The following is a 57186-nucleotide window of genomic DNA, read 5'->3' on the forward strand; positions in this document are numbered from 1 at the left end:
TGGCTTTTTCATGGCGGTATCGGCTGGGAGAATCAGCCGAACACGACCCTTGATACGTCACGGTAGGTCTTGGCGAAGTGAACCGTCATGCCGTCTTTAAGGAAATCGGGCAGTTCGTCGTAGTCGCGCTGATTGGCTTCCGGCAGCACCAGCTCGAAAATCGAGCTGCGCCGGGCCGCAATGACCTTTTCTCGAATACCGCCCACCGGCAGTACCTGCCCTGTCAGGGTGATCTCGCCGGTCATCGCCAGCGGCCGGTCGATTTCCTTGCCACGTGCCAGTGACAAAAGCGCCGTCGTCATGGTCACGCCCGCGGACGGGCCATCCTTCGGCGTTGCCCCTTCCGGCACGTGCATATGCACGAAGGCCTCATCGAAAAAGCCTTTCGGTGCGCCGTACTCTTCCAGATGCGCCACCGCGAAACTGTAGGAGATGTTGGCCGATTCCTGCATGACATCGCCAAGCTTGCCGGTCAGCTTCAGCCCGCGTGACAGCGAATGAACGCAGCTTGCCTCGATCGGAAGCGTCGCCCCGCCCATCGAGGTCCAGGCAAGGCCCGTGACCACGCCGACCCCACGCAATACCTTCTCCTTGCGAAACGTCGGTGCGCCGAGAAAGTCCTGAAGGTTGTTGATCGAGACCTTGACCGTTTCCTCGTCACCTTCAAGCAGCCTCACTGCGGCCTTTCGCACGATGCGATGAAGCTGCTTTTCGAGCTGGCGCACACCGGATTCTCGCGCGTAGCCTTCGATAACCTGCTTGAGTGCAGCATCGGTCAGATTGATGCGCTTTTTCGGAATGTTGTCGCGCTTTAAAAGCCGCGGCCACAGATAGTTGCGCGCAATAGAGAACTTTTCCTCACCGATGTAGCCCGACAGCCGAATCTGCTCCATGCGATCGATCAAGGGCCCAGGGATGCTGTCGAGCTGATTGGCGGTGCAGATGAACAGCACCTTGGACAGATCGAGGCGCACATCGAGGTAGTGGTCCAGAAACTCGGAATTTTGCTCCGGGTCCAGCACTTCCAGAAGCGCCGAGGCGGGGTCGCCCTGAAACGACTGACCGAGCTTGTCGATCTCATCGAGCATGATGACCGGGTTTTGAACCTCGATCTCCTTCAGAGACTGCACCAGCTTGCCCGGCATTGCGCCGATGTAGGTGCGCCGATGCCCCTTGATCTCGGCCTCATCGCGCATACCGCCGACCGAGAACCGATAGAACTTGCGGTTGAGCGCCTCGGCGACCGAGCGGCCGATGGAGGTCTTGCCCACACCCGGTGGGCCGACCAGCAACAGGATCGAGCCGCCGACGTCACCCTTGAACGTGCCCTCGGCCAGAAACTCGATGATGCGCTCTTTCACATCGTGAAGGCCGTCGTGGTCCCGGTTGAGCACCTCGCGGGCATGGGCCAGATCGAGCTGGTCCTCTGAAAACACGCCCCAGGGGATCGAGGTCAGCCAGTCGAGGTAGTTGCGGGTGGTGCCGTACTCCGGTGAGCCGGTCTCGAGCGTCGAGAGCTTATCAAGCTCTTCCTCGATGCGGGTGAGTACCTTGGGCGGCACCACCAAATCCTCAAGGCGGTAGCGGAAGGTATCGACGTCGTTATCCCGGTCATCCTTCGAGATGCCGAGTTCCTTCTGGATGACCTTCAGCTGCTCACGCAGAAAGAACTTGCGCTGATGCTCCTGCATCTGGGAGTTGACCTGCTCGGAGATCTCGCTTTGAAGCTGCGCGACGTCGATTTCCTTTCGAAGCAGCGGAAGCACCGCCTGCATCCGCTCAAGCACCGGCAACGTCTCGAGCACGTCCTGCAATTCCGGCCCCTTGGCAGAGGTGATGGCAGCGGCAAAATCGGTCAACGGCCCCGGCTCGTTCGGGCTAAAATGATTCAGATAGTGCTTGAGCTCTTCGCCATAAAGCGGGTTAAGTGGCAACAGCTCCTTGATGCCATTGATCACCGACATCGCATACGCCCGGGTCTCGTCGCTGTCCTTGTCGAGCGCTTCTTTCGGGTAGCTGACCTCAACCAGATACGGCGGCGTCTTGGAGAGCCAGCGCGCGATCTTGAACCGGCGAAGGCCCTGGGCAATAAACTGGATCTGCTCGTTGGCCTGCTTGGCCTGATGCACCTTCACTGCGGTACCAAACGCCGGAAAGTCCTCAAACGAGAGCTCATCGCTTTCAGCGTCGCCGACAAAGGCCACCCCCACCATGTGGTGCGAGGTCTTGGCCACTTCCTGAATGGTCTCGCTCCAGCGATTTTGATTGATCAAAAGCGGCTGGACCTGCGCCGGAAAGAACGGGCGATTGTGAATCGGCAGCAGGTACAGGCGATCGGGCAGGGAGTCACTCGAGGCCACCAGCCCTCGGCCGGTGGAGCTTGGCGCGTTGCCGTTTTCGTCGGTATCGTCGATCAGTACTTCCGGGTCTTCGTTGTGATCACTCATGCCTTCCCCTTTAAAACGGTCGAACCGGTCGGCTCTTTTCCTAGTACACCCAATATGGGCGCACCGGCGCTTTATCAAGCAGCCTAAACGATCAGGGCGCGCATCGAAGCCGATGCGCGCCCTGTCGTGAGCCCAACGAAGGAGTCTAGTCGCCGAGGCGAGTAAATTCCCGATCGTTGACGTAAAGCGTCCGATCAGAAAGCGTAAAGACGAGCTTGGACTGGTCCGGCGCCCCGACGATCAACGATACGATCGGCGGCGCATTCTCAAGGGTAAGCTTACCCTTGAGCCGCTTAAGCAATGCACGTTGACCGACGTCGGTCGCCAATGCATCGGCCGGCAGGCTCTGAACGTCGCTGCCGTCAAAATCGACCGTGCCTTCAGCGGTGATCGGCTTATTGAACAGCGGCCCCTCGAAGCGAAGCGTCGAGAGCGTCCAGGTCGGCGAGCTCGACAACGCCTTGAGCACCGACGGCGTCAGATCACGCAGCGCGCGAGCATCGACATCACCCTGCGCCCACTCGGGATGCTGGTCCAAAAGCGCCTTGGCGCCGTACCAGCCATCCGCGTTCACGTCACTTAAAGAGCTGTTCATAGTGAGATTGCCAAGACTCTGCCCGGCGGTCGACATGTCAGTAAGCTCGGCCTGTACGGTCTGGTCGAGCATCTTGTCATGATGCGTGAGCCGACTGGATAGCTGCGTGGTCTTGACGGTCACCGGCATCAGCTGTTCGGCGCTCAACCGGGCGTCGTTGATGGTCATGTTAACCCGACGCTCCATGACTGCCGGACGACCTTCCTGCGTCGCATCGAAATGGGTGTTGCCAAGCGTCAACTCACCCGAGAAATCCCGATAGCCAAGGGCACCAAACGAGCCATCGACGTGCCACTGTTTCTGCTCGAGATTGGCCTCGATCGACAGGCCATCGAGACTCATGTGCTGCGCGCCGGTGTCGGCCTTGAGATCGGGCACATCGAGCGTCAGCGTCGCGCCCTGATCCAGATGCGAGAAGGTGGAATGGAACCGGGCCTTGTCGCCGCCGGCCAGAAGCGTCGAGAACACGTAGGGCGTATCACTCTCGGTCTTTGCATCGAGTGTTCCCTCGACTTCGGTCGAGAGCAGACCATGATGCGCGGTGTAGGGTGCAGTCACGGTCAAGGGCGGCTGATCGGATTCGCCTGTGGTGCGCGCGCTCAACGTGCCCGTCGAGGAGAAGAAGCCACGCTCGACGTCGGTTGCCTCGAGATCAAGTTGCGGCATCTCGGCGTTGATCCGCTGGATCTGGGCATTCAACTGCTCATCGAACATGTAGCTGCTGTAGGCGGTACCGCCAAGCCAGACACCGAGCCCAACCACGACAAGGCCACCAAGACTTGCGCCAAGTTTCTTGTTCATACCTGCTCCAGATCAAATAGGGCGGGACATGGCCGCGTCACATCATTGCAGCCAGAACCAGAGGTGCATGGTGCTCCAGGCGTATACGCCTGCCAGCACGTCATCGAACATGATGCCGAAGCCGCCGGCAACGCGGCGGTCCACGGTACGAATCGGCCAGGGTTTGATGATGTCGAATACTCGAAACACCACAAAGCCCCAGAGCGCCGATTGCCAGGAAAACGGAACCGCGGCCATGGTCAGCCAGTAACCGACGAACTCATCCCAGACAATGCCCGAGTGGTCGTGCACGCCCAGGTCGCGCGAGGTCTTGCCGCACAGATAGATCCCCACCAGCATCGTGACCACCAAAATGCCGAGATAGTACGGCAGCGTCAGTGAACTCATCAGCCAGTAGAACGGGATGGCGGCCAGGGTACCGAACGTGCCTGGGGCGAACGGCACCGTGCCGCTGCCAAGGCCGAAGGCCAGAAAATGTACCGGATTGCGCCAGACACTCTTTGGAGCCGGAGTCATGATGTTTCTCCGAAGTGGCGCCACCCACCGGGGTTATCCGGCCCGCCGTCGATCGCGTTTGTATGCGCCGACAGTTTGCCGATGTAAATGAGCTCGTGCCCGAGTGCGGCAGCCGCTTGATGCGCCTCGCCGAGTCGAGCCGGCGCGACCGAGACCAGCAGTTCGTAATCATCGCCCCCATGCCAGAAGGCCTGCGACCGCTCATTCGCATCCAGTGACGCAAGCGATGGCGCATAGGCCGAGTCGGGTACGCTGAGCTCGGCGCCAAGCCCACTTGCGCGGCAAAGATGGGAAAGATCGGCCCAGAGCCCGTCGGAAAGATCGATGGCAGCATTGGCGCAGGTGCGCAGACGCTCGCCGAGCCTTGTCCGTGGCACGGGGTAAAGGTAGGCGGCAAGGGCCGATGTCTTACAGTCGCGCTCACCGCGCTGCCAGGCCTTGAGTCCAGCGTTGGCGCCGCCGAGCGGGCCGGTCAACAGAAGATGATCACCATCCGCGCCCCCGTGGCGCATCAACGCCTGGCCGATGGGCACTTCGCCCATGACGGTGATGGCAATGGACAGCGGCCCGCGGGTGATGTCGCCGCCGACAAGCGCGATGCCATGGCGATGCGCCAGCGCATGCAGCCCCTCGGCGAACGCATCGACCCACGCAGTGTCGGCCTCGGGCAGAGTCAACGCGAGCGTGAACCACCGAGGCGTCGCGCCCATCGCGGCAAGGTCGCTCAGATTGACCGCAAGCGCCCGATGACCAATGGCGTGCGCCGGGGCATCTGCCGGAAAATGCACGTCAACGTTTGAGGTATCGGTACTGACCACCAGCCGGTGGCCCGGCGTAGGCACAAGCAGCGCACCATCGTCGCCCGGCCCCAGCTCGACACCGGCATCCGCGCAAGCGAAACGATCATAGCCATCGCGCTCGCCCGAGAGGCTCTTGAGCACGTGTCGCTGAATCAGTTCGAACTCACCCGGTGACGTCATTATCGACTCGCACTCAGCGCCGTCGCGCCTGGACTTCTGCACTTCGCAGCGTCAGGGCCAGACGATCGAGAATGGAGTTGACGAATTTGTGGCCGTCGGTGGCGCCGAAGGACTTGGCCAGTTCTACCCCTTCGTTGATCACGACGCGATACGGCACCTCGAAGCGCTTGGCAAGCTCATACGTTTCAAGTCGCAGGATCGCAAGCTCGACCTGATCAAGCTCTTCAAGCTTGCGATCAAGGAGCGGCGCCAGAAGCTGGTCGACTTCATCACTGAAGCGCGCGGCCCCATGAAGAAGCTCGTGAAAAAGCGCCAGATCGGCAATCTTCATCACCTCAGCCCAGTTTTCGTGCGGAGCCATGTCTTCATCAGGCTCTTGGCTTCGAAACTCTGTCTCAAGCTGACGGATCGGCTTGTCAGTCAACTGCCACTGATACAGACACTGAACGGTCAGCTCGCGTGCTGCGCGGCGCGCCAGCTGGGATTTCGATGGCGCCTTGCCCGAACGTGCCTGACTCACTGATCACCCCCAACCTGAATACCACCGCTGAGCTGGCGCAGAAGCGACACCATTTCCATCGCGGCCATCGCCGCCTCGGTGCCCTTGTTACCGGCCTTGGTGCCGGCACGCTCGATGGCCTGCTCGATGCTGTTGACCGTCAGAACGCCATTGGCAACGGGTGTATCGAACTCAAGCTGCAAGCGGCCAATGCCACTGTTGCACTCACCGGCCACATATTCGAAATGCGGTGTCCCGCCGCGGATTACCGCGCCGAGCGCGATCACGGCGTCCGGCTCCAGAAAGGTCAGCGCCCGCTTGACCGCGAGCGGAAGCTCCCAGGCACCCGGCACATGAATCAGGTCGATGTTTTCTTCGCTGACGCCGTGGCGTACCAGAGCGTCAACCGCCCCTTCCACCAGGCTATCGACCACGTGATGATTGAAGCGACCCACCACGATGGCATAGCGCCCATCCACGTCGGTAAAGCGGCCTTCTACTTGTGCAATCGGTTGCATTACTCAGTTTCCTTGCCGGCGTCTAAAGGCGCCGGTCGATCTTTGTCGGGATAAAGGGGGGCTATTCTAACGGCTGTTTGGCGTCGAGGGTATCGCCTGCGACCTGTTCGACCACTTCAAGCCCGAAACCGGACAGTGCCGAGAAGCGCCAGGGTGAACTCAAAAGGCGCATTCGGCCCACACCGAGCGTCGTCAGAATCTGTGCGCCGGTGCCCACTGTCAGATACCCGCCGCTGCCATCGGAGACGCTGTCTCGAGGCACTCGCCTGCGCTCGAAGAAGATATCGAGTCGGTCGGCCAGATCCCCACCCACTTCACGTGTATCGAGCAGCACGAGCACGCCGCACTCAGTGTGGGCGATTTCCTGAAGCGCTTCGCTTGCGCTCCAGCCCGTGCGTTTTCCCTCGCGCTTGAGCATCAGAAGATCGCGCATCGCGTCAGCCACGTGGACGCGCACCGTGGTCAGCCGGTCGGGCGTGGGCGTGCCCTTGACCAGCGCCAGATGATGAGTCTTCAGGGTTTCATCAAAGAAGCGGTGCAGCATGAACTCGCCTGCCGTCGTCTCGACCGGCTCTTCGTCGACGGGCTCGACCGTTTTCTCGTTGAGCATGCGGTAGTGGATCAGATCGGCGATGGTGCCGATGCGAATGCCGTGGCGTTCGGCGAACGCCTCGAGCTCCGGCCGGCGCGCCATGCTGCCATCGTCATTCATGATCTCACAGATCACACCCACCGGTGAAAACCCCGCCATGGCCGCGAGGTCGCACGCGGCCTCGGTATGGCCTGCCCGGCGCAGAACGCCTCCGTTTTCGGCCATCAGCGGAAAAATGTGGCCGGGCTGAACGATGTCGTCCTCGGTCGCACCGCGGGCGGCAGCGGCTCGGACCGTTCTTGCTCGATCCGCCGCCGAAATGCCGGTGGTGACGCCGGTGGCGGCCTCGATCGACACCGTGAATTTGGTGCCAAAGCCCGAGCCGTTACGCTTGACCATCAAATCCAGCCCGAGCTGGGTGCAGCGCGCGGGCGTCATCGGCATGCAGATCAAGCCACAGGCATGGCGGGCCATGAAGTTGATGTGGCTGGCCTCGACGCATTCCGCCGCCATGATGAGATCACCTTCGTTCTCTCGATCCTCATCGTCCATGAGAATCACCATCTTGCCTTGCCGAATGTCATCGACAAGTTCTTGAATCGGCGAAAGGGCCATGCGCTCTCCTAAAAAATCAAACTCATCATGACGACGAGCCACAGACTACTCGTAACGAAACGGTTCTGCCAAGGCGCGCTTATTCAAGCCGCGTATTGGCTACCGCTTCCGGCCGCGCAAGAATTCGCCAATCGCTTCCGAAGGCGCGGACGTCTTCGATCAACAGTCGACGCTGATCGCTCATCTTGGCCAGCGGTCCAAGCTCGAACAGCGGCCGGGCCTGCCCGCCCATGAGCGTTGGCGCCATGAACAGGTGAAGTTCGTCCACCAGCCCAAGTGTCAGCGCCTCACCGGCAAGGGTGGCCCCGGTTTCAAGAAGAATGTCATTGCACGCCTCCTGGTCACCCAGATAACGCCACAGCGCCACGAGATCGACTCGGCCCTCGGCATTGGCCGGCAGCACCAGACAACTGGCCCCCGCCTGCTCGAGCGCTGAGCGCTTGTCGGCATCGGTCGACGTGGTCGCAACAAGGGTCGCGCCCGGCTCGCTCAGGCACTGAGCGTCAACCGGCATGCGAAGTGTGCTGTCGACCACGACCCGCAAGGGCTGACGGTAGCTTCGTCCGGGCTCGCATGGCACGGCAGCGACGCCGTCCGGCTCGGCGCGAACGGTCAGACGGCTGTCGTCATCGAGGATGGAACCGATGCCGGTTACCACAGCGCTTGAGCTTGCGCGAAGCCGTTGAACCTCGCATCGCGCCGCGGCGCCAGTGATCCACTGGGATTCGCCGCTTGCCATGGCGGTTCGGCCATCGAGACTCATCGCCATCTTGAGCCGGGTATACGGCAAGCGCCCGGTCATGCGGGCAATGAAACCTCGATTGAGCGCACGCGCCTCCTCCTCGAGCACACCCTCGACCACCTCGATGCCGGCATCACGACACATCTGGAAGCCGCGCCCGGCCACCTGAGGGTTCGGGTCCGTCATCGCAACGACCAGCCGCGCGATGCCGGCGTCGATCAACGCCTTGGAACACGGCGGGGTTCGACCGTAATGAGAGCATGGCTCGAGAGTAACGTAGGCCGTCGCCCCGCGAACCCGATCGCCGGCTGCCATGATGGCGTGAATCTCGGCATGGGGTTCACCCGCCCACATGTGGGCGCCCTCCCCCACGATCTCGCCTTCCCGGACCAGCACACATCCCACCCGAGGATTGGGGTCGGTGGTGTAGCGGCCGCGCTCGGCAAGCCGAATCGCGTGGGCCATGTAGAAAGCATCGGTTCGAGACTGAGCGGACATTACTGCAGTTCCTGAAAAACATGTGACGCGACCGTACGAGCGCGGCTAGCGCCGCGCTGCGACAACGTGTCGCTAGGAAAGATCGCCGGTAAGGCGTTCAATTTCAGCGCGAAATTCGTCGAGGTCCTGAAACCGACGGTAGACCGACGCAAAGCGAATGTAGGCCACCTGATCGAGCTTTCGAAGCTGCTCCATGACGGCCTCGCCCACGATGCGGGCGGCAACTTCCCGCTCGCCGCGTGCACGCAGGGTCTGGCGCACGCGAACGATGGCCGCCTCGATCGCCTCGGCGCTGACGGGCCGCTTTTCGAGCGCACGCATCATGCCGGCGCGCAGCTTGTGCTCATCGAAGCTTTCGCGCGAGCCGTCGCCCTTGATCACGCGGGGCATGATCAGCTCGGCGGTCTCATAGGTCGTGAAGCGCTCGCCGCAGGCAAGGCACTGGCGACGTCGTCGAACCTGATCACCCTCGGCCACCAGCCGCGAGTCGGACACCTTGGTTTCGTGGGTACCGCAAAAAGGGCAGTGCATCGGCAGACTTCCGATGAATAACGATGAACAACGGCGTCAGGCGTTCAAATCGATCGACGTCTGAGCCACGTGATGAATCGCATTGTACCCCGCCTGACGGGATGGGGAAAATTACACGACCGGCGCGGCCTCTCCAAAGTGGGGTCGCTCAACATTCTTGACCACCTAGGAGCGTACCCATGGATATTCTGTCCTGGTTCTTTACCGGCCTTTTAACCGGCTTTCTGTTCAACGTCGTCGTTCCCCGCCGAGGGGCGCTCGGCTTTCTCGGCAGCATGGGCGCCGGCGCCCTCGGTGGCGTCGGTCTCGCCTTCATCGCCTCCATTGCCGGCCTACTCCCTGAGGGCGCGTTCAGTGAGCTCGGCGTGGCGCTTGCGTTCGCGGGCGCGCTCGGTTTCAACATGGTGTGCGCAAGTTACCGCCTCGTCAGCGGACGCTGAGTGAGCGGCCGTTGAACGCCCATGCGTCTGCCGTTGAGCACAATGAATTGCCATTGCCTTAAAGCCCGCCTAGGGTAAGAGCGCATCCACAACTCGGTTCACGCTCACTCAAGGAGGACTCATGGGCATCATTGCATGGATAGTGTTCGGTCTTATCGCAGGCGCCATCGCCAAACTGCTCATGCCGGGCAAGGATCCGGGCGGGTGCATCGTCACCATCGTGATCGGCATCGTCGGGGCGGTGGTCGGTGGCTGGATCGGCTCGGCGCTTGGCTTCGGCGATGTGACCGGATTCAATGTTGGAAGCTTCGCCATTGCCGTGCTCGGCGCCGTGATCCTGCTGGTGCTTTACCGGCTGATCAAGCGCTAACGCACCTGATGCGCTTGCAGTGCACTAAAAAAACGGCCCCGTTCAAGGGGCCGTTTTTGATGGCGGCGGCGCGATTGCGCCGCTCATTCTTGGTTGTGCGTCTTGACCAGACTCGCCATGGTCGTGGTGGCCAGCACACAGACGATAACGGCAAGTGAGGTCCAGGTCGAAATGTGCGGCGCCCAGGCGATCGACTCGCCCCCATTGAGAAACGGCAGCGTGTTCTCGGTCATCGCGTGGAAGATCAGCTTGAGACCAATGAACGCAAGAATAACCGAGAGCCCAACCCCCAGATAAACCAGACGGTTCAACAACCCTCCCAACAGGAAGTAGAGCTGCAAGAGCCCCAACAGCGCAAAGGCGTTGGTGGTGAACACGATGTAAGGCTCATTGGTCAGGCCGTAGATGGCAGGAATGGAGTCGAGCGCGAACAGCACATCGGTCAGGCCAAGCGCCAGCACCACTAGAAACAAGGGGGTGACGACACGCTTGCCATCGATCTTGGCGAAAAGCTTGTTGCCGTGAAACGTCTCGGTTGCCGACAGGTGCTTCTGCGCGAACTTGACCACCGCGTTCGGCTCGTATTCGTCGTCTTCCTTGCCGTGAGACAGCGACTCGAGCGCAAGCTTGACCGCGGTGTACAGAAGAAACAGACCAAAGATATAAAACACCCAGCTGAACTGGTTGATGGCCGCCGCCCCCACGGCAATGAAAATACCGCGGAGAATCAGGGCGATCACGATGCCGATCAAAAGCGCCTTCTGCTGAAACTCCCTGGGTACGCCGAATTTCGCCATGATGATCGCGAACACGAACAGGTTGTCCACCGACAGGCTCTTTTCGGTGATGAACCCGGCCAGAAACTCACCGCCGTGCCCATGCCCCCAGACCGTCCAGACCCCGGCGCAAAAGACCAGCGCCAGCGCGACGTAGAAAATCGACCACAGCGCAGCCTCTTTCATCGAGGGCGCGTGCGCTTTTCGAGTATGTGCAAAAAAATCGAATACAAAGAGTGCGGCGAAGCCCGCGATCGTGACTTCCCAGACCCAGACGGGGACATCCATTTTCAAACCTCCGGTAAAGCAGTAAGTACCATGAACCCCATGGCTGGCTACCGGAGGTCTCTTCCGCAGCGAAATGCTGCCGAAGGCACCGGGGTGATGAACCCGTGATGACGACACCTTCGTAGACGGGAATACTCCCCTCCTGACGCGGCTCAAGTCTCGTCGAGACCGCCCTCACATGCAAGCGTCGCCCCCTTTAAATCCGCTTAACCGCGAACAGGCCCGGCAGTCGCCGTCCCCGTGACCAGACGCTACAGTTACCAATGACTAATGCACGGGCTTACCATAACAATAAGGCACCAGGAGTCAGTCATGACCTTGAAGGACACCTCCGTTACCCCATTGAATGAACACCAGTTCACCGAGCGCGCCAGTGCGCTCTTGCGTTTTGTCTATGGCGAGGCACGCGCCGTCGGCGTACTCAGGCGGCTGATGCAGCTGATCGAGCGCTACGCAGACGCGTTCGACACCACCCCCAGACCGCTCTGGAGCGAACGAAGTCAGGTATTGATCACCTACGGCAACACCGTGAGCGCCGCCGACCCGGATGTGTTTCCGCTTAATGAACTGAACCGCTTTCTCGGTGAACGGCTCAATGACACCTTCAGCGCCGTGCACATCCTGCCCTTTTTCTCCTGGAGTTCCGACGACGGCTTTTCCATCACCCACTACCTCGAGGTCAGCCCGGATCTGGGCGACTGGGCCGACGTTCGACGAATCGCCGAAGGCCACAACCTGATGCTGGATTTGGTGATCAACCACGTCTCGCGTGAATCGCTCTGGTTTGCCGACTACATTGCCGGCACCCAGCCCGGGCGCGACTACTTCATCGAACTGCCGGCCAACACCGACGTTTCCAGAGTCACACGCCCGCGCAATACGCCACTTCTGGTGCCGGTCTCGACCCGGCGTGGCACGCGCCACGTATGGGCGACGTTCTCCGACGATCAGATCGATCTCAACTTCGAAAACCCAGACGTCCTGATCGAAATGCTTGGCGTACTGCTCAACTACCTGAGCCAGGGCGCCCGCATCGTGCGACTCGACGCCATCGCCTTTTTATGGAAAGAGCTCGGTACGGCCTGCATTCACCTGCCCCAGACCCACGCCATCGTCAAACTGATTCGGGCCGTATTCGACTACCTCGTGCCGGGCGTGCTGTTGATCACCGAAACCAACGTGCCGCACCATGAAAACCTGAGTTATTTCGGCGACGGCGATGAAGCCCATCTGGTGTATCAGTTCACCCTGCCGCCGCTTCTGGTGCACACACTCAGTACCGGCGACGCCGCCCCGTTGACCGAGTGGGCGGCAACGCTTCCCCCCCTGCCTGCGGGATGCACCTACTTCAATTTTACTGCAAGCCACGATGGCATCGGCGTGCGCGCGCTTGAAGGTCTGCTGCCCGAGCACGACATCAGCCAATTGCTTGAGCTCATGAAGCGCTTTGGCGGCCACGTCAGCATGAAAACCGGCCCGGACGGTGAGGACTCGCCTTATGAAATCAACATCACCTACTTCGATGCCATGAAAGGCACCCGCAAGGGCGAAGACCCGTGGCAGATCGGTCGGTTTCTGTGCAGCCAGACCATCATGATGGGGCTTCAGGGCATTCCGGGCGTCTATCTTCACAGCCTCACCGCCACCGGCAACGACACCAACGGCGTTCAACGCACCGGGCACCTGCGCGCCATCAACCGCAAACGCTGGCAGCGCGACACGCTCGAGCATCTGCTTGATTCGCCCACCACCCCGACGCGAATCGTGTTCGAGCGCTTGACCGAGCGCTTGAAACTCCGGCGGGCGGAGCCGTGCTTCCACCCGGACGTACCTCAGAAAATTCTGGAACTCTCCCCGCAGGTGTTCGCCTTTCTGCGCGGCCCGCTTGAAAATGGCCGACGCTTGCTGGCCCTTCACAACGTCTCCGACCAGCCCCAGGCCATCACCTTGCCAGACGGCCTAAAAGGGCGCGGCTGGACCGATCTGATCGATAATCTGGCCTCGCCCGATGACGAGAAACTGCTGCTCAAGCCCTATCGCAGCGCCTGGCTTGTCAGCCAGAGCTGACTCTATCGAGTCAGCTCACCATTAAAAAAGGGCCGTTCGGCCCTTTTTTAATGCATGGTTCGTGTCGGCATAGCGCCTTTGACCGCTCACACGTCGCCGCTGTTGTCCTGCTCGACGGCGTCATGCAGACGCTCAAGCAGCGCCGGAAACGCCGACTGCACCCGGCTCCAGCTCGCGATGAACGGCTTGTCACGCGGGTTTTTGAGAAACGCGTCACCGGCGTCCATGATCGCCTGGGCGAACAGCTCGACGGCCTGCTCCTCACTGTGACGGTCGACCTTGAGACCGTTCATCATCGCGTCGTTGTAGTAGCTTTCGATCAGGTCGAGCGCGGTGCGGTAGTAGGTCGCTTTCAGGGTGCGGAAATCCTCTTCGTGAATGATCACGCCAAGCGTTGCCAGCTTGCGATAGAGCGCCTTGGCGATGTCCAGACTCATGCGGTTGAGCCCGGCGCTTGCGTCCTCGGGTGACAGCGGCTGATGCTTGTGATCGTAGGTATCGGCGATATCGACCTGACACAGCCGTTTGGTCGAGTAGTTGCGGTGAACCTCCGACAGCACCCCGATTTCAAGTCCCCAGTCGCTTGGAATTCGAATGTCGTTGAGCACCGAGGCCCGCATCGAAAACTCGCCCGACAGCGGATAGCGGTAGCTGTCGAGGTAGTTCAGGTAATCAAGCGGCCCATACATCTTTTTGAGCGCTCGAAGCATCGGTGTGACCATCAGGCGCCCGACCCGGCCATTGAGCTTGCCGCCAGCAACCCGGGCGTAATAGCCCTTGCAGAACTCGTAGTTGAACCGCGGGTTGGCGATCGGATACATCATCCGTGCCAGAAGCGTGCGGTCGTAGGTGACGATATCGCAGTCGTGCAGCCCGATCGCCTCCGAGCGGCCAGAGGCCAGGGCGTAGCCCGAGCAGAACCAGACGTTACGCCCCTTGCCCGGGGCCTGCGGCGCCAGCTCTTCCTTGGCCAGATCCTGGTCGATTGCGCTCAGGCGCGGCCCATCGTTCCAGAGGATGCGGTGGTGCTGGGGAAGCCGCGAGAAAAAATCCCGCGCATGCAGAAACTGGTCACGGTCGGCGCGGTCGAGGCCGATGATGATCTCATCGATATAATCGATCTCTTTCAACTGATCGACGATGCGCGTAAGCGCCGGGCCTTCAAGCTCCGAGTACAGCGACGGCAGGATCAGCCCCATCGGGCGACGCTTCGAAAACTGCTTGAGCTCGCTTTCAAGCGCCTCGACCGGGCGATTGCCCAGATTGTGGAAATTGGTGATGATGCCGTTTTGGTAGAAGTCGCTCATCGATCCGCCTCCTTGTCATGTCCCAGCCAATGATCAAGCCCTTCGGCCCAGCCGGCAGGCCCCGAATGCTGCGTCATGTAGGCGCCCTCAACCTCAAGCACGCGGCCATGATCGTTTCGAATCGCCACGGCGCGGTCACAGGCCTTAAGCATTGATACATCGTTTTCACCATCGCCAAGGGCGATCGAGCGCACGCTCTGCTCAAAGATCGCTTCGTGACGCTCGCACAACCAACGCACGGCCGCCCCCTTGTTGACCTCCTCGCCCAACACATGATGAAAGCGCCCGCCCCGCGTCAATGAAAGGCCGGTGCCGGCGAGCAGCTGTTGAAAGTGGGTCAGTTGATCGGGCGTATCTTCCCAGACGATCGGCTCGGAGCCCTGGCGGTCGCGCGCACGCTCGGCCGCCTGCTCATCGAGCCCTGTCCGCTCGACTACCTCCTGAAGCGTCATGTCCCCGAAGCCCCGAAAGCTCAAGCGCTCCTGAGACCGTACGGCCTCGAGCACGTCTCGTATCCGGGTGTAGTCCGCGCCCAGATGAACCACGGCCCAGCCGCTGTCATCGACCGCTTCATTCAGGCACCACTCCGGCGGCAGGATGACAGCACTGCCGTTTTCGACGATATACGGTGCGTAGAGGTCAAGCTCCTGGCGAAGCGTTGCGACCTCGGCGCGGGTCTTGCTGGTATTGATGATGACGGGGATGGCCTTGTCGCGCAGGCGATCAAGCCAGGGCGCGGCGGACTGCCAATCGTAGTTGTCGTGATCGAGCAGCGAGCCGTCCAGATCGGTAAAAACAAGTAACGTGTCGTGCGATAAAACCATAAATGCGCGCCCTGGGTTGTGGTGTTGTCGAGGCGTCTGGCGTACTTAAGCATAGACTTCTTAAAGCATGGAGCTTAATCAAGCATAGACTCACGACATCACTTTAGGCACGCACCGGCTAGTCACGGCGCGCGCTGGAGGCAATAAGCGCCTTGATGCCGGCCCGGGTCGCGTCATCGCTTGCCACGCTCTCAAAACGCAGATCGGCACGCGTCAATGCCCGCTCATAAAGCGGCGTGAGCTGGCTTGAGCCGATCAGACACACGGTCGTACCGTGCGGCAGGCGCGCACGCATGGTCGCCACTTCCGAGCCGATCAACACCCCGGACAGAAAGCTTCCGACCTGCTCGGCGGCAAGCCCTGTATAAAGATGACGGCTTCGCGCCTCAAAAAGTGCATGCAGCACGCCCTCTTCGGCGCCGCCACGGGCAAGGCCCTGATCGAAGGCGGATTCATCAAACGTCGCGTCATCGCGGGCAGGCTCACCGGGCAGCGTGTGGTAGCGCACCGCGTGGTACAGCTCGCCGGTCATGAAGGTCGAAAAGCGCACCAGCGTGTCACCCTCAAGCTCGGCCCACTTGCTGTGGGTGCCCGGCACGCAGAACCAGCGCGCCTCGGCGCTTGAAAGCGCGCGAGCCCCGAAAAGCTGCACTTCCTCGCCGCGCATCACATCCACTACGCCGTCACCGTCCGCCTCGAGCCATTTGACGCCGGGCACGATAAAGGCGTTGTCGAGACCGGGCGCCGGCAGGCAGTGGCGGGCCAGTTCATCGAGCGTGACCGGCAGCGACAGCTGCGGCGCCTCGGCCCAGCCACGCTTGGCACCGACCATGCCCGACAGATAGATCGGCGTGGCCTCACTCTCACGCCAACCCGCCACCTGACGCGCCAGATAGTGGGGAAACTCGGACTGGCTCAACGCCTTGATGCCGGCGTCGGCCCGGCGCTCCTCGAGGCACGCCCCGCTTTCGGCATCGACCAGAAACGCCCGAAAGTTGCTGGTGCCCCAGTCCACCACGATGTAGCGCGCCTCGCTCACTGATCGACCTCCCGCTGAAGCCCTTCGAGCTTGCCGGAAAGCTCCTGAAGCCGCTGCCATTCAGCGACGATTTCACGGGCAGTCTCGCCGACTTCACGCGCGGCCTTGCCCGGGGTGTAAAGCATGCTGCCATAGCCGAACCCATTCACGCCGGCGGCATGCCACTCCCCCATGGTGTCAATACCGATGCCACCAACCGCCAGTACGGGCACGCGTGACGGCAGCACCGACTTGATGTCTTTCAGGTAATCGCAGCCAAAGCGCGCCGCGGGGAACAGCTTGAGGCCGGTCGCACCGTGCTTGATGGCCTGAAACGCCTCGGACGGCGTCGCGCAGCCGACCAGGCTGTAAAGCCCGGCATCATCGGCGGCCTCGATCACCTCGGGGTCGGTGTTGGGCGTAACCATCAGCTCCGCGCCCGTCTCTTTCAGCCGCTTGACGTCGCCGGTATGCAACACGGTGCCCGCGCCGACGATAACGTTACTGGGCGCGCGCTTGACCAGTGCCTCGATCGACGTCCAGGGCGAGGGTGAATTGAGCGGTACTTCGATAAAGCGCACCCCGGCCTCGACCAGGGCGTCGCACACCTCATCGACCTCGGCCGGCTTGATGCCGCGCAAAATGGCGACCAGAGGGCGGTCGTTCAGCGCCTCGTGAAATAAAGACATGATTTCTCCTTGGCGATATCAGGCTCTGTTGGCCATCGAGCGTGCACTCAGGCGCGCCCGACAGTGACCTTCACACGGTTCAAACAACGTATCGTGCCCGGATTACCACTCGGCGATGCTGCCATCGTCGTGGGTCCAGACCGGGTTGCGCCAGCGGTGCCCCACTTTGGAGCGCTCCTCGACAAACGCCTCATCGATCTCGACCCCAAGGCCTGGGCCGTCGGGAATGGCCAGATAGCCGTCATCGATGGCGAGCGCCGACTTGTCCACCAGGTAATCGAGCACGTCGTTGCCCTGATTGTAGTGAATCCCCATGCTCTGTTCCTGGATGAACGCATTGTGCGAGACCGCGTCCAGATGCAGCGAGGCCGCAAGGGTCAAGGGCCCGAGCGGACAGTGCGGTGCAAGTGCGACATCATGACACGAGGCCAGCGAGGCAATCTTGAGGCCTTCCGAGATACCACCGCAGTGGGAGAGATCGGGCTGGATGATATCGACCATGCCGTCTGCCAGCAGATCGCGGAACTGATAGCGTGTATGCAGGCGCTCGCCGGTAGCGATGGGGTAGCCGAGGTTGCCGGCGATGTGCTTGAGCGAGGGCAGATGCTCGGGCAGGACCGGCTCCTCGACGAACATCGGCCGGTACGGCTCGAGTTCCTTGAGCAGAATCTTGGCCATCGGGCGATGCACGCGGCCGTGGAAATCGATGCCGATGCCGACATCCATGCCGACCGCTTCGCGGGCCTCGGCGATGCGGGCCACGGCCTCATCGACCTTGGTGTAGCTATCGACCATCGCCATCTCGGCGGTGCCGTTCATCTTGAAGGCGGTGAAGCCCTTGTCCACCAGGGCCTTCGCGCCGGCGCCGACGTCGTTGGGCTTGTCACCGCCGGTCCAGGCGTACATCCGCATCTTGTCGCGCACGCGCCCGCCCAAAAGCTGGTAGACCGGCACGCCCAGATCGCGCCCCTTCAAATCCCAAAGCGCCTGATCGATGCCGGCGATCGCGCTCATCAGAATCGGGCCACCGCGGTAGAATCCCGCGCGGTAGAGCGTGTTCCACAGGTGCTCGATGCGCCGCGGGTCCTGGCCGATCAAATAGTCGGAAAGCTCATGCACCGCCGCTTCCACGGTGGCGGCGCGCCCTTCGATGACCGGCTCACCCCAGCCGTAGGCGCCCTCGTCGGTCTCGATCTTGAGAAAGAGCCAGCGCGGTGGAATCTGCCAGGTTTTCAGGCGGGTAATCTTCATGAATGCCTCGGGAAATAACGTGGAATATAAATAGCGCGTAAGTCGGGCGGATTGCTATTCAAGCGACGCGCCCGGGCCATCGCGCAGGTCTTCGGCGGTATGGGACAGCAACTCGCGAGCGGCCTCGCAGGCCTCGCTCCGCTCCTGACGGCGAATCGCCTCCATCACACGCCGATGGCAGCCGACACTTTCGCGCATCGCCTCAACGCTTCGACGGGTACGGGCGACCTGAGCGTGGATGATGGGTTTGAGCATGTGTGAAAGCTGCGTCCAGATGACGTTGTGGGTCGCGGCGTACACCGCCTCATGAAAGGCCACATCGTACTCATCGTGGCTTGCGCCCTGACAATGATGGTCAGGGGCGTCGATGGTTGCAGCCATGCCGCCAAGCGCTCGCTCGATCGCGACCAGATCCTCGGCGGTGGCGTGCGTGGCAGCCTCCATGGTCACGAACGGCTCGACCGACTCTCGAAACCGCAGCAGATCGTCCATGTAGAACGCGCTGGCCTCGGTGTAATGGGTCAGCCAATGGGTGACGCGCGGGTCAAGCAACTGCCACTCGCTCGGCGCACGCACCCGCGTGCCCTGCCCCGAGATGCGCACCAGAATGCCGGTATCCACCAGCGTCTGTAGCGCGCTTCGGGCCGTACTGCGACTGACCTGATGCGTACTGCAGATGTCGATTTCACGCGGCAGGAAGCTGCCGGGGGGATAGGTGCCGTCGAAAATGGCGCCAGCCAGCTTCTCGAGCAAGTCGTCACGGTTTTGCGCGCCCGCCATGGTGGTATCGTCTCTCCGGGAAAGGCCTACATCAATACCTTATGTCGGACATAGCTGCAAGCCAACGCATGCTAGACCATAGTGGGACACGCCCGTGACGCCCGCGCTCAGAGCGCCCCGCGAATCGCCTTGCACGCCGCCATAAGGTTGGCAACCGCGGGCCGGGCCTCCTCGGCCCGACACACCAGGGCGATGCCCGAGACCAGGGGTCGACCGGTCAGCCGGTGGTAGCTGACCCCAGGCGCATGCACCGAGGCGATCGACTCCGGCACGATGGCCACGCCAAAGCCTGCCGCGACCATGTTGATCGAGGAAGAAATCTGCGGCGATTGCTGGGCCAGACGCGGCGTAACCCCGGCCGCCTGGCATTTAAGCAGGATGCTGTCGTAGAGCTTGGGCCCGAGCGAGCGCGGAAACAGGATCAGCGCATCGTTTGAAAGCTCCGACAGCGCAATGTCGTCTCGGTCTGCCAGCGCGTGCCCTGGCGGCAGCACCAGGCGCATGTCTTCCTCGACCAGCACCTCATACCGATAGCGGCCGTGATCGAGATCGAACGGCAGGCGCACCAGCGCACAATCGAGTTCGGCGTTATTGATCGAGGCCGCAAGCGTTGGCGTATTGCTCTCGACCGGGTCGATCTGCACCCCGGGATAGCGGTGGCGATACGTTCGCATCAGCTGGGCAACGCCTGGGTGAAAGACCGCCGAGCCCGCGAACCCGACCGACAACCGCCCACCCGTGCCGGCCGCCGTTGCCAGTGCCTGCCCCCTGGCCGCTTCAAGGTCGGCAAGCACGCGCTGAACGTCACTGCGAAACTGTTCGCCGGCCTCTGTGAGGGTGACCGAGCGTCGATCGCGGTGAAAAAGCGGCGTACCCAGGCTCGCTTCCAGCTTTCGAATCTGCTGGCTGAGCGGCGGCTGGGCCATTCCCAGCCGTTCGGCGGCGCGGGTAAAGTTCAAGGTCTCGGCAACGGCCAGAAAATAGCGGAGCTGACGCAGTTCCATATCCAAAACGTCTCACAGAAAGCAATTTGATATATTAGACATTCTTTTCGAGAGCCACCATGATGCCTTGATCAAACAATGACTCCATACCGTTCGCCCTCTGACCCAAAACGCTCAAGGATGCGTGCGACGGCCGCCGCCCATAAGCGCAGGCCTTCCCGCCCGGCGTTCGCTGATGCGCAGGAACCCTCATGACCGACGCCTCACGTGCCTCCTCGGCCCTGACACCCGACACCCCCGTCGATGCCTTCATCGACCACCTCAAACGTGTGGTCGGCGATAAACACGTACTGACCAAGGACGCCGCCACCCGGCGCTACCGCACCGGCTTTCGCTTCGGCACCGGCCCGGTCACCGCCGTGGTGCGCCCCGGCTCGCTGGTCGAGCAGTGGCGCATTTTAAAGGCCTGCATCGACACCGATCGCATCGTCATCACCCAGGCCGCCAACACCGGGCTGACGGGGGGCTCCACCCCGGATGGCAACGACTACGACCGCGAGATCGTAATCATCAACACGCTGCGCCTTGCCCATATTCAGCTGATCGACGAGGGGCGACAGGCGCTGTGCCTGCCCGGCGCCACCCTCGATCAGCTCGAGAAGGCGCTCGCCCCGCTTGGACGTGAACCTCATTCGGTTATTGGCTCATCGTGTCTCGGTGCCTCGGTGTTCGGCGGCGTGTGCAACAACTCCGGCGGCTCGCTGGTCAAGCGCGGCCCGGCCTACACCGAGCTTGCGCTCTACGCCCGCGTGCGCGAGGACGGCGCCCTTGAGCTGGTCAATCATCTGGGAATCACGCTGGGCCAGGGCGAGCCGGAAACACTGCTTGAGCGCGTCGAGCGCGGCGAGTTCCGGCCTGATGACATCGAACTTGACCGAGGTGTGGCCTCTGACCCCGATTATCAAAACCACGTTCGAGACATTGACGCAGACACCCCGGCCCGCTTCAACAACGACCCCCGCAGGCTTTATGAGGCCTCCGGCTCTGCCGGCAAGCTGATGGTGTTTGCCCTGCGCCTCGACACCTTTCCGATGGAAAAGAACACGCAGGTGTTCTATCTCGGCACCAACGACCCTGACCAGCTGACCGAGCTTCGGCGCACCGTACTGCGCGAGTTCGACACGCTCCCGGTGGCCGGGGAGTACATGCACCGGGACGCCTACGACATTGCCGAGCGCTACGGCAAGGATACGTTCCTGACCATCGCCCGTTTCGGTACGCACCGATTGCCGACGCTGTTCAAATGGAAAAGCACGCTCGACTCACTCGCCGGGCGCGTTCCGGGTTTGCCGGAAAACCTCTCCGATCACGTACTGCAGCGCCTCGGCCGGTTCTTTCCCGCGCATCTGCCCGCGCGGATGACCGAGTACCGCAACCGGTTCGAACACCACCTGCTGCTGAAAGTCTCCGAAGAAAGCCTCGAGCAAACCCGCAGGACGCTCGCGCACCTGTTCGACGGCACTCAAGGGGCGTATTTCGAATGCACGCCCGAGGAAGGCAAGAAGGCGTTTCTGCATCGCTTCGCCGCCGCCGGCGCTGCGGTGCGCTACCGAATCATCCACAGCGAAGACGTCGAAGACATCGTCGCGCTCGACATCGCGCTCAAGCGCAACGAACGCCAGTGGCTCGAGCAACTGCCGGAGGCGGTCGACCGCCCGTTGATTCACAAGCTCTACTACGGGCACTTTTTCTGTCACGTGATGCATCAGGATTACATTGTTGCCAAGGGCACCGACTGTCTCGCCCTCGAGCACGAGATGTGGAAGCTGCTCGACGCCCGTGGCGCCGAATACCCGGCCGAGCACAACGTCGGCCATCTTTACACCGCGAAGCCGGCGCTCACCTCGTTCTATCGAGATCTTGACCCGTGCAACTGCTTCAACCCCGGTATCGGCCAGACCAGCAAGCACCGGGGCTGGAAAGAAGACGCCAGCGCCCCGCACACCCCATCCACCTGAGCGCTCTCCAGAAAACGTCACGTCTGAAACGAAAAAACCCTGCCATTGGCAGGGTTTTATGAATTGTGCGCCGGTTGCGCTCAGCACATTTGTGCGGTCTTGGGCGGCTCATAGCCGGAGCCGTGATCATCGTGGGTGCGGTCGTTGGCGAAAATAGCTCCGAATACCAGCAGCAGCGCGAAGAAGATTCCCAGTTGCATATCGATCCCATCCTTGTCTTGTGTAAGGGCGCGTTAAAGCGCGTGACAAGGACGTTAATTTGTTTCCGAGCTGCAAAATGTGCCGATCGCGCGAGGTTGACGCAAAACCACGCGCCGGCATGATGCCGATTTACATCTTTAAAAACAGAAAGTTGCATTACCCTGAACCAATGACAGCCTACCGACCTACTCCCAACCGAATCCATGACATCACCTTCGGAATTTATCATTCCATGAAGGCGTTTTTAGTAGGTTAAATACGGCGTACATAGCATGGTGCCGATGTGCGCATCGGCTCATCGGCACTGTTTTAAAGCATGAGGATTCGAGCGTTAAAGGCTTAGCATTTATTTCAATCAGGCATTAAAAAAGCCCACCCGAGTGGGTGAGCCTTTCGCAACCGCCCTGCCGGATCAATCAAGGGCCAGAGGCACGGCCTCGAGCCATCGCGCATCGCGCTGACCGAATACGATAAACCACGGGTTCAAGAGCTCGGCCTTCTGGTTATAGGCAAGTGGGGAACGCGTTTTAGCCTCGAGCACATCACCGCCGGCCGCGCGCACCACCGCGTGGGCGGCGGCAGTGTCCCACTCGCTGGTCGGGGCGAAGCGCGGGTAAAGATCCGCCAGGCCTTCGGCCACCAGACACAGCTTGATCGAACTGCCCATCGACACGCGCTCATGGGCTGGCAAGCGCTGGCACAAAGCCTCGAGCACGTCGCCCCCATGGCGCCGGCTGGCAACGATCTGCCAGGGCGTCCCGCTTTCAGGCGAGGGTAACTCGCGCACACGAATCGGTGTCGTATCGCCCCTCCCAACGCGCTTGAATGCCCCGCCCTCGGTACTGCCCCACCAGCTCGTCTCCAATACCGGCGCATGGACGATGCCGAACACCGGCTCGCCGTCTTCGATCAACGCGACGTTCAACGTGAACTCGCCGTTTTTGCTGATGAACTCCTTGGTGCCATCGAGCGGGTCGATCAGGAAGTAACGCGCCCACGCTCTTCGGGTCTCGAACGCGATGTCGGCGTCCTCTTCGGACAGGATTGGAACACCCGGGCATGTATCGTTCAGAAGCGCCACCAATGCGTGATGGGCGGCCATATCGGCCTCGGTCACCGGGCTGTCATCGGCCTTGATCGAGACATCAAACTCGCGCTCATAAATCGCCATGACCTGCCGGCCGGCCTCGATCACACCCTCGAGCAGGCGCGCGCATTGGGTCTCTGTCAGATTGAATCGAGCGGTCATGGAACTTACCTCTGAGGTGTAGGTCATGGATGGGAAGTCGTCGCTGACGCGCCAGACCACCCCTCGAACGCATTGAGATACCACTGCACGGTCTCAAGAAGGCCCGCCTCCAGCGTCACGGAGGGCTGCCACCCCAACGCGACGGTCTTGCGGTGGTCAAGCGCGTAGCGCACATCATGGCCCGGCCGATCTTCAACCGGCGTAATCAGGCGTTCATGACTTACGCCCGGCGTCGGAACCAGGCGATCAAGCTGGCGGCACAGCGTCTCGACCAGAACCCGGTTACTCGTTTCCTGGCCGCTTCCGATCAGATAACGCTTGCCGATGCGGCCGCGTTCCAGTACGCACATGAGCGCACGAACATGATCGGTCACATGCAACCAGTCCCGTGTTTGAGCGCCGTTGCCGTACAGCGGAATGGGCGTTCCCGCCAGGGCATTGAGGATCGTTTTCGGAATCAACTTTTCCGGAAACTGATACGGCCCGTAATTGTTGGAGGCGTGAGTGATGATGGCTGGAATGCCATAGGTGCGCCCCCACGCCTGAACCAGATGATCGGATGCGGCCTTGCTGGCCGAATACGGTGAACTGGGCCGGTATGGCGAGTGCTCATCGAACGGCCGCGCCGTGAGCGCCAGATCACCGAAGACCTCATCAGTCGAGACATGAATCAGCCGAAACTCCGCCCGCCGGGCTTCGTTATTGGCCAGATAGCGCCGAAGCGCCTCGAGTATTGAAAAAGTACCGGAGACATTGGACTGCATGAATGGCGCCGGCCCATCGATGGAGCGATCAACGTGCGACTCCGCCGCCAGATGGATCACCGCATCAGGAGCAAACACCTCAATGGCCTCATGAAGCGCCGCCTCCTCGGTGATGTCGAGTTTCAGGAAACCGTAACGCGGATGATCGCCTCGAGGAAGCGAGGCCAGATTGCCGGCGTAGGTCAGTTTGTCGACATTGAGCACATGGTGCTCGGTTTCATCGAGGAGGTGGCGCACCAGCGCACTGCCGATAAACCCCGCACCACCTGTAACCAACAATTTTTGTGCCGCGCCTGCTATTGAAGCGCGCATCGAGCGCATCATCAGGCCGAGGTATCCACCGGGTCAAACGACTTGACCAGATCATCAATCGCCTTGAGCTGTGCAAGAAACGGCTCGAGCTTGGCAAGCGGCAACGCACTCGGACCATCGCACTTGGCGTTGGCCGGATCCGGGTGGGCTTCCAGAAACAGCCCCGCCAGACCGGTTGCCATACCGGCACGGGCCAGCTCCAGCACCTGATCGCGCCGGCCACCCGAGGCCGCACCCAGCGGGTCGCGGCACTGAAGCGCGTGGGTCACGTCGAAAATGATCGGGCGGTTGTTGGTGACCTTTTTCATCACACCGAAGCCCAGCATATCGACCACGAGATTGTCGTAGCCGAAATTGGCGCCGCGCTCACACAGGATGATCTGATCGTTGCCGCACTCGGCGAATTTATCCGCCACGTTTTTCATCTGATGCGGGCTCAGAAACTGCGGCTTTTTCACGTTGATCGGCTTGCCGGTTTTGGCCATCGCCTCGACAAGATCAGTCTGGCGTGCCAGAAACGCCGGCAGCTGGAGCACATCCAATACCTCGGCGGCAGGGGCTGCCTGCTCGACTTCATGAATGTCTGAAATGACCGGCACCCCGAATTCCTCCTTCACCTTTTGAAGGATTCGAAGCCCCTCATCAAGCCCCGGCCCGCGAAACGAGTGGATGGAGGACCGGTTGGCCTTATCGAACGAGGCCTTGAAGACGTAGGGAATGCCGAGCCGCTGGGTTACATCGACGTAGTGTTCGCAGGCATTCATGACAAACGATTCACTCTCGATGACGTTGACGCCGCCAAAAAGTGTAAACGGGGAGTCGTTATTCAACGTGAAGGAGGCGGCGGAGCCGGATAGTTCGATGGGCATTCGTGATTTCCTGAATGGATGCTACGGATGATCTGACAACGGAGAACCTAACACTCACGCCGTCGACTGACATAAAAAGCGCAATAACATGGGGCCGCGCGCTCAGCAGGCATTCTTGTCGATGAACATCTTACAGGCCGTCAGAAAAATGATCTTCAAATCCAGCAGCATTGACCAATTTTCGATGTACCAAAGATCGCACTCGATGCGCTTTTTAAGCCCGGTGTCACCGCGCCAACCGTTGACCTGCGCCCACCCGGTAATGCCGGCCTTCATCATGTGCTTTTGCATGTAGCCAGGAATTTCACTTCGGAACTGCTCGACGAATACCGTGCGCTCTGGCCTTGGCCCCACAATCGACATGTCGCCCTTGAGAACGTTAATGAACTGAGGCAACTCATCCAAACTGGTTCGTCTCAAAAAGCGTCCGAACGATGTCACGGGCTTCGCACTCGCCTTGCCCCAAAGTACGCCACCCCCTTCACAGGAAGCAGCCATCGTTCTGAACTTGAGCATTCGAAACGGTTTACCGTTCCAGCTCACTCGCTCCTGTGAATAAAGGACTGGCCCACGCGAACTCAACTTGACGCCAAGTGCGAGCAAGAGCATCAACGGTGAGAGAACCACTAGAAACAGTGCCGACAGCATCAGATCCTCGAGCCGTTTCTTGACCACGCTCGCCCCGGACATCGGAGAGCAGGTGATGTCGAGCATCAGAAGGTCGGAGATCTGTGAAATATTGTGATTGATCAGGCGAAAATCGCGCATATCCGGCATGTAGCGGATATTCGAAGATGTCAGTGACAGGTCCTCGAGGATTGCCTTGACTTCGCTTCCTCGCTCGAGCGGCAAACATAACCAGACCTCCCGCTCGGTGACCTCAAGAGGCTCGCCGCGGTGGTAATACTCGATATCCGACTGGAAATGCGCGAACGGGTACTCATCCTCCCCCTCAAGAAGAATCACCCGCCCCACATCGAACCCGCAGGAGGGGTTATTCATCACACTCATCATCGCGGTATAACAGGACTGTGTATCCCCGATAATCAGTACTTCTCGCCGGTTTCTACCCGAAAGCCTCAACCGATTGATGAGCGGATACGCCATCCCCCTGATCATCACCGATGAGAAAAACGAGATCGCAATGAACAGTGCAATCCAGATGCGTGAATAAAGCTCGGATAAATCGAAAAAATACAAGATGAACGTAAGCGATAGGCCAACGAGTGCGTAGGCCATGCCTATCTGAAGTATCAACCGGTGGCGAAATTTACCCCGCCAGGACTGATAAACCTTCATTACAGGAAAAATGATGGCCACCAGCAGCAGAAACACCAGTACGGCCCAGGAATAGCGCTCTACCTCGATGTGCCAAGCCTTGAACCGAAACAGATAGGCAAGCCAGCCGCCAAACAGCACCGCGCCCCAATCAGCCAGACGCGCAAGCGCCATGGTATAGGTGTCATACCCATTGATGGACTTTACAGTACGCTCACGAGACATTGATCATCGGCTCACAGCACCAAATTTTATCATTTATACACAAGCGTACCGTTACAGCGCTCCAACACGCCGTTTTCGATCATCGAATCGATGTAACGCTGAGCCTGCCCTTTATCACCGTTCAGCAGGAACCGATACGACACCTTAAGCAGATAGCTGATCGATTTTGCGGTATTGGAGTAACTGATGTTGGGTGGATCGATACTGCAATCGAACTTCTTCACGGGCACACGCCACTCACCATAGTTTTCGGTCAAATAGCGATCGGCATTATCCGGGCCGAGCACCGCTTCATCACCGAGAGTATATTCAGACACCCCGAAATCGAGATTGTCCCAGCGGTGAATCGCCGAGCCATGCCACAAGAGCTCTTCCTCCCGAACATGCACGAAGACATCGACGACCAGGCCGGTCTCGTGTTTAAGCTTGACCAGAATCGGCTTGGCCATACGGTGGTAGCGAACCTCGCCCTCATGCGCTGTACGATACAGGCACTGACTGCTCGACTTGATCGACCAGTGGCTCGACTTGGAGACCGCCTCGGTGAGGGCATCAATATCGAATTCTTCATAGAGTACGCCTAGATCAAGATCGTAATCGTGGCCTAGAAAATCCCCTTCGCGTACCGCGCCCAAAAACGTGCCGCTGATTACGAACCACTGCCAGCCAAGCGACTGCATCAAGGTCTTGCTGTCCTTGAGGGCACTATAGGCATGGCGCTTATCGAAAGAATCCTTGAGCTTCTTGAAGCGGATCGGATTATCGACGTCGATGCGCTGGCTCATCAGTTGGTCGAGCTCCTGCGCGGCGTTATTGACCGAATCCTGAAACATGCGGTCGTATTCAAATAGCGCATCACCTGGCTCGAGCGTGAACTCGAGCTCGGACTCAAACGCCTTGTTGATCACGCCACTGGCGAGATCGGCGCACCAAACATTACGTTCGACACCACTGACATGCCGGTTATTCTTGAGCCACTCGACCAACGCCGTTGAGGCATCCCGACCCAGGCACTCGGACACATCGAAGAAATAGTCAGAGCGCAGCTTTAAAGGCAACCAGCTTACGTGCGTCGCCCAAATAAGCCGTCGTACGGCAATCTTGATGCCGTTCTCTTCAAATGCCAGTGCGTGCGTATCCGCCCGGTACGCTTTAGGCAACCTCAGAAAAGTGAGGTACGCGCTCGAGCACCATGCAAAGAAGACCTTAAACCATTTCGGTTTCGGCGCATTAAGAAACCGCAGCAGGCGATAGGATTTTTCGAGTTCAATATTCATATAAAACCTGGTTATTCAAGGTCACGTCGAAGCAAGTCTAACACTTCAAAAGCTTTCACTAAATCTTGCTGAGGTATCGATAAAAAGTTCTTCAATGAGCGTTTAAGCTCGGTTGTCGAAATATCCTGAGTGCGCGGTAGATACTTTACCTCGCAAAATTCTTTTAGAAAATCAAACTTACCGACCCAGTCTTCACCAATAGCAAATATATCTATACCATAATTTAAAACATCATCCTTTTTTTGGCCCCAGCTTTCTTCAGGAATAACTTGATTAACAAACTTTATATTCTTAACAATCTTTGCACGCTGCTCAAAAGGAATTAAAACCTTTTTCCCTTTTTCCGCGTTAAACTCATCTGTCGACACACCTACAATCACCTCGTCTGCCATTCCTGACAGCCGTTCCAAAAGATTGAGGTGGCCAACATGGAACATATCGAATGTTCCATACGTTATTATCTTTGTCATTTAAAAACCTTCAACTTTATTTTTTTGACCACCCTATAAAAAGACCAAGCGTAGTAGCTCCCTGAATAAGCTATTAAACGCTTCCAGATTGAAATACCCTCTAATCCAGCAACATGCCTGAAGCCAATTTTCTTTCTAGAAAAAAAACCCATTTCCCTAACAAATACAGCTCGGCTCTCTTTCGGCACCCTCCTGGAAGACAGCACATTAAAAAAATGACTAACTGATTTAGACTTTACAATATCCAGAAAAACGCCCCCTGTTTCCAACGAGTCACTTATGGCTTGAGAATACGCATTGAAAATATCGTGATGCGCAGTACTGCTCTTTTTCAATGTTGACTCAGGATGTTGTACATACGTATACAATATAGAACTATATACTTTAATCTCAGACGCGCGGGTTATACATTTAAATGACCAATCAAGATCTTCGTAAATACCATACCGAAAGTAAATATTATTCTTTAATATAAAGCTTCGTGAGCAGAGTTTATTCCAAGAGACATTGAAGTTATAAAAAAGCAACCTGCGTTTACTAATGTCATCCTTAGATAATACCTGCCCATCCAATTCTCTGAGCAAATGACTCGATTTATTTTCAACGACACGACCATCAGGATATTCTCGCTGATGATTATATATAACGAGATCACTCTGCTCGGAGCATGACAAGGATAAAAGAGAAGCTAAATCCCAATCATCATCGATATCGAGAAACCCAAGGTAATCCCCCCTTGCAAGAGAGATCCCTTTATTGCGAGCTGGGCCAGGACCCTTGCCCTCACTCTGGGTGATCCGAACCGGTAAAGACGGACTCATCTTTAGCTGCTGAGTCAGCATAGCCAGTGTGCCGTCTGTACTGTGATCATCAATAAAGACAGCCTCCCACTTCCCAATGGGAAGCGAGGTCAATTTTCTGACAGCAGATTCAACGAAGTGTTCAGCGTTGAATACAGGTATGATTATTGTTAGTTTTATTTCCATGAAATTATCCGAGCTTTAAGATTTCTTCATAAACTCGCTCACATGCTTTGCCTTTTTCATAGGGAAACATTTCTTTAGCTCTGCATCTATATTTTTCAGGCATAACAAACCCATTCATTTGCTCTTTTTCTATATGTAACTTGACTTCTTGAGGCTCTGAAAAAACCGGCCCTAAACCATGAACACTATAATCAAAATAGCCTAAAGAGGTTGTATGCCCGCCTGAATATATACTATCTCGACCAGTTTGATAGTAAACTACAGGCTTTTCCAGAAACCCCATTTCAAATGCCACCGACGAATAGTCGGTTATAATCATATCTGATCGAACAAACAAATCTTGAATCGATCCAAAATCTTTCGGACTAACAATATTAACCCCATCTAACCTAAAAAAACTTGAATATGCCTGTAAGTTTGAATGGGGACAAAAATCTATTTGAACCAAGCCAGACTTCACACATTCCATATTTGACAAACACTTAAGCAATGAAACCCAATCTTTATAGAAAAAAGATTCGAAGAAAATAGGATTCACACTTGCATTATTGCTTAAAGGTTTGATAGCCCCAACAAGAGATTTACGCCATGTAGGCATAATAACAACTCTTTTAACTTCACTTCGCTCTTTATGTTCTTGCTTGACAGAAAGAGAATCGTGTCTGGGAAGACCAGTAAGAACCACCTCTTTTTTTGAAAATTTGTATCTATTAAAATCTCCACCAATAGATTCAAATTCATCTACCGAAGCAGTTAAAAATAAATCTATATCTTTATTATTAAGCCAAAAAGAAAGATCATTCTGAATAACACCGTGCTGCAAAAAAATAAATTTATACTTAATTATATCCTTATAAAAAACAGGCCTCATTACATTAAAGATATATTCATCGGCGTGCGAAGAAATTAAGTAAATACATGAAAGCAAAAGCTGCTTATGCTCAAAAGAGTTATACTCTATTAAATTAAAACCCTCTTTTTTTAGCCGCCCCCAATCTTGAGAACCTTTACTTAAAACATAATAAGCATTAACGCCTTGATGTTTTTTTATAACATACCGATAAAGATGCTCAGCATTATCATCAGCACTACTACCTCGATCAATAAACAGCCAAGAATCTTTAAACCTTTTGCTTAAAAAGCCTGTATCATAAAATGATCTATGTACTTTTTTTGAAAGCTCATTAGTTCTTGAAGGGGCTTTATTTTTAGCCAAATGAGATTTATCTATATATTTTGAGACAAATCTATTCAACTTTCTAGAGCCTTTGAACTCTAAAAACTCATCATCCAAGCAAATTTGTAAAAAAGGACTTTCGTTTAAAGGAAGCCAAACTACTACTTCATATGCTAAAACCTCCTCAAGAAAATCTATTACCTTAATTTTTTTAAATTCAGGAAAAATTTGAATGCTTGAAGAATAAAAACTCAACCTGTCCGCTAAGTTTTCAACAGCCCTAATTTTTATACCTAATAGCCTTGCACTTTCATCATAATCAAAAGCTTCTGCAAAGACATTTTCTTTTAGTTCATTATATGCGCCTATAAACGACAAAAAATAATACTTAAAGACCTCACTGAAATGAGGCACATTTGCATTTATTATATGTTCCAAAGGGATTTCTTTAAGCATTGACCTTAAGCTTTCCCTATAGAACACTAATAAGTCATCACTAAACCCGCTTAACTCAAGAAGACCTTTATTAACGAACTTACCAAAATTCCATAAGGCATCATATATCAAAACGTTAGAAACCCACTTCGGAATATACCCTTTTATTTCTAAAGCTTCATTTATGAGCCTCATGTTACCGAATTCGATCTGTTCCTTATATTTTTCTTCCTTAGACCAAACATTGCCCATTAAGGAACTTTGATTTCTGCGTTTACGATAAAAGTAGTGTGCCTCTTTAACCACACCCATGGTTTCGTTTGATTTGAGGATAAACATAGAAGCAAAAAGAGCATCTTCAAAAGACGGCTTCACATCCAAAAATCGCAGATTATTATTGTTAATAACATCCATATTATAGAAAGCATGACTTGCCGATAGCTGAAGACCAAGATCGTGACCTTCATTTATATCAAAAACCTTGCTCCCACCTTTAAATTTAAAGTCAAGCGGATGCGAATAATCGTATTTCCCTGTTTCTTCCCAATACACAAGTAACCTACAAGAAATCAAATCAGGAAAAACATTTAGACTTTCACATCTAGTTAAAAAACAATTAAACTCTAAAAGATAATCCCAACCTAAAATATCATCAGAGTCACAAAACGTGACCCATTTAGAGCTTACTTTTTCTAAACCAGCATTTCTCGCCGAGGCTGGGCCTCCATTTGATTTACTAATAACTTCAAAAATGCGCGGATACTTCTCCCTCCATTCATTGCAAATTTCCAATGAACGATCAGTAGACCCGTCATCGACAAGAATAACACTTAAATTATTATTTATATTAACCTTCTGCCTTATAATAGAAGATAAAAACTCTTCCAAATACTCTTCAACATTATAGACAGCTGAAACAATAGTAATCGAGTCCCTAATACTCAAGTTGAAACTCAGATTTTCCCCTCTATAAAAGAACCCTTCCTGCCTCAATTTATTTTCTATATCATCCTTGCGCTTTACCTCTCTTCTTTTTTTAGAAAAATAATTATAAGTCTTCTTTGAAAGATTTAGCACATCGCACCTCAAATAAACTTGCTAAGATAAATATTTTCTATGGAAAATCGCTGAACGGCTTGAAAAAGCTGTCTAGCAAGCAAAAGAGCCAATATTGCCCCATAAACCCCATCAGATGATAAATACATCTGAGCAACCAATACTATAAACACGATCAGATAGTTGCTGGAGGCCACGTACTCTATGAACTGGCGCTTATGCAGTTTGAGAAACGTAATTCGCTCATCGTCGTGAATATAGAAAGCACGCTCAACAAAAAACGCCAAGTTCAAGGCTGTGACAAGCCAGATTGAAAGTGTTAGAAGTGGATTTATAACAATTAAAATTGTACTGGTCACAAAAAACACCAGAACATCCGAAAAGGCTTTGGAGGTATGATTGTGTAGCCGCTTAAGCTTATTATAATCCACCTCACCATAGCCTTTTATTCCATGCTTATTTTTCTCGAAATACAGAATATCTTTATCAATTAAAGATCGAAAAAGTATACCGAATCCAAGGTGCGCAAAATAAACCAATGGCACCATGATAATAAGAAATATCAAAAACTCATCGTAACTAACAAATGCTTCAACCGGGCCAAGATAACTCGGCATATTTTCGCTCGAAAGCATTATCAAGACCTTGATCGGCAGGAAAAATGCAACCGTTTGCAACAGCCTTGAAATCGCTAGCGAAAGGCAGCCCCAAAAGTAGTTTTTACCTTTAGTTGCCAGAAAAAACCGGATGATTAAAAATATATTAAATATATGCTTGTTCAGGTTTTTCAAAACATGTTCCAAAATCTTGTAAAATACCGTTTAAAAGACTGAGCATCTCGGGTGCTTTTTTTAAAATCAAGACATTAAAATCTTGTCTTTCATCGGTTATGAAAATTTCAACATCACGCCTGGTCTCTTTGTCTTGAGAAGACCGCAGTGTGTCGCCACGATTTGATGTTAGCCTTGCATGCTATAAAGCCGACTTGATAAATGCTATCAGCCGATCCCCATACCGCGTGAGGTTCTGCTCCTGCATAAGCTGCGCTCGAGCGCGCTGACCGATGCGCCGGCGCAGTTCAGCGTCATTGGCCCACTCGATCAGGATTTGCGCGGCCTCTTCCGGATCGATCACCTGAGCGGAGACCAGCTCGTCCCTGCTCGGTGAATACACCTCGCTCGGGCCCTGTACGCAAAGCTCGCTGTACTTTTTGAGCGCATCTCTTGGTCGGGTCGGCTCGATGATGGCGCCGTTGGCGGCGTCCATTAACGCCTCCGGCAGGCCATCGACGTTACTGACAAGCGTCGGCAGGCCATAGGCCATCGCCTCCTGCGCTACCAGCCCGAACGGTTCACGCCAGGAGGGGCAAATGAAGACATCGAGCTCGGTGTAAAACGCCGACATGTCGTTGACCAGCCCGCAGAAGCGCACGTTGTCCTGAAGTTGCCACCGCTCAACCCATTCACGCAGCACCGGCTCGAGCGGCCCCTCCCCGGCGATCCAAAGCTCGGCCTCGGGAAGCTCAGCCTGAACACCACGAAAGGTCTCGAGCGCGACCATCGGCGCTTTTAAGCCTTTAAGGCGGCCCGCAAACCCGAGCCGAAAGCGCCCTTCTGCGTGTTCGGCGATGCGTTCCGGCACCTCGATGGCGTTGTGCAAGGTCAGCGCCGGTACATGCTCGGAAAGCCCGCAGCGAAGTTGAAGCATGCGATAGGCGGCATGGGAAACCGCGACCACGCCGGAAAGACGCTCAAGGTAGTCATCGACCTCGCGCGTTTTCGGCGCGGTCCAGGAAGTGCCGTGCTCATAATGAAAAACCGGATGGCGCTCAAGCATCGGGAGCGGGTTACCCGCCAGCTTGTTCCAGACAAGAATGGCCTGCGGGTCGATACGCTCGATCAGTGTTTTCTGATGCCAGCCGCGAAGGCCCAGAAGCTCAGGCAGCTTGAGTGTCGAGGGCCCCTTGATGTTGTGAATCGGGTAGCCCCGGGCACTCAGCTCATCGCGCAGAAACGGATGCACCTGTTCGGTTTGCAGCAACACATCCAACGCCATCGCGCGCTTGTATTCGGTCACAAACCGAAGAAAATAGCGCTCCACACCTCCCAGATTCTTAAGACTGACAAGGTGCGCCATTCTGGGCGGCGATGGTGCGTCGTTGCTCATGATAGGGTTACCGACTGGGAGTGATTGACCTGTCACACTATATCATGAGGGCTTGATGAGACACCTGCCGAAGACGGTTTTCACCAGCCGATGGTTCGAGCGAAAATGCGTTCGCGCTCGTCGGGCACTTCCCGCCCTGGATAACGCCTACGTACGCTTCAATCTGCCCGGTTTCACGCCGACGGCCGATGAGGCCGCCCCGGCGTCAAAGGCCCTGGCGGCGCTTAAGCAGGCTGACCACGCCGAGTACCGTGAAGGCGCCGCACCGCGCATTTTGTGGATGTACTGGAACACACCGGTCGATGAGGCACCGGAGGTAGTTCGGCTGGCGATTGCCTCCTGGCAGGCGCTCAACCCCGAGTATGAAGTGCGCGTGCTTACCGATGACACGATGGTTGAAATACTCGGTGTTGATCTCTTTTCGGTATTCACGTTAAGCCGCATCAAGCTGACGCTCGCCATGAAGACCGACGTACTCCGGCTGTACCTTCTGAGCGTGTACGGCGGCGTGTGGGTGGATGCCACCGTCTTTTGCCTTCAGCCATTGGAGAAGTGGCTACCCGAGGCGCGCGCGCCGCTCGATCTTTTTACCTTTCGCCACCCCACGGAAAGAAGCCGGCCTGTGGAGGCGTGGTTCATCGCGGCAAGCCCGGGGCATCCAGTGGTCAAAAGCACACTGGCCCTGTTCGTCGATCATTTATTCGCACCGAGAACCGCCGCGCTGTTTGTCTCCAATAACCGAAAGGATCTGAAAAAACTCGGGGTACACTCGAACCACCCTGAACGGCTCTACGCCGATACGGTTACTGCGGCCGAAGGCTACGGGTTCATGCCCTATTTTTCAGTGGGCTACTTCTTCAATGAAAGCATGCGGCGTCATTGGCACGTCCATGAGATCGAGGTATTTCTGGCGCTGCCGAACCGTCATCTTTCTCACACGAAGATCGAGGGGCTGGAGCAGGCGGTCGTCTCCAAGGAGACCTACAAGAAGACGCACCAGCAAAGCGAGGCGTATGCGGCCAAAAAGGCGCACCTTCAATCACTCTTGAACACGCCTGCACGCTAGGAACGGGCGCATTCAAGGCTTGAAACCAAATCACAGGCATTAAAAAAGCCGCACGGTGTGCGGCTTTTTTGAACAACGCGCCCGGTAGCGGGCGCGCGGTTTAATGCATCGCGTCGATCAGGAGTAGACCGGCAGACGCTTGCAGATTTCCTCGACCTTGCCACGCACCTGATTCTCGATCTCGGTGGTGTCTTCGCCCTTGCCGAGCACGTCAAGAATGTCGCAGATCCAGCCGGTAAGTTCGCGGCAGTCGTCGACCTTGAAGCCACGCGTGGTAACAGCCGGCGTACCGATACGAAGACCGGACGTGACGAACGGGCTTTGCGGGTCGTTCGGCACGGCGTTCTTGTTGACGGTGATGTGGGCACGGCCAAGTGCCGCGTCCGCGTCCTTGCCGGTCACGCCCTGCTTGACCAGAGACAGCAGGAAGAGGTGGTCCTTGGTGCCGCCGGAGACGACATCGAAGCCGCGCTCGACAAACACTTCCGCCATGACCTTGGCGTTGTCCAGCACCTGCTGCTGATACTGTTTGAAGTCAGACGAGAGTGCTTCCTTGAAGCACACGGCCTTGCCGGCGATGACGTGCATCAGCGGGCCGCCCTGACCGCCCGGGAATACGGCAGAATCAAGCTTCTTGTAGAGGTCCTTGTCGCCGCAGGCAGACAGGATCAGGCCGCCACGCGGGCCACGAAGGGTCTTGTGCGTGGTGGTGGTAACGACGTGGGCGTGCTTGAGCGGGCTCGGGTAGAGACCCGCCGCGACCAGACCGGCCACGTGCGCCATGTCGACGAACAGATACGCACCGACGTTATCGGCGATCTCGCGGAACTTGCTCCAGTCGATGATCTGGGAATACGCCGAGAAGCCGGCGATGATCATCTTGGGCTTGTGTTCTTCGGCCAGACGCGCAACTTCGTCGTAATCGATCAGACCTTCGTCGTTCAGGCCATACTGGACGGCGTTGTAGTGCTTGCCGGAGAAGTTCGGCTTGGCGCCGTGCGTCAGGTGGCCGCCCGCGTCGAGGCTCATGCCGAGTACGGTGTCGCCCGGCTTGACCAGCGCCTGGAACACGGCGCTGTTGGCCTGGGAGCCGGCGTGCGGCTGAACGTTGGCGTAGTCGCACTCGAACAGTTCACAGGCGCGGTCGATCGCAAGCGTCTCGACCTTGTCGACGAATTCGCAGCCGCCATAGTAGCGCTTGCCGGGATACCCTTCAGCGTACTTGTTGGTCAGAAGCGAACCCTGCGCTTCGACAACGCGCGGGCTGGTGTAGTTTTCAGAGGCGATAAGCTCGATGTGCGCTTCCTGACGCGCCTCTTCTTCATTCATTGCGCTGGCCAGTACGTCGTCGTATCCGGCGATGGTCATATCACGGCTGAACATGCAATTGATCCTTAACAAAGCGGGCGACTGTAAATCGTGGACGGCCATGATAGCGCAGCTCATTTTCCGATTCACTTGAAACCACCTCATCGAGATTGCCGATGTCGCTCATGCATCGGGTGTGCGTCGCTTCCTCTTCATGACTGCTCGAGCTGACCCAGACTGGTCATCGGCGGCTGCCTGCGAAGGTCGCGCCCGAGCACCCAGCCAAGGCCCCCTACCAGCGCCATACCTGCACTGGGAAGCCCCATCCACAAAAGCGGGTGCGTCCGAACCGGCAGGTCGAGCCAGAAGGCGTAGAGCGCGGCGGTGCCGCCCTCCACCAGCACTGCGGCCATCACTCCGCTGAGCCCGCCCAGCCAGAGAAACTCCGCACCGTGCGCCTTCGAGAGATACCCAGACTGCGCCCCGAATACCCTGAGCAGAGCGCCTTCATGAGTGCGCTCGGGGCGCGACGCCGCCAGCGCCGCAAAAAGCACCGCAACGCCTGCCGCCCCCACGAACAGGAGAATGAATAAAATCGCACGGGCGACCTGAGAGAGCATGCGATCGACTTGATTCAGGATCACGCCAATGTCCAGAAACGACACCGACGGGAACTGCTTGACCACCTGCCCCAGCGCATCACGCTTGTCCGACGGCAGGTAAAAGGCAGTGATAAAGCTGTGACTGAAGCCCTCGAGCACGCCCGGCGGAAAGATCACGAAGAAATTGGGCTGGAAGCTTTCCCAGTCGACCTTGCGAATGCTGGTGATGCGCCCGGTCACGTCTGAACCGCCAATATCAAACGTCAGCGTATCGCCGAGGCTCAGATCAAACCGGGTCGCCAGCCGCTCGGCCATCGAGATCGGCACAACACCCTCGCCCGCCACGGCATCAGGGGCGAACCACTGGCCCTGGGTCACCTCATTGGTGTCGGGCAGCGCCTCGCGCCAGGTCAAATTGAGCTCGCGGCGAAGGTTGCCGTCTTCACGGGCCTTCTCCGGCACCACCTCCCGCGGCGACCGGTCGTTGATTGCAACGATTCGCCCGCGCACCAGCGGGTAAACGTCGCTTCGACTGGTCGTCAGTGTATCCAGCGCGTTCGTGAAGTCAGCGCGCTCGCTGGGCTGGATGTTGATCGCGAACTGGTTGGGCGCGTCCGCCGGCAGGCGGTTCTGCCAATCATCGAGCAAGTCGGCACGCACCAGCGTAATGAACCCGACCGCGGCAAGCGTCACCGAAAACGCAACCATCTGCCCCTGGCTTGAGCGGGTGCGCTGGGCAAGCTGTCGCGCGCCCATTCGCCATGGGCCATGAAACCGGTAGGAGAGCCGCCCGAGCCCACGAAGCAACACGGCGCTGACCGCCCACAACCCGAACAGGGCAATGAACCCCAGCACAAGCACCCAGAACGACAGCATCAGATCCTTGCTGAAAAGCCACAAAAGCGCGCCGAACACCAGACTCGCCACCAGCACCACCCAAAGCGCCGAGACCGGCATCGGGTCGAGCTCGTGACGCAGCACCTTCAGCGCGCTGACGTTCTTGAGCCTCAAGAGCGTCGGGCCGGCGAACCCCGCAAGCATCGCCACCGCCGTCAGTACTCCAAGCGCCAGCGGCATGATGCCCGGTGGCGGCAGCGCAAGCGTCAGCATCGCGGCCAGCAGACTCAAAAGTGCCTCCTGACCCAGCCAGCCCAGTGCTGCCCCAAGTATTGATGCCACCAGCGCCAGCCAACCGAGCTGATACAAGAAGAGCGCCGTGAACTGACGCCGTTGACTACCGAAGCAGCGAAGCAGTGCCACTGTCATAAGATGACGCTCGACGTAGCGTCGGGTAGCCATCGCCACCGCAACGCCTGCCAGCAGTACTGCGGCAAGCCCCGCCAGACTCAGGTATTTCTGGGTACGCTCGAGCGTGCGACCAAGCCGTGGGCTGTCGTGCTCGACGTCCATCACGCGAATGCTTTGATCGCGCAGCGAATCAAGCCACGGCTGAATGGCCTCGACCGCCCCACTTTCGCCCCGCCCCATCAAACGATAGGTCACCCGGGCGCCGGGATGGATCAAATCGGCGTGTTCAAGCGTTGCCTGAGACAGCAGGATGTGGGGATTGAGATTGGCAAGCCCGACCCGTTGATCCGGCTCGCGCTCGATGAAGCCAGCCACACGCACGCGGGTCTGGCCGAGCTGGAAATCATCGCCAAGGCCCGCCTCGAGCCGGCGGCCGAGTCGCGCATCGATCCAGACCTCACCCACTGCCGGCGGCCCGGTCTTTTGCACCTCACCGGCGGCGGTTCTGATGGTGAGCGTGCCGTAGAGCGGGTAGTCACTGTCGACGGTCTTGAGGCTCGAGAGCTGAAAGGCGCCCTGGCGGCTTGCCATCGAGACCATCTGAGTCTGCTCACTGGTCTTGAACCCCCCTTCGCGCAAACGGGTGACGTCGACCTGTTCGAACGGCGCCCCCTTGACCAGCACCACGTCACCGCCAAGGAGCTGCCCGGCCTGGCGGGCCATGCCCTGAGTCACGCGGTCGAGGAAGAAACCGATCATGGTGGTGGCGGCCACCGCAATGATCATGGCCAGAAACAGCGCGCGAACGTCCGCCGCTCGTAAATCGCGCCAGAGACTCTTGAGCGCCAGTCGTGCCATCTGCATCAAAGGTTCTCCCACGGGATCAACGCGCCGTCGGCAAGCGTCAGTTGCCGCGCGCACTGGCGGGCAAGCTCGGTGTCGTGTGTGACCACGATCAGCGTGGTGCCCTGATCTCGATTGAGCGAGAACAGAAGCTCCGCCACCGATTGCCCCGTGTGCTGATCAAGGTTGCCGGTAGGCTCATCGGCGAACACCAGCTTCGGCTCGGTCACGAACGCCCGCGCGATCGCCACGCGCTGCTGCTCGCCGCCGGAAAGCTGGCGCGGCAGGTGGTCGAGCCGGTCACTTAGCCCCACCCGCTCGAGCCAGGTTTTGGCTCGGGCACTTTTGTCGCGCGCCTCGGTCAATTCAAGCGGCAGCATCACGTTCTCGAGCGCCGTGAGCGTCGGCAGCAGTTGAAAGTTCTGGAACACAAAACCCACCTGCCCGGCGCGAAGCTTGGCCCGGCCGTCTTCATCGGCCCTGGAAAGCGCGGTATCGAACAGGTAAAGCTCGCCGCCGCTTGGCTGATCAAGACCTGCCAGCAAACTTAAAAGCGTTGATTTCCCCGCGCCGGATCGGCCTAGAATGGCAAGACAGTCGCCGGGGGCCACGTCCAGATCGAGCGCATCGATCACGGTCAGCGTGCGGCTCCCCGAGCGCACCTGCTTGGAGAGTCCGACTGCCCGCAGGATCGTGGGCGTGGCCGGCTCATGCCCCGAAGGCTCCCGTGTTGCGGATTCATGCGTCACAGACTCACGTATCGAAGAAAAGGATCGAGACATGTTGAAAACACTCCTGACATCGACCGGGTCATCACGGCCAGAATGGACGCGCCCTCGGTGGGCCGCGGCGTTGATTCTCGCATTGGGCTTGGCAGCAACCGGCGCGGCGCGGGCCGAAACCATACTGGTGTTCGGCGATAGCCTGAGCGCTGCGCACAACATGCCGACCGACAAGGGCTGGGTGCATCTCCTGCAGCAGCGCCTCGGCGACAAGGACAAGGTCATCAACGCAAGCATCAGCGGTGAAACCACCTCGGGTGGGTTGGAGCGGCTGCCCAAGGCGTTAGAGCAGTTTGATCCCGACATCGTGCTGCTGGAGCTTGGCGGTAATGATGGCCTTCGTGGGCTGCCCCCCGCCCAGATTCAGTCTCGGCTCGACAAGATGATCCAGTTGATCCAGGACCACCCGGCGCGCGTCGGTTTGCTCGGCATCATGGTGCCGCCCAATTACGGCCAGAACTACTCGACGGCCTTCAAGAACATCTACCCCACACTTGCCGAAAAATACGGCCTGCCGCTCGAGCCGTTCATGCTCGACGGCGTGGCGCTCGATGACGACCTGATGCAGGATGACGCCATTCATCCCAACGCCCGCGCACAGCCCAAGGTGCTCGATAATGTGTGGAGTGTAGTCGACGAACTCTTGAGTCTGCCGCCTGCGTCCAAATCATCTTAAGCCGTCGTTTAGACGGTGCGCCCATGCATGTACTGCTCGTTTAAGGACACTCAATGGTTGATGCCACGACTTCTCTGGTTGCCGCCTACCGACTCGATGGGCTCGGCGGTGGTCAGCTTCTGGAACACGATGACTTGAATCGCATCTGGCAAACCGACCCGGCACCGGTCTGGATGCATCTTGATTTCACGCATGGCGATGCGCCGCACTTCCTGCAGGATATCGCCGACCTGCATGAAGATGTGATCGAGGCTCTTTTGGAAGAACAGACGCGCCCCCGGGTCGGGCGCTTTGTCGGTGGGCTTGTCACCACGCTTCGAGGCATCAATTTGAACCCGGGTGCTGCGCCCGATGACATGATCTCGCTTCGCGTGTGGCTTACGAACAACCGCTTGATCACACTGAGACGGCGCCCACTGCAATCGATTTCACTGGTGAGGAACTACCTGCACGACGGCGAAGGCCCCCGAAATGTGTCGGAGCTTTTGGCGTCGATGACCGACGCCATGATCGATAAGGTCGGTGAACTGGACCACGACCTGGACGACCGGCTTGGGCAGCTGGAGGAGTGTCAGCTCAACGATGAGCTGATCGACGACGATGAGCTTTTGAAGCTTCGCCGCTCGCTGATCACGCTCAGGCGCTTCATGGAGCCTCAGTGTGACTGCTTGAACCGGCTGGCCAGTGAACCGGGCTACGTCGAGGAGACCGCCCGGCTCTGGCTCAGGGAATCCGCCAACCAGCTTCAACGCTACGTCGAAGACACCAAGGCGATGCAGGAGCGCTCGATGATGCTGCAGGAGCAGCTCAACAGTGAGCGCTCCGAGCAACTCAACGACCGCATGTACGTGCTGTCGGTCATTACCGCCATCTTCCTGCCCCTTGGCTTTCTGACCGGGCTTCTGGGCATCAACGTCGGCGGCATTCCAGGCGCCGACAACCATTACGGCTTTACGGTGTTTGTCGGACTGATCGTGCTCGTGATCCTGTTACAGCTTTGGCTGCTGCGCCGAAAACGCTGGTTCTGATCACCGATCCACATGGCCGAGATCGCGCTCGGGATCGAGCCGGTCTCGGACCAGCCGTTTGATTTCCTTCACGGCTGGAAAGCCGTTATCGCGCTTGCGGTCCCAAAGCAGTTCTCCGTTGGCCAGAATATCGAAATGCCCGCCGTGACTGGGTGCAAGCGACACTTCGTCAAGATCTTCACCAAACGTCTGTAAAAGCTCCTGAGCATACCAGGCCGCCCGCAGCAGCCAGTGACACTGTGTACAATAATGGATCGTGATGCGCATGGCTCTTACCGCCTTTTAAAATTTGACTATGCTTGCTCGCCTACTTTAGCGATGCACCGCCATGAGAGACAAGGAAGCCACATGGCCACCGATACCCAAGATACTCCCCCTCAAGATAGTACGCTTACCCGCGCCTTCGAAGCGTTAACCCATGATGAAGATGCCCGTACCTGCAAGGATATTCCCGACAGCGCCTGCAACCAACAGCCCGGCAACTTTATAAAGCAGCTTCTTGGCTCGCTTGGCAACAAGCTGGCCGATGAACTGGCAAGCGCCCGACTGATTCTGCCCTGGCTTCTGGGAGCACTGGGCGCCCCGGGCTGGATGGTCGGGCTCCTGGTACCGATTCGCGAGGCCGGCGCGCTGCTGCCGCAGGTGCTGGTGGCGGGGCTGATTCGCCCGCTGCCACAAAGAAAGTATGTCTGGGCGAGCGGCAGCGCCATTCAGGCCGCGGCCGCCTTTGCCCTGGCGCTGGTTGCGCTGTGGGGCGGCGGAAGCGTGGGCGGGACGATGGTGCTTGTGGCACTGGTGATACTGTCACTGGCGCGCGGCGTGACCTCCATCGCCACCAAGGATGTACTTGGAAAAACCATCGACAAGCAAAAACGCGGTCAGCTCATGGGTTGGAGTGGCAGCCTTGCCGGGGGCGCAACGCTTGCCGCCGGCGCCATTCTCATCGCACTGGGGAATCAGCCAAGCCGCGCCGCGCTGGTCGTGTTGCTGGTGATCGCGAGCATTGGCTGGCTTGTAAATGCCCTCTGCGCGCTGCGCCTTAAAGAAGAAGACGGCGCAACAGAGGGCGGCAGCACCGCCTTTGCCACATTGAAAGACGGCGTCAAGGCACTCAAGCGCGACAGGGAGTTTCGCCGCTTCAACCTGGCGCGCACCCTGCTGCTCGGCAGTGCGCTCGCGCTGCCCTACATGGCCCTGCTTGCCCAGAACAACAGCGACGAGAACCTGAAGGGGCTTGGCGTTTTAATTCTGATTTCAGGCATTGCCAGCATGATCGCGAGCCCCCTCTGGGGCAAACGCGCCGACCGCGGCAGCCACCTCGTCATGAGAAACGGCGGACTGATCGCCGCAGCAGCCGCCTTTCTTGCCGCTCTTGCGGCGCTGTTGCCCTTTGCATGGACTCAGACAGTCTGGCCCTTCGCACTACTGTACGCAGTGATGATCATCGCGCACACCGGCATCCGCCTTGGCCGCAAGACGTACGTGGTGGATCTGGCCGGGCAGAAGCAGCGAGCGCTGTATGTTGCGATGTCCAACACGTTGACCGGCATATTGCTTCTGGTGTTCGGTGCGGTTATCGGCGTAACGGCACACCTGATCGGTAGCGCGTGGACATTAATTTTGCTTACATTGAGCCTTATTATTGCGGCCATGCTCGCTCAACGTCTTCATAATGTTGAACAATAACGGCGCACACCACGCCTCATACGTCGTGGCAGGCCGGGATGGCCTGCACGATGGAAGAACGACCGCACTTATCATCAAGGATCCACGACTCCATGCAACGACCCCACATGATCAGCCCTGAACTTCTCGAGCGCGTCATCAACTCTTCTGATGACGGCATCGTGGTCGCCGAGCAGGAGGGCAACGAAAATATTCTTATCTACGTCAACCAGGGCTTCGAGCGTCTGACCGGGTACAGCGCCGACGACATCCTCTATCGAGACTGCCGCTTTCTTCAAAACGGCGATGCCCAGCAGCCCGGGCTCGACCGCATTCGGGATGCGCTGGCGGAAGGCAAGTTCTGTCGCGAAGTCATTCGAAACTACAGAAAGGATGGCAGCCTGTTCTGGAACGAGCTTTCGATCACACCGGTCTACGATGAAGGCGATGAGCTTCAGTACTTCATCGGGGTTCAAAAGGACGTCACCGACACCATCGAGGCGCGCCAGGAACTGGACAGACTGCGGGATCAGATCAACACCGACCACAAGGGCTAATCTGTTTACATACCGCAAAGTCAAGTAACTTTTTGAAAAGGTATTGCATCCGCGCATCAGTCACGTTATATAGCCAGTCAGGAACCTGGCTTAGGAGGTGAACCCATGAGTTCAGAAGAGCTACACCTCGATCATGACGAACTGAGCGACGATGCCGTCAATGACGACGAGTTCGAACTGACAAAACCCCGCAAGAGTGATCCCAAGGCCAGGCGGCGCCTTGAGTCGCTGCTTGAAGAACGCAGGCTTCAGCGAGACATTACCGACGACTGGTTGCTGGACGATGATGATGACATCGACGAGGATGTCGAAGAAGAGTAGCACCCAAAACGCCAACGACGGCCGCCTTGCGCGGCCGTTATCATTTACAGCCCGACATTTACGACGATTTTGTCGTCAAGTTCGTACTGCGGCTGGCCTTGATGCCATGCGCGCTCTATCATCGCCCTCTAGTGAGGCCAAGAGCCCCTACCCCACTTCCTGACAACGGTATTGGAATCTCATGGCGCAATACGTCTATACCATGAACCGGGTCGGCAAGATCGTGCCGCCCAAACGTGAAATCCTCAAGGATATTTCCCTGTCGTTCTTCCCAGGCGCCAAGATCGGCGTGTTGGGCCTGAACGGATCCGGCAAATCCTCATTGCTGCGCATCATGGCAGGCGTTGACACCGAATATAACGGTGAAGCCCGCCCGATGCCGAATCTGAACGTAGGGTATCTGCCGCAGGAACCCGTGCTGGATGATTCAAAGACTGTCCGTGAGGTGGTCGAGGAATCCGTCGCTCATATTCACGAGGCCCAGACCAAGCTCGACGAGGTCTATATGGCCTACGCCGACCCCGACGCCGATTTCGACGCGCTGGCCGCCGAACAGGCCCGGCTCGAAAACCTGATCGAGGCAAGCGATGCCCACAACCTCGAGCGCAAGCTCGAAGTGGCCGCCGACGCTCTGCGCCTGCCGCCGTGGGATGCGAGCATCGCCAACCTCTCAGGCGGTGAGCGTCGTCGTGTGGCGCTGTGTCGTCTACTGCTGTCAAGCCCGGACATGCTGCTGCTTGATGAGCCGACCAACCACCTGGACGCCGAATCGGTCGCCTGGCTCGAGCGCTTTCTGGTCGAGTACCCCGGCACCGTTGTTGCGGTTACCCACGACCGCTACTTCCTCGATAACGCGGCCGGCTGGATTCTTGAGCTTGACCGCGGCCGCGGCATTCCGTTTGAAGGCAACTATTCCAACTGGCTCGAAGCCAAGGAAAAGCGTCTCGAGCAGGAAGCCAAGCAGGAAGCCTCGCGCCAGAAGGCAATCAAGCAGGAGCTCGAGTGGGTTCGCCAGAACCCGAAGGGCCGCCAGGCCAAGAACAAGGCGCGTCTTAATCGCTTCGATGAGATGCAGTCCGGCGACTTCCAAAAGCGCAACGAGACCAACGAGATCTACATTCCGCCCGGCCCGCGCCTTGGCGATAAGGTCATCGAGTTCCATAACGTCACCAAGAGCTTTGAAGGCAAGGTGCTGTTTGAAGACCTCTCCTTCCAGGTGCCGCCCGGCGCCATCGTCGGTATTGTCGGCGGCAACGGTGCGGGCAAGTCGACCCTGTTCAAGCTGGTGGCCGGCATGGAACAGCCCGATGCCGGTAATGTCGTCATCGGTGACACCGTCGACATCGCCTACGTCGAGCAGCTCCGTGACAAGATGAAGGACGACCAGACTGTCTGGGAGGCCGTATCCGACGGTCACGACATGCTAAGCATCAATGGCTATGAGGTCTCCTCACGCGCCTACGTCGGTCGCTTCAACTTCAAGGGCACCGATCAGCAGAAGTACCTGAAAGACCTGTCCGGCGGTGAGCGCGGACGACTTCAGTTGGCGCAGACCCTGAAACAGGGCGCCAACGTACTGCTGCTCGATGAGCCCTCGAACGATTTGGACATCGAGACCCTGCGCGCGCTCGAAGAAGCGCTGCTGGCGTTTCCGGGCTGCGCGATGGTGATCTCGCACGACCGCTGGTTCCTCGACCGCATCGCGACGCACATTCTCGCCTACGAAGGCGATTCGAGCGTCACCTTCTTCGAAGGCAACTACAGCGAGTACGAGGCGGATTATCACAAGCGCGTCGGCAACGACACGCCCAAGCGCACCAAGTACAAGCGCATCGACGCCTGATCGACGCCTTGCCTGCAAAAACGCCCCGTCTCGACGGGGCGTTTTTCATAGCGGAGTCATCGACGCACTCTCAATACAGCGACGGGTCGCTCTTGTTCGGCCGTGTCTTGAAGCGCCGATGCAGCCACAGATACTGCTCGGGGTGCTTTCGAATCGCCTGCTCGATGAACGCATTGATGCGTGCCGCGTCCGCCACTTCATCGCCGGTCGGGAAATTCTCGATCGCCGGCAGGTACTCGAGTGTATAGGTGTAGTCGTCCGGGTTACGGTGGAACATCAGCGGCATCACCGGCGCCCCGGTCATCCGGGCGATTTTCGCCGTCAACTTGATCGTGGCCGCCTCGACCCCGAAAAACGGCGCGAACACGCTGGCCTCACGTCCGAAATCCTGATCCGGCGAATACCATACCGCATGGCCTGCCTTGATGCGCCGAACCACACCACGGAGATCGTGACGGTCGATCGCGGCGCCGAAGATGCGCCGGCGCGCCTTGGTCATGAAGGTTTCAAACACCGGGTTATCGTGGGGGCGATAGACCACATCGGCATCAAAAAAGAGCGAGTGCAGCGCACCGCCAAGATCAAGCGTCGAGAAGTGAATCCCGATGATCAGAACGCCCTTCCCCTGCGCCTTGGCCTCTTCCATGTGCTCAAGGCCCTTGAAGGCCACTCGATGACGCATGTGTTCAGGGTCGCGACACCACCCGGTGGCCGTCTCCAGAATACCGATGCCATTGGCATGAAAGGTCTCGCGCACCCGCCGTGCACGCGCCGCATCGTCGAGCTCGGGGAAGCACAGCGCCAGATTGGTCTCGGTGATGTGTCGACGACGCTTGGCAAACCGCCAGACCAGCTCACCCAACCCCTTGCCGACCCAAAGCTTCACGCGCCAGGGCAGCCAGGCGGCCAGACGCATCAATCCGATGGCGCACCAGGTTGGCCAATACCTCGGGTGGGCATGACTTTTCGGGCGTGTTCGCTTTTTCTTACCCATGGGCTGTCCAGTTCACTTAAAAAAACGCTCATTGTAGAGCGCACGCGGGCGCACTTCGAGCACCAGGCGCGTTCATGTCGTCAGATAGCGACGCGGTACGCGAGGCAGCACCCCGGTAAGAAGCGTATAGCTGATGGTCTCGCAGTGTCTGGCCACATCATCGACGTGGAGAGCTTCCCCCGTCGCGGCGTTCCCCCAAAGCGTCACGCGTGCGCCGACCGACACCTCGGGAAGGTCGGTAACATCGACGGTCATCATGTCCATCGAGACGCGCCCGGCAAGGGGTGCCCGCTGCCCGTCGACCAGAACGGGCGTACCATCGGGGGCGTGGCGATCATACCCGTCGCCATAGCCACAGGCGATGACCGCGATACGGCTAGGGCGCGCCGTTTTAAAGCGACCGCCATAGCCGACCGGCTCGCCGGGCCCAAGCGTTCGAAGGGCAATTACTTCGGTCTCAAGCGTCATGACGGGCTTTAGCTGCTGACTGAGTTTGGTCGCTCGTTCAAGCGGGTCAGCGCCGTAGAGCATGATACCGGGCCGGTTCCAGGCACCATGTGCCTCAGAATGCACAAGCGTTGCCGGCGAATTCGCAAAGCTCACCGGGGCGTCGAGCCGACGGGCTACGGTACGAGCCTTTTCAAGCTGTTCGACAAACTGGGGCGAACGCTCGAGATCCGCCGAGGCAAAGTGCGTCATCAGATGACGCTGATGGACGTTTTCCATCACCCCAAGCGCATGCCAGGTCGGCTCGACCTCATCAAGTGAGAAACCAAGCCGATGCATGCCGGAATCGAGCTTGACCCATACCGTAATCGGCCGGACAAGCGATGCGTTGGCAAGCGCCTCAATCTGCCACTGACTGTGTACGACACACCAGTAGTTACGCTCGGCAATACGCGGAAGTTCGGAGGCGTTAAAAAACCCTTCGAGCAGGGCGATCGGCTGAGTGATGCCCCCGTTTCGAAGACGGTCGGCCTCTTCGATGCTTGCCACCGCGAACGCCGGCGCCAGATCCGAAAGTGCCCGGGCGCACTCGAGCGCGCCGTGCCCGTAGGCATCGGCCTTCATGACGGCAAGCGTTTGGCTTTCAGGGGCACAGGCACAGGCCAGTTGATAGTTGTGCCGCAGGGCTGCCAGATCGATATATGCCGTTAAAGGCCGGGCCATGACGTAACTCCACAGTAAAATACGCCGTTATTGTCGCGTCAGACCCGGCGCGCGACAAGCGCCTAGCGCTCGGGTGTGAGCCGAGCCGGTGTTACGGCGCCGAATACGTTGGAGTCCTGATCGACGGTACTGATCTCGCGGCTCAGAAGATCCTGATCGTTACTGCGATCGGAAATGTCGAGCTGCACGGCCTTGTCGGCGTCGAGCCACTTGTTGAGTGCCTCGAGCGTGCCCTGATCCAGGACACCGGCGGCCTGACGCAGATTCAGCATATCGAGGATATAGTCATAGCGTGCGTCGGCGTAGTTCGACATCGCGGTGTAGAAATCCTGTTCGGCGTCCAGGACATCGACGATGTTGTAAGTGCCGACCTGGTAGCCCTGACGTCTGGCATCGAGCGAGCTGCGCGCTGAGGCGATCGCCTTTTTCTGTGCCGCAATGCTGTAGATCGCGTTATTGACCTGCGCGTAATAGGAACGGGCGTTTTGAACCGCGGTTCGAAGCTGATCCTCAGCCTGAAACTGGGTCTGTTCGAGCGTATAGGTATTGGCGCGAACCTGAGCACTGGTCGATCCGCCGGAGAAAATCGGCACGTTGACCTGCACCCCAAAGGTCGTGTCACCGGAGTGGCCGCGAATGTAATCCTGATTGGACTTGCTGTAATCGTAGTTGGCAAAGGCACTTACCACCGGCAGGTGCCCGGCGCGCGCGGTTTTGACATCGGCGCGGGCTGCCTTGACCGCAGCTTTTGCGGCCAGCAGCGTGATGTTTTGAGTCGCTGCCATGCTTGCCCAGTCGTCACGGGAGCTGGGCTTGGGCCGCTCGATCGGAAGATCGCTCTTGAGCGTATCGATCGAGGCGTATTGCTTGCCGGTCAGCTGCTCAAGGCTTTCAAACGCCACTTCAAGCGCGCTCTCCTGAGAGATCCGCTGAGCACGGGCACTGTCATAGGACGACTCGGCCGAACGCACCGCGGGAATCGCGACCACACCGACCTCGAACTGCTGACGAACCTGCTCGAACTCACGCTGCAGCGCACGTTCCTGCGCGCGGTAGGTCTCAAGCAGCTCATGCGCTCTCAGCACTTCGAAATAGGCTTCAGCCACATTGTAGAAGAGCTGCTGACGGTCACCGGCAAGCGTCAGCGCCTGCTGAGCCGTCGAGCGTTCGGCCGCCTCGAGCTGAAACCAGTTGGTTGCATCGAACAGCGACTGAGTCAGCTGAACATTGGCCGACGTGGCGCCGTAGTCGTCATCGCTGCCTCGGGCCGCGGCCGTACCGCCCCCGGCCGTCGCGGCACCGGCGCTTGAATCCGGGCTCGAGATCACGTGATAACGCGTATGCGTTGCAGACGCCGTGATCTGGGGCAACAGGTCGCCGCGCTGCACATCTTCCTGAGCCTCGGTGCTGTCGTACCCGGCACGGGAGGCGGCGTAGTTTGCGTTGTTGCTCATCGCATCGCGGGTAATGGACATCAGGTCGGCGGCCTGTACCTGGGTCGAGGCGGCAAGCGCCACGGCCAATGAGAGCGCCTTGATTCTTGGCATGGGAATAAGTTCCTGTAACGGCTTTGCGCATTGATAGACGGCGGCTTCGAACAGCTCGCATCGCGCTCGAGCGCATTGATCAGACATACATACAAGAATGCATGTTGGTTTCTCTATAGTCTATCGCGTCATGGTGCAAATAAAAAAGCATTCTCCGAACGAGAACGGGCGGACCCAAGGTCCGCCCGTTTTAGCAATCATTGCACCGTCGCAAGGTGCGGCTTAATGCTGATCGAAGATCGATTCGAGAGAAAGCCCCTGCCCTTCCAGCATCTTGCGCAGCTTCTTGAGCGCCTCGACCTGAATCTGGCGAACCCGCTCGCGGGTCAGACCGATTTCGGCACCGACGTCTTCAAGCGTTGCAGGCTCATGCCCACGCAGTCCGAAACGACGTACCACGACTTCCATCTGCTTCTGGGTAAGCTCGGCGAGCCACTCATCCACGTGCGCCTTGACGTCGAAATCGACCAGATCGGATTCCGGCCCGGATTCATTTTCATCGGCGATGGTGTCGATCAGAGGCTTGTCGCTTTCACTGCCTACCGGATAGTCGACCGAAGATACGCGCTCATTGAGCCCGAGCATCTTCTTAACGGTCTCAACAGGCTTGTCGAGATGTGCGGCAATCTCTTCAGCGGTCGGCTCATGGTCAAGTTTCTGTGTCAGCTCGCGCGAGGCGCGCAGATAGACGTTCATTTCCTTGACGACATGAATCGGCAGACGAATCGTACGGGTCTGGTTCATCAGCGCCCGCTCGATGGTCTGGCGAATCCACCAGGTGGCATAGGTAGAAAATCGGAACCCGCGCTCGGGATCGAATTTTTCCACGGCGCGAATAAGCCCCAGATTGCCTTCCTCGATCAGATCGAGCAGCGTAAGACCACGGTTGAGATAGCGCCTTGAGATCTTGACGACCAGGCGAAGGTTGGATTCGATCATGCGCTGGCGCCCGGCCGGGTCACCTTTCTGCGCAAGACGGCCGTAAAACACCTCTTCTTCAGGTGTCAGAAGCGGGGAGAACCCGATTTCGTTCAAATAGATCTGAGTGGCGTCCAGACTTTGGCTGGACTGTTTTTCATCGCGATTGAGAGCCTTCTCAAACGCGCTTTCTTCCTCGGCGACGTCATTGTCATCAAGATTCAGTTCCGCGTCGGCGTCTTCAAGATTTACGTCCTGTAGATCTCGTTCTGCTACCGTCATAGCTATTACCCCTTTTCGTTCAAAGCTTCCATTGCCCAGAATCGGGTATCGACGTTGCTTTATTATTGTGTCTTCTTAATGACGGGGCGCCTGGGTAGTCGATCACGCCCCGTATCGTATCACCCTTGGTCCGGTAGATAGTTCATCGGATCCTGTGGCTGACCGTCCTTGCGAATTTCGAAATGAAGCGCAACGCGGTCGGCATCGCTGTTCCCCATCGTCGCAATGGTCTGTCCGGCACTGACCACGTCGTTTTCCTTCACCTTCAAGGTATCGTTGTGGGCGTACGCGCTCAGGAAATGATCATTGTGTTTGAGGATGACAAGGTTGCCGTAGCCGCGGACACCGCTGCCTGCGTAAACAACGATACCTGGGCCAGCCGCCGTCACAGGTTGCCCCTTTTGACCGGCAATATCAATGCCTGCTGTTATGTTTCTCTTGTCTTCGAACGTACCGACGATTTGACCCTTGGAAGGCCACTGCCACTGCACGTTCTTGACCGGCGAATACTCCTGTTTGGCGGGCTTTGACTGCTCGACAGCGCCGGCCACCTGAGTGCCGAGCTCGTTGCCGGCGCTGTCGGTGGATGCACCATCTGCATGCGGGCTGGCCGCCTCGATAGGTGTTGCACTGATGCCGTTCGAGTCGGATTCATCGCTTCCGGACAGCAGCCAGGAATCGTCCGAATCATCCGCACCGCCCCCATTGAGCGGCGTGGTCTTGGCGCCCTGCGGCGCATTGCCGCTGTCTGAAGGCATACCGCCCCCCGCGCCGGCCTCATTGAGTTTCAGCGTCTGACCGGGACGAAGGTTATAGGGCGGCTCGAGGCCATTGAGCATCGCAAGCGTTCGGAAATCGCTGTCGTGCTGCCAGGCGATACTGTAAAGGGTATCGCCGCGGCGTACATTGTACGATGCGGGCTTGGTCGCCTGCCCCTGGTCGAAGGAGCGGTCCGAAATCTGAGCGGGGTTGGTGCTTGTGGCACAGCCGGCAAGGGCGCCAAACGCCGCCAGGGCACCGATGACGATATAGGTTTTCATGACTTCACTTCTCTCCTGATGCGTCTGAGGGAGCATTGCGTTCACCAAGGGCCACGACCAGCGCGACGCCGACAGCCATCAGCGCGAACGCCAACACCCACTGAGGGTCGCTGCCGGTCACCGCACCGTAATGGTTCGGCCACAAGAGCTGGTGGTCTAGCGGAATCTTGTCGCCATTGTCGGCCAGCCGATACGCACTCAATGTTTTCCAGGGCCAGAGGGTCGGCAACGACCCGAGGATGAACCCGATCAACAGTTGCAGGGTCATGGCATGGTGGTGCTTGAACAGCCACGACAGAACCCGTGAAAAGGTAAAAAGACCGACCAGACAGCCGAGCGCGAACTTGACGATCAGCATCAAATCGAAACTTTTGATGCCGCCCATGACCGTGCCATACATACCCATGGTCAACAAAAGAAAACTGCCGGATACGCCAGGCAACAGCATGGCACTGATCGCGATGGCGCCGGCGATAAACAGCATCCATCCGCCGTCATTACCTGCAGGCAGCAGTGACGGCAGGTAATAGGCAAGGGCCACCCCGGCCACCAGCGCCACTAGATGCGCAGGGTTCCAGTGCGTCAACCGCCGAGCAACGACATAGGCCGAGGCCAGCACCAGCCCGAAGAAGAACGCATTGAGCAGCAGCGGGTAGGCGTCCATCAGATAGGTCACCAGGTGTGCAACCGTCACCAGGCTCGTCAGGATGCCAAGCATCAGTGGAATCAAAAAGCCGAAGTTCAAAAACTCAAGCATGCGAAGCGTTCCGCCCTCGCGCCAGACACCGATCGCCTCCGGCCCGAACCGCCGGATCGTATGTATAAGCTCTTCATAGATGCCGGTAATGAAGGCGATGGTGCCTCCGGAGACGCCGGGCACGGCATCAGCCGCGCCCATCCCTGCGCCTTTGAGATACAGCGTTAACGCACGATTCACCCTTCTCTCCTTGTGATGTCGGGACCGATAAAAGTCATGTCAGGTTCAAGGCCCCGAGCCAATTCTGAACGTCGCCGATGGCGCTGTGGCGGGTAAGGTCGGTCATCAAGGGCGTCACCGAGATCAAGCCCTGATCGATGGCGGCGAAGTCGGTATCATCACCGTCATCGGCGTTTTCACCGGCAAGCGCAATCCAGTAGCGCGGCCGCCCGCGCGGGTCACGTACTTCAAGTGGCTGGTCGCTCGGCCCGCGATGGCCAAGACGGGTCACACGAATGCCCTTGATCGCCGCCCACGGCAGATCCGGCACGTTGACATTGAGCAGGCTTCTGGGCGGAAGCGTCAGATGGCCGGTTTGTTCGATCAACATCCTGGCCGCCCTGGCCGCCGAATCGAAGTGTGTCTTACCGCACAGCGAGACCGCCATGGCCGGAAGGCCGAGCGAGCGCCCCTCCATGGCCGCAGCGACCGTGCCGGAATAGAGCACGTCATCGCCCAGATTGCCGCCATGGTTGATTCCCGAGACCACCATATCCGGCGTCGGTTCCCAAAGTTCTCGCACACCCAGGTACACACAGTCCGCAGGCGTCCCATCGACGTAGTAATACCCGTTGTCCAATTGTCCTACCGACAGCGGGCGCGTCAGTGTAAGCGCATTGCTTGCGCCACTCTTGTCTCGATCGGGCGCAACGACCCGCACATGAAAGGCATCCGATAGCGCATCACTTAGCGCCTTGAGTCCGGGCGCATGAACGCCATCGTCGTTGGACAGCAGCAATTGCTTCATAGAGCCTCTCCAGAAAGCGGGCGGTAGTTGGCTATCAGCGAGGGATGATCGATCAACTCTCTGAGCACCGAGGTTGCAAACGCCCCGCTTGGCAGCGCGAACGACACCCACACGCCGTCACTGCTTGAGGTGAACTCGAGCGTATCGGGCATGACACGAAGCGCCCGCCGACGCGTCTCGGCGCCAGCGCGGGCGATGCCGTCCGCCAGATCTCGGAAGGCGTCGATCACGCGGGTTTCGAGTGCGAGCGCCTCGCCACGCGATTCACCTGGACGCTTGCCGGGCATCGGGCCGGTTGGATGAAGATCACAGGCCTTGACGCGCTCGACCACGCTGGCGTCCGGCGTATCACAGGCAAACTGACTTTGAGTCCCCTCGAGCATCAGCACATCGCCCTCGAGCGCCTGCGCCCAGTTGCCCGACCGAACCCGCTCGGCCAACACTTCATTGAACAGAAAACTTCGAGCGGCAGAAAGCAGCATGCCCTGACGATCGTCCCGCTTGCGCCAGCCACGCGCCATCAGATTGCGCGCCCGTATCAGGTTGCTCCATTGATGCCCGAAGCGCTGCGGCCCGAAATAATTCGGCACGCCCCACGTCAGTATCTGCCGGCCCCGTGTCTCGAGCGCGGCCACATCAAGCTCACCGCGCAGGTGGATCGCAAAGCGATTGGCCCGGTGCACGCCGCGTTTCAGCTTGCGCGGATGACGCGACTGCCGCACCAGTTGCCCACCGGCCTGCTCGACCAGCTCACACGGGGCCACGGGCACATCCGTGCCGGGCAGCCACAGCGAAAACCACTGCCGGGTCAACGCCGTTCGGTCCTTTTGCCCGCTCACGCCGACATCCCGCGGCTGAATGCCAGCGCCATGGGCCAGGCGGCGCGCCATCTCCTGGGTAGAAAGGTCAGTCTTCTCAATAAACAGCCAGAGGTGCTCGCCCTCGCCTTCCGGCTCGAACCCGAGTTCCTCACTTACCTTGAACGCCTGCGCGGTCTGGCGGTACTCCGCAAAACCGATCGGTTCACCGTGAACGCGGGGCCAATCGAGTGATGCCATCAGGTCGACGCCAACAGCACGACGGCTTCCGCCGCAATGCCCTCCTTGCGCCCGGTGAACCCAAGCCGTTCGGTAGTGGTAGCCTTGACGTTGACCTGATCAAGACTCACGCCAAGATCAAACGCCAGCACCTCGCGCATGGCCTGGATGTGGCCGGCAAGCTTCGGCGCCTGCGCCATGACGGTGGCGTCCAGATTGCCGAGGCGGTAGCCCTTGGCCTGCACCTGCCGGTAGACCTGCTTGAGCAGCTCCCGGCTATCAGCACCCTCATAGGCTGCGTCGGTATCCGGGAAGTGGTGGCCGATGTCGCCAAGCGCGCAGGCCCCAAGCAGCGCATCGGCGATCGCGTGAAGCAGCACGTCACCGTCGGAGTGGGCCACGAACCCTTGCTCAAACGGCACCTGAACGCCACCGATCATCAGATGATCGCCCGGACCGAAGCGGTGAACATCGAAACCGTGCCCAATGCGTAATGTCATGTCATTCCTCGCGAATCGGTAGATGGGGTCGACTGCGCGGCCAGGATGGCCTCGGCCAGTGCCAGGTCCTCGGGGTGGGTAACCTTGATGTTGTCACGCCGGCCCGGCACCAGTTGCGGCGAGCGGCCAAGCGCCTCGACGGCGGAGGCCTCATCGGTAATGCCTTCGTTACCGTGCTGGCTCGCCCTGTACAGGGCCTCGCTGAGTAGGCCATAGCGAAAGCCCTGCGGGGTCAGGGCGTGATAGAGCCGCTCGCGCGATTCGGTTCGAAGCACCCGTGCGCCTTCGCCTGCGCGCTTCATGGTGTCAGCAACAGGCGTTGCCAGTAGCGCACCATCGGGGGAAGCCTGCGCCGCGGCCTTGAGCGCGAGAAGGTCGGCGACGGTGACACAGGGCCTTGCGACATCATGAACCAGCACCAGATCATCCTCGTGGGCGCAGCCCTTTAGCGCGTCGAGCGCCTGTCTTACGGTGTCGGCGCGGGAGTTTCCACCGGGGGCGCGCCGCCAGCGCAGGCCGTCCAGCCAGCTCGAATCGAACCAGGGGTCCCCGGCGCTCAGACCAAGCACCAGCTCAGCGCCCTCGAATGCCATCGACAATCGCTCGAGGGTGCGCTTCATCAGCGGCTCGCCGGCAAGGGTTAAGTACTGTTTGGGGCGGTCGGCGTTCATGCGGGCGCCCACGCCTGCCGCCGGCACGATGATGTAGAGCGTCATTGGTCAGGCTCCGCCGGCGCCTTGGCCGCTTCCTTGGTCGCGTCAACCGTCACACCCGGCACCCAGAAAAACTGCTCGTCACCGCGCACCATACCGAGGTCGTTGCGGGCACGCTCTTCGACCGCGCCAAGGCCATCCTTGAGATCGATCACCTCGGCAGCCAACCGATCGTTTCGCGCCTTTAAAACGTCATTGGCGCTTTCGATCGAGTCGGCCCGGGCCGTCACGCGATGCCATTCAAGCAACCCACCGTCACTGAACCACAGGTGGTACTGCAAAAGTGCCAGCAGAACCACCAGGGCGATAGAAAGCCATTTGAGCATGAACCATCCACTGTTTATTACCGAAGGCAGCGCCGGGCGCTGCCGATATGCCGCGCGATTATGCCATCATCGATGCGCGATCGCAGCGCTTGCCATCACACGGCCCGATGCACCGCTAGAACATGCCCTTGCGGTCACGCTTGTCCATGGTGCTGGTATGAAGCGGGAACTTACCGGTGGGGCGGTCCTCGAAGAAGTGCTCAAGGGTGCGCACGATTGTGGGAAAGGCCAGGTGATCCCAGGGAATGTCCTGCTCATCAAAGAGCGCTACCTCAAGACTTTCAGGGCCGGCCGCAAACTCGGGGCCGGCCTCGGCCCGAAAGATCATGTAGACCTGATTGATGTGTGGCAGGTCGATCAGTGTATAGAGATGACCGACCTTGACGTCGGCCTGCGCCTCTTCCCAGGTTTCGCGCCAGGCGGCC

54 protein-coding genes (1 of these 54 cut by a window edge) are annotated in these 57186 nt (G+C 58.3%); 11 read left to right on the forward strand and 43 right to left on the reverse strand.

The annotated features are described in order from the left end of the window. Positions 1–32 precede the first annotated feature (32 nt). From lon to nrdR, 9 genes are all read right to left on the reverse strand, one after another. Positions 33–2447 (reverse strand): endopeptidase La, encoded by a 2415-nt coding sequence (lon, locus tag NAT49_RS10590; protein WP_251593967.1) that lies wholly within the window; start codon positions 2445–2447, stop codon positions 33–35. 145 nt (positions 2448–2592) lie between these two features. Then, a complete protein-coding gene (locus tag NAT49_RS10595; protein WP_251593968.1) occupies positions 2593–3843 on the reverse strand; it encodes a DUF945 family protein in 1251 nt (416 codons plus the stop codon). Positions 3844–3885: 42 nt separating this feature from the next. Continuing rightward, entirely contained in the window at positions 3886–4359 is a 474-nt protein-coding gene (locus NAT49_RS10600; RefSeq protein ID WP_251593969.1) for a phosphatidylglycerophosphatase A family protein, read from the reverse strand. Beyond that, positions 4356–5339 (reverse strand): thiamine-phosphate kinase, encoded by a 984-nt coding sequence (gene thiL, locus NAT49_RS10605; RefSeq protein ID WP_251593972.1) that lies wholly within the window; start codon positions 5337–5339, stop codon positions 4356–4358. Before thiL ends, NAT49_RS10600 begins: the two co-directional genes overlap by 4 nt. 13 nt (positions 5340–5352) lie before the next feature. After that, positions 5353–5859: a transcription antitermination factor NusB gene (gene nusB / locus NAT49_RS10610; protein WP_251593974.1), complete on the reverse strand. Its 507-nt coding sequence runs from the start codon at positions 5857–5859 to the stop codon at positions 5353–5355. Next, positions 5856–6356 (reverse strand): 6,7-dimethyl-8-ribityllumazine synthase, encoded by a 501-nt coding sequence (gene ribH, locus NAT49_RS10615; protein WP_251593976.1) that lies wholly within the window; start codon positions 6354–6356, stop codon positions 5856–5858. Before ribH ends, nusB begins: the two co-directional genes overlap by 4 nt. 61 nt (positions 6357–6417) lie before the next feature. Further along, positions 6418–7563, reverse strand: a complete 1146-nt coding sequence (ribBA, locus tag NAT49_RS10620) for a bifunctional 3,4-dihydroxy-2-butanone-4-phosphate synthase/GTP cyclohydrolase II (protein ID WP_251593978.1) — start codon at positions 7561–7563, stop codon at positions 6418–6420. A 79-nt stretch (positions 7564–7642) separates the two neighbouring features. Further along, positions 7643–8803 (reverse strand): bifunctional diaminohydroxyphosphoribosylaminopyrimidine deaminase/5-amino-6-(5-phosphoribosylamino)uracil reductase RibD, encoded by a 1161-nt coding sequence (ribD, locus tag NAT49_RS10625; RefSeq protein ID WP_251593980.1) that lies wholly within the window; start codon positions 8801–8803, stop codon positions 7643–7645. 72 nt (positions 8804–8875) lie between these two features. After that, a complete protein-coding gene (nrdR, locus tag NAT49_RS10630; protein WP_251593987.1) occupies positions 8876–9334 on the reverse strand; it encodes a transcriptional regulator NrdR in 459 nt (152 codons plus the stop codon). A gap of 179 nt (positions 9335–9513) precedes the next feature. Here nrdR and NAT49_RS10635 point away from each other — a divergent pair, with 179 nt between their 5' ends. Continuing rightward, positions 9514–9774 (forward strand): hypothetical protein, encoded by a 261-nt coding sequence (locus tag NAT49_RS10635; RefSeq protein ID WP_251593989.1) that lies wholly within the window; start codon positions 9514–9516, stop codon positions 9772–9774. A gap of 121 nt (positions 9775–9895) precedes the next feature. Then, positions 9896–10144: a GlsB/YeaQ/YmgE family stress response membrane protein gene (locus tag NAT49_RS10640; protein ID WP_251593991.1), complete on the forward strand. Its 249-nt coding sequence runs from the start codon at positions 9896–9898 to the stop codon at positions 10142–10144. An 83-nt stretch (positions 10145–10227) separates the two neighbouring features. Here NAT49_RS10640 and NAT49_RS10645 read toward each other — a convergent pair whose 3' ends face one another. Further along, positions 10228–11208, reverse strand: a complete 981-nt coding sequence (locus tag NAT49_RS10645; protein ID WP_251593993.1) for a TerC/Alx family metal homeostasis membrane protein — start codon at positions 11206–11208, stop codon at positions 10228–10230. Positions 11209–11520: 312 nt separating this feature from the next. Between NAT49_RS10645 and NAT49_RS10650 the strand changes: the two genes are divergently transcribed. Continuing rightward, complete coding sequence (locus NAT49_RS10650) at positions 11521–13275, forward strand: sugar phosphorylase (protein ID WP_251593994.1); 1755 nt, start codon at positions 11521–11523, stop codon at positions 13273–13275. A gap of 86 nt (positions 13276–13361) precedes the next feature. Here NAT49_RS10650 and NAT49_RS10655 read toward each other — a convergent pair whose 3' ends face one another. From NAT49_RS10655 to NAT49_RS10685, 7 genes are all read right to left on the reverse strand, one after another. Beyond that, positions 13362–14582, reverse strand: coding sequence for a glycosyltransferase family protein (locus NAT49_RS10655; protein ID WP_251593996.1), 1221 nt, complete (start codon positions 14580–14582; stop codon positions 13362–13364). Beyond that, positions 14579–15406, reverse strand: coding sequence for an HAD-IIB family hydrolase (locus NAT49_RS10660; protein ID WP_251593998.1), 828 nt, complete (start codon positions 15404–15406; stop codon positions 14579–14581). The genes NAT49_RS10655 and NAT49_RS10660 overlap by 4 nt, the downstream gene beginning before the upstream one ends. 118 nt (positions 15407–15524) lie before the next feature. Continuing rightward, complete coding sequence (locus tag NAT49_RS10665; protein ID WP_251594000.1) at positions 15525–16445, reverse strand: 2-dehydro-3-deoxygalactonokinase; 921 nt, start codon at positions 16443–16445, stop codon at positions 15525–15527. After that, on the reverse strand, positions 16442–17113 hold the full coding sequence (locus NAT49_RS10670) for a 2-dehydro-3-deoxy-6-phosphogalactonate aldolase (protein WP_251594001.1): 672 nt from the start codon (positions 17111–17113) through the stop codon (positions 16442–16444). Before NAT49_RS10670 ends, NAT49_RS10665 begins: the two co-directional genes overlap by 4 nt. Before the next feature lie 102 nt (positions 17114–17215). Then, positions 17216–18364, reverse strand: coding sequence for a galactonate dehydratase (gene dgoD, locus NAT49_RS10675; protein ID WP_251594002.1), 1149 nt, complete (start codon positions 18362–18364; stop codon positions 17216–17218). Between the two features lie 54 nt (positions 18365–18418). Next, the gene (locus NAT49_RS10680) at positions 18419–19144 is read right to left on the reverse strand and encodes a FadR/GntR family transcriptional regulator (RefSeq protein WP_251594003.1); all 726 of its coding nucleotides are present in this window, start codon (positions 19142–19144) and stop codon (positions 18419–18421) included. Positions 19145–19251: 107 nt separating this feature from the next. After that, on the reverse strand, positions 19252–20148 hold the full coding sequence (locus NAT49_RS10685) for a LysR family transcriptional regulator (RefSeq protein WP_251594395.1): 897 nt from the start codon (positions 20146–20148) through the stop codon (positions 19252–19254). A 191-nt stretch (positions 20149–20339) separates the two neighbouring features. Between NAT49_RS10685 and dld the strand changes: the two genes are divergently transcribed. Next, entirely contained in the window at positions 20340–22106 is a 1767-nt protein-coding gene (gene dld, locus NAT49_RS10690) for a D-lactate dehydrogenase (RefSeq protein ID WP_251594004.1), read from the forward strand. Between the two features lie 613 nt (positions 22107–22719). Here dld and cysQ read toward each other — a convergent pair. From cysQ to NAT49_RS10740, 10 genes are all read right to left on the reverse strand, one after another. Beyond that, positions 22720–23556 (reverse strand): 3'(2'),5'-bisphosphate nucleotidase CysQ, encoded by an 837-nt coding sequence (gene cysQ, locus NAT49_RS10695; protein ID WP_251594005.1) that lies wholly within the window; start codon positions 23554–23556, stop codon positions 22720–22722. A 23-nt stretch (positions 23557–23579) separates the two neighbouring features. Then, the gene (gene rfbB, locus NAT49_RS10700; protein ID WP_251594006.1) at positions 23580–24599 is read right to left on the reverse strand and encodes a dTDP-glucose 4,6-dehydratase; all 1020 of its coding nucleotides are present in this window, start codon (positions 24597–24599) and stop codon (positions 23580–23582) included. 44 nt (positions 24600–24643) lie between these two features. Continuing rightward, on the reverse strand, positions 24644–25501 hold the full coding sequence (kdsA, locus tag NAT49_RS10705; RefSeq protein WP_251594007.1) for a 3-deoxy-8-phosphooctulonate synthase: 858 nt from the start codon (positions 25499–25501) through the stop codon (positions 24644–24646). A 102-nt stretch (positions 25502–25603) separates the two neighbouring features. Beyond that, positions 25604–27004 (reverse strand): undecaprenyl-phosphate glucose phosphotransferase, encoded by a 1401-nt coding sequence (locus tag NAT49_RS10710; protein ID WP_251594012.1) that lies wholly within the window; start codon positions 27002–27004, stop codon positions 25604–25606. Positions 27005–27033: 29 nt separating this feature from the next. After that, entirely contained in the window at positions 27034–28281 is a 1248-nt protein-coding gene (locus NAT49_RS10715; RefSeq protein WP_251594013.1) for a LicD family protein, read from the reverse strand. An 11-nt stretch (positions 28282–28292) separates the two neighbouring features. Continuing rightward, entirely contained in the window at positions 28293–28751 is a 459-nt protein-coding gene (locus NAT49_RS10720) for an adenylyltransferase/cytidyltransferase family protein (RefSeq protein ID WP_309619149.1), read from the reverse strand. Then, entirely contained in the window at positions 28748–29737 is a 990-nt protein-coding gene (locus tag NAT49_RS10725) for a glycosyltransferase family 2 protein (protein WP_251594014.1), read from the reverse strand. Before NAT49_RS10725 ends, NAT49_RS10720 begins: the two co-directional genes overlap by 4 nt. A gap of 4 nt (positions 29738–29741) precedes the next feature. Then, positions 29742–32426, reverse strand: coding sequence for a CDP-glycerol glycerophosphotransferase family protein (locus NAT49_RS10730; RefSeq protein ID WP_251594015.1), 2685 nt, complete (start codon positions 32424–32426; stop codon positions 29742–29744). 8 nt (positions 32427–32434) lie between these two features. Continuing rightward, entirely contained in the window at positions 32435–33196 is a 762-nt protein-coding gene (locus NAT49_RS10735; protein ID WP_251594016.1) for a hypothetical protein, read from the reverse strand. Positions 33197–33377: 181 nt separating this feature from the next. Then, positions 33378–34571, reverse strand: a complete 1194-nt coding sequence (locus tag NAT49_RS10740; protein WP_251594017.1) for a glycosyltransferase family 4 protein — start codon at positions 34569–34571, stop codon at positions 33378–33380. A 55-nt stretch (positions 34572–34626) separates the two neighbouring features. Here NAT49_RS10740 and NAT49_RS10745 point away from each other — a divergent pair, with 55 nt between their 5' ends. Then, the gene (locus tag NAT49_RS10745) at positions 34627–35637 is read left to right on the forward strand and encodes a capsular polysaccharide synthesis protein (RefSeq protein ID WP_251594018.1); all 1011 of its coding nucleotides are present in this window, start codon (positions 34627–34629) and stop codon (positions 35635–35637) included. 117 nt (positions 35638–35754) lie between these two features. On the opposite strand, the gene glyA is transcribed toward NAT49_RS10745, so the two are convergent. The 3 genes from glyA to NAT49_RS10760 all read right to left on the reverse strand — a co-directional run bounded on the left by glyA (position 35755) and on the right by NAT49_RS10760 (position 40420). Continuing rightward, the gene (gene glyA, locus NAT49_RS10750) at positions 35755–37020 is read right to left on the reverse strand and encodes a serine hydroxymethyltransferase (RefSeq protein ID WP_251594019.1); all 1266 of its coding nucleotides are present in this window, start codon (positions 37018–37020) and stop codon (positions 35755–35757) included. A 137-nt stretch (positions 37021–37157) separates the two neighbouring features. After that, complete coding sequence (locus NAT49_RS10755; protein WP_309619150.1) at positions 37158–39659, reverse strand: ABC transporter permease; 2502 nt, start codon at positions 39657–39659, stop codon at positions 37158–37160. After that, positions 39659–40420 carry an ABC transporter ATP-binding protein gene (locus tag NAT49_RS10760; protein ID WP_251594021.1) on the reverse strand — a complete coding sequence of 254 codons (762 nt, stop codon included), beginning with the start codon at positions 40418–40420 and terminating at the stop codon, positions 39659–39661. Before NAT49_RS10760 ends, NAT49_RS10755 begins: the two co-directional genes overlap by 1 nt. Between NAT49_RS10760 and NAT49_RS10765 the strand changes: the two genes are divergently transcribed. Continuing rightward, complete coding sequence (locus NAT49_RS10765; RefSeq protein WP_251594024.1) at positions 40419–41096, forward strand: arylesterase; 678 nt, start codon at positions 40419–40421, stop codon at positions 41094–41096. The two genes, NAT49_RS10760 and NAT49_RS10765, sit on opposite strands and share 2 nt — an antisense overlap. Positions 41097–41149: 53 nt before the next feature. Then, positions 41150–42124 carry a zinc transporter ZntB gene (locus NAT49_RS10770; RefSeq protein ID WP_251594025.1) on the forward strand — a complete coding sequence of 325 codons (975 nt, stop codon included), beginning with the start codon at positions 41150–41152 and terminating at the stop codon, positions 42122–42124. Here the strand turns inward: NAT49_RS10770 and NAT49_RS10775 are convergent, their stop codons facing one another. Beyond that, on the reverse strand, positions 42125–42391 hold the full coding sequence (locus NAT49_RS10775; RefSeq protein ID WP_251594028.1) for an Rdx family protein: 267 nt from the start codon (positions 42389–42391) through the stop codon (positions 42125–42127). Between the two features lie 81 nt (positions 42392–42472). On the opposite strand from NAT49_RS10775, the gene NAT49_RS10780 reads away from it, so the two are divergent. The 4 genes from NAT49_RS10780 to ettA all read left to right on the forward strand — a co-directional run bounded on the left by NAT49_RS10780 (position 42473) and on the right by ettA (position 46510). Continuing rightward, positions 42473–43810: an MFS transporter gene (locus NAT49_RS10780; protein ID WP_251594029.1), complete on the forward strand. Its 1338-nt coding sequence runs from the start codon at positions 42473–42475 to the stop codon at positions 43808–43810. Between the two features lie 92 nt (positions 43811–43902). Beyond that, positions 43903–44346, forward strand: a complete 444-nt coding sequence (locus tag NAT49_RS10785; protein WP_251594030.1) for a PAS domain-containing protein — start codon at positions 43903–43905, stop codon at positions 44344–44346. Positions 44347–44451: 105 nt separating this feature from the next. Continuing rightward, positions 44452–44667, forward strand: coding sequence for a PA3496 family putative envelope integrity protein (locus NAT49_RS10790; RefSeq protein WP_251594031.1), 216 nt, complete (start codon positions 44452–44454; stop codon positions 44665–44667). Positions 44668–44848: 181 nt separating this feature from the next. Then, positions 44849–46510: an energy-dependent translational throttle protein EttA gene (gene ettA, locus NAT49_RS10795; RefSeq protein WP_251594035.1), complete on the forward strand. Its 1662-nt coding sequence runs from the start codon at positions 44849–44851 to the stop codon at positions 46508–46510. Between the two features lie 70 nt (positions 46511–46580). On the opposite strand, the gene lpxL is transcribed toward ettA, so the two are convergent. The 12 genes from lpxL to NAT49_RS10855 all read right to left on the reverse strand — a co-directional run. Next, on the reverse strand, positions 46581–47504 hold the full coding sequence (gene lpxL, locus NAT49_RS10800) for an LpxL/LpxP family Kdo(2)-lipid IV(A) lauroyl/palmitoleoyl acyltransferase (RefSeq protein WP_251594038.1): 924 nt from the start codon (positions 47502–47504) through the stop codon (positions 46581–46583). 72 nt (positions 47505–47576) lie between these two features. Further along, positions 47577–48674, reverse strand: coding sequence for an alanine racemase (gene alr / locus NAT49_RS10805; protein WP_251594044.1), 1098 nt, complete (start codon positions 48672–48674; stop codon positions 47577–47579). Between the two features lie 62 nt (positions 48675–48736). Then, positions 48737–50221, reverse strand: a complete 1485-nt coding sequence (locus tag NAT49_RS10810; protein WP_251594045.1) for a TolC family outer membrane protein — start codon at positions 50219–50221, stop codon at positions 48737–48739. 222 nt (positions 50222–50443) lie between these two features. Further along, on the reverse strand, positions 50444–51421 hold the full coding sequence (gene rpoS / locus NAT49_RS10815) for an RNA polymerase sigma factor RpoS (protein ID WP_251594048.1): 978 nt from the start codon (positions 51419–51421) through the stop codon (positions 50444–50446). A gap of 119 nt (positions 51422–51540) precedes the next feature. Then, complete coding sequence (locus NAT49_RS10820) at positions 51541–52461, reverse strand: peptidoglycan DD-metalloendopeptidase family protein (RefSeq protein WP_251594049.1); 921 nt, start codon at positions 52459–52461, stop codon at positions 51541–51543. 4 nt (positions 52462–52465) lie between these two features. Beyond that, a complete protein-coding gene (locus tag NAT49_RS10825) occupies positions 52466–53398 on the reverse strand; it encodes a DUF368 domain-containing protein (protein WP_251594053.1) in 933 nt (310 codons plus the stop codon). 34 nt (positions 53399–53432) lie between these two features. Then, the gene (gene surE, locus NAT49_RS10830; RefSeq protein ID WP_251594057.1) at positions 53433–54185 is read right to left on the reverse strand and encodes a 5'/3'-nucleotidase SurE; all 753 of its coding nucleotides are present in this window, start codon (positions 54183–54185) and stop codon (positions 53433–53435) included. Then, a complete protein-coding gene (truD, locus tag NAT49_RS10835) occupies positions 54182–55243 on the reverse strand; it encodes a tRNA pseudouridine(13) synthase TruD (protein ID WP_251594058.1) in 1062 nt (353 codons plus the stop codon). The genes surE and truD overlap by 4 nt, the downstream gene beginning before the upstream one ends. Next, positions 55243–55722 (reverse strand): 2-C-methyl-D-erythritol 2,4-cyclodiphosphate synthase, encoded by a 480-nt coding sequence (gene ispF, locus NAT49_RS10840; RefSeq protein WP_251594060.1) that lies wholly within the window; start codon positions 55720–55722, stop codon positions 55243–55245. The genes truD and ispF overlap by 1 nt, the downstream gene beginning before the upstream one ends. Next, positions 55719–56438, reverse strand: a complete 720-nt coding sequence (gene ispD, locus NAT49_RS10845; protein WP_251594062.1) for a 2-C-methyl-D-erythritol 4-phosphate cytidylyltransferase — start codon at positions 56436–56438, stop codon at positions 55719–55721. Before ispD ends, ispF begins: the two co-directional genes overlap by 4 nt. Then, entirely contained in the window at positions 56435–56761 is a 327-nt protein-coding gene (gene ftsB / locus NAT49_RS10850) for a cell division protein FtsB (RefSeq protein ID WP_251594064.1), read from the reverse strand. Before ftsB ends, ispD begins: the two co-directional genes overlap by 4 nt. Before the next feature lie 115 nt (positions 56762–56876). Continuing rightward, on the reverse strand, positions 56877–57186 hold the 3' portion of the coding sequence (locus NAT49_RS10855; protein ID WP_251594065.1) for an NUDIX hydrolase. It continues 239 nt past the right edge of the window; 310 of the gene's 549 nt are visible here — the last part of the coding sequence; its start codon lies beyond the right edge, outside the window; the stop codon is at positions 56877–56879.

This window comes from Larsenimonas suaedae (genome assembly GCF_023712105.1).
Taxonomy (GTDB): Bacteria; Pseudomonadota; Gammaproteobacteria; order Pseudomonadales; family Halomonadaceae; genus Larsenimonas; species Larsenimonas suaedae.

What these genes read in the sequence shown, in the direction of transcription:
- lon (WP_251593967.1), bottom strand. Translation starts at nt 2,447, where the DNA reads ATGAGTGATCACAACGAAGACCCGGAAGTACTGATCGACGATACCGAC.
- NAT49_RS10595 (WP_251593968.1), bottom strand. Translation starts at nt 3,843, where the DNA reads ATGAACAAGAAACTTGGCGCAAGTCTTGGTGGCCTTGTCGTGGTTGGG.
- NAT49_RS10600 (WP_251593969.1), bottom strand. Translation starts at nt 4,359, where the DNA reads ATGACTCCGGCTCCAAAGAGTGTCTGGCGCAATCCGGTACATTTTCTG.
- thiL (WP_251593972.1), bottom strand. Translation starts at nt 5,339, where the DNA reads ATGACGTCACCGGGTGAGTTCGAACTGATTCAGCGACACGTGCTCAAG.
- ribH (WP_251593976.1), bottom strand. Translation starts at nt 6,356, where the DNA reads ATGCAACCGATTGCACAAGTAGAAGGCCGCTTTACCGACGTGGATGGG.
- ribBA (WP_251593978.1), bottom strand. Translation starts at nt 7,563, where the DNA reads ATGGCCCTTTCGCCGATTCAAGAACTTGTCGATGACATTCGGCAAGGC.
- ribD (WP_251593980.1), bottom strand. Translation starts at nt 8,803, where the DNA reads ATGTCCGCTCAGTCTCGAACCGATGCTTTCTACATGGCCCACGCGATT.
- nrdR (WP_251593987.1), bottom strand. Translation starts at nt 9,334, where the DNA reads ATGCACTGCCCTTTTTGCGGTACCCACGAAACCAAGGTGTCCGACTCG.
- NAT49_RS10635 (WP_251593989.1), top strand. Translation starts at nt 9,514, where the DNA reads ATGGATATTCTGTCCTGGTTCTTTACCGGCCTTTTAACCGGCTTTCTG.
- NAT49_RS10640 (WP_251593991.1), top strand. Translation starts at nt 9,896, where the DNA reads ATGGGCATCATTGCATGGATAGTGTTCGGTCTTATCGCAGGCGCCATC.
- NAT49_RS10645 (WP_251593993.1), bottom strand. Translation starts at nt 11,208, where the DNA reads ATGGATGTCCCCGTCTGGGTCTGGGAAGTCACGATCGCGGGCTTCGCC.
- NAT49_RS10650 (WP_251593994.1), top strand. Translation starts at nt 11,521, where the DNA reads ATGACCTTGAAGGACACCTCCGTTACCCCATTGAATGAACACCAGTTC.
- NAT49_RS10655 (WP_251593996.1), bottom strand. Translation starts at nt 14,582, where the DNA reads ATGAGCGACTTCTACCAAAACGGCATCATCACCAATTTCCACAATCTG.
- NAT49_RS10660 (WP_251593998.1), bottom strand. Translation starts at nt 15,406, where the DNA reads ATGGTTTTATCGCACGACACGTTACTTGTTTTTACCGATCTGGACGGC.
- NAT49_RS10670 (WP_251594001.1), bottom strand. Translation starts at nt 17,113, where the DNA reads ATGTCTTTATTTCACGAGGCGCTGAACGACCGCCCTCTGGTCGCCATT.
- dgoD (WP_251594002.1), bottom strand. Translation starts at nt 18,364, where the DNA reads ATGAAGATTACCCGCCTGAAAACCTGGCAGATTCCACCGCGCTGGCTC.
- NAT49_RS10680 (WP_251594003.1), bottom strand. Translation starts at nt 19,144, where the DNA reads ATGGCGGGCGCGCAAAACCGTGACGACTTGCTCGAGAAGCTGGCTGGC.
- NAT49_RS10685 (WP_251594395.1), bottom strand. Translation starts at nt 20,148, where the DNA reads ATGGAACTGCGTCAGCTCCGCTATTTTCTGGCCGTTGCCGAGACCTTG.
- dld (WP_251594004.1), top strand. Translation starts at nt 20,340, where the DNA reads ATGACCGACGCCTCACGTGCCTCCTCGGCCCTGACACCCGACACCCCC.
- cysQ (WP_251594005.1), bottom strand. Translation starts at nt 23,556, where the DNA reads ATGACCGCTCGATTCAATCTGACAGAGACCCAATGCGCGCGCCTGCTC.
- kdsA (WP_251594007.1), bottom strand. Translation starts at nt 25,501, where the DNA reads ATGCCCATCGAACTATCCGGCTCCGCCGCCTCCTTCACGTTGAATAAC.
- NAT49_RS10710 (WP_251594012.1), bottom strand. Translation starts at nt 27,004, where the DNA reads ATGTCTCGTGAGCGTACTGTAAAGTCCATCAATGGGTATGACACCTAT.
- NAT49_RS10715 (WP_251594013.1), bottom strand. Translation starts at nt 28,281, where the DNA reads ATGAATATTGAACTCGAAAAATCCTATCGCCTGCTGCGGTTTCTTAAT.
- NAT49_RS10720 (WP_309619149.1), bottom strand. Translation starts at nt 28,751, where the DNA reads ATGACAAAGATAATAACGTATGGAACATTCGATATGTTCCATGTTGGC.
- NAT49_RS10725 (WP_251594014.1), bottom strand. Translation starts at nt 29,737, where the DNA reads ATGGAAATAAAACTAACAATAATCATACCTGTATTCAACGCTGAACAC.
- NAT49_RS10740 (WP_251594017.1), bottom strand. Translation starts at nt 34,571, where the DNA reads ATGAGCAACGACGCACCATCGCCGCCCAGAATGGCGCACCTTGTCAGT.
- NAT49_RS10745 (WP_251594018.1), top strand. Translation starts at nt 34,627, where the DNA reads ATGAGACACCTGCCGAAGACGGTTTTCACCAGCCGATGGTTCGAGCGA.
- glyA (WP_251594019.1), bottom strand. Translation starts at nt 37,020, where the DNA reads ATGTTCAGCCGTGATATGACCATCGCCGGATACGACGACGTACTGGCC.
- NAT49_RS10755 (WP_309619150.1), bottom strand. Translation starts at nt 39,659, where the DNA reads ATGCAGATGGCACGACTGGCGCTCAAGAGTCTCTGGCGCGATTTACGA.
- NAT49_RS10765 (WP_251594024.1), top strand. Translation starts at nt 40,419, where the DNA reads ATGTTGAAAACACTCCTGACATCGACCGGGTCATCACGGCCAGAATGG.
- NAT49_RS10760 (WP_251594021.1), bottom strand. Translation starts at nt 40,420, where the DNA reads ATGTCTCGATCCTTTTCTTCGATACGTGAGTCTGTGACGCATGAATCC.
- NAT49_RS10770 (WP_251594025.1), top strand. Translation starts at nt 41,150, where the DNA reads ATGGTTGATGCCACGACTTCTCTGGTTGCCGCCTACCGACTCGATGGG.
- NAT49_RS10775 (WP_251594028.1), bottom strand. Translation starts at nt 42,391, where the DNA reads ATGCGCATCACGATCCATTATTGTACACAGTGTCACTGGCTGCTGCGG.
- NAT49_RS10780 (WP_251594029.1), top strand. Translation starts at nt 42,473, where the DNA reads ATGGCCACCGATACCCAAGATACTCCCCCTCAAGATAGTACGCTTACC.
- NAT49_RS10785 (WP_251594030.1), top strand. Translation starts at nt 43,903, where the DNA reads ATGCAACGACCCCACATGATCAGCCCTGAACTTCTCGAGCGCGTCATC.
- NAT49_RS10790 (WP_251594031.1), top strand. Translation starts at nt 44,452, where the DNA reads ATGAGTTCAGAAGAGCTACACCTCGATCATGACGAACTGAGCGACGAT.
- ettA (WP_251594035.1), top strand. Translation starts at nt 44,849, where the DNA reads ATGGCGCAATACGTCTATACCATGAACCGGGTCGGCAAGATCGTGCCG.
- lpxL (WP_251594038.1), bottom strand. Translation starts at nt 47,504, where the DNA reads ATGGGTAAGAAAAAGCGAACACGCCCGAAAAGTCATGCCCACCCGAGG.
- alr (WP_251594044.1), bottom strand. Translation starts at nt 48,674, where the DNA reads ATGGCCCGGCCTTTAACGGCATATATCGATCTGGCAGCCCTGCGGCAC.
- NAT49_RS10810 (WP_251594045.1), bottom strand. Translation starts at nt 50,221, where the DNA reads ATGCCAAGAATCAAGGCGCTCTCATTGGCCGTGGCGCTTGCCGCCTCG.
- rpoS (WP_251594048.1), bottom strand. Translation starts at nt 51,421, where the DNA reads ATGACGGTAGCAGAACGAGATCTACAGGACGTAAATCTTGAAGACGCC.
- NAT49_RS10820 (WP_251594049.1), bottom strand. Translation starts at nt 52,461, where the DNA reads ATGAAAACCTATATCGTCATCGGTGCCCTGGCGGCGTTTGGCGCCCTT.
- surE (WP_251594057.1), bottom strand. Translation starts at nt 54,185, where the DNA reads ATGAAGCAATTGCTGCTGTCCAACGACGATGGCGTTCATGCGCCCGGA.
- truD (WP_251594058.1), bottom strand. Translation starts at nt 55,243, where the DNA reads ATGGCATCACTCGATTGGCCCCGCGTTCACGGTGAACCGATCGGTTTT.
- ispF (WP_251594060.1), bottom strand. Translation starts at nt 55,722, where the DNA reads ATGACATTACGCATTGGGCACGGTTTCGATGTTCACCGCTTCGGTCCG.
- ispD (WP_251594062.1), bottom strand. Translation starts at nt 56,438, where the DNA reads ATGACGCTCTACATCATCGTGCCGGCGGCAGGCGTGGGCGCCCGCATG.
- ftsB (WP_251594064.1), bottom strand. Translation starts at nt 56,761, where the DNA reads ATGCTCAAATGGCTTTCTATCGCCCTGGTGGTTCTGCTGGCACTTTTG.